This window comes from Winogradskyella marincola (assembly GCF_029624125.1).
Classification (GTDB): domain Bacteria; phylum Bacteroidota; class Bacteroidia; order Flavobacteriales; family Flavobacteriaceae; genus Winogradskyella; species Winogradskyella marincola.
On the sequence record NZ_JARSBN010000009.1, the window covers coordinates 58433 to 116103 of the forward strand.

55 protein-coding genes and 1 other RNA gene are annotated in these 57671 nt (G+C 33.4%); 29 read left to right on the forward strand and 27 right to left on the reverse strand.

The window, feature by feature from the left end:
* The 5 genes from P7122_RS14310 to rlmD form a co-directional block, all read right to left on the reverse strand.
* Positions 1–836, reverse strand: an 836-nt coding sequence (locus P7122_RS14310) for a DUF8740 domain-containing protein (protein WP_496196798.1), incomplete at its 3' end; no start/stop codon positions are given.
* 6 nt (positions 837–842) lie between these two features.
* The gene (locus P7122_RS14315; RefSeq protein WP_278006481.1) at positions 843–1361 is read right to left on the reverse strand and encodes a T9SS type A sorting domain-containing protein; all 519 of its coding nucleotides are present in this window, start codon (positions 1359–1361) and stop codon (positions 843–845) included.
* A 372-nt stretch (positions 1362–1733) separates the two neighbouring features.
* On the reverse strand, positions 1734–2489 hold the full coding sequence (locus P7122_RS14320) for a DUF6048 family protein (RefSeq protein ID WP_278006482.1): 756 nt from the start codon (positions 2487–2489) through the stop codon (positions 1734–1736).
* Positions 2455–3006 carry a DUF6452 family protein gene (locus P7122_RS14325; protein WP_278006483.1) on the reverse strand — a complete coding sequence of 184 codons (552 nt, stop codon included), beginning with the start codon at positions 3004–3006 and terminating at the stop codon, positions 2455–2457. Before P7122_RS14325 ends, P7122_RS14320 begins: the two co-directional genes overlap by 35 nt.
* Positions 3007–3009: 3 nt before the next feature.
* Complete coding sequence (gene rlmD / locus P7122_RS14330) at positions 3010–4461, reverse strand: 23S rRNA (uracil(1939)-C(5))-methyltransferase RlmD (RefSeq protein WP_278006484.1); 1452 nt, start codon at positions 4459–4461, stop codon at positions 3010–3012.
* Between the two features lie 237 nt (positions 4462–4698).
* Here rlmD and rocD point away from each other — a divergent pair, with 237 nt between their 5' ends.
* Positions 4699–5940, forward strand: a complete 1242-nt coding sequence (gene rocD / locus P7122_RS14335) for an ornithine--oxo-acid transaminase (protein ID WP_278006552.1) — start codon at positions 4699–4701, stop codon at positions 5938–5940.
* A 67-nt stretch (positions 5941–6007) separates the two neighbouring features.
* Here rocD and P7122_RS14340 read toward each other — a convergent pair whose 3' ends face one another.
* A complete protein-coding gene (locus P7122_RS14340) occupies positions 6008–6370 on the reverse strand; it encodes a CCC motif membrane protein (protein ID WP_278006485.1) in 363 nt (120 codons plus the stop codon).
* A gap of 13 nt (positions 6371–6383) precedes the next feature.
* Positions 6384–6683: a DUF2752 domain-containing protein gene (locus P7122_RS14345; RefSeq protein ID WP_278006486.1), complete on the reverse strand. Its 300-nt coding sequence runs from the start codon at positions 6681–6683 to the stop codon at positions 6384–6386.
* Positions 6684–6772: 89 nt separating this feature from the next.
* On the opposite strand from P7122_RS14345, the gene P7122_RS14350 reads away from it, so the two are divergent.
* Both P7122_RS14350 and P7122_RS14355 read left to right on the forward strand, forming a co-directional pair.
* Positions 6773–7000, forward strand: coding sequence for a hypothetical protein (locus tag P7122_RS14350; RefSeq protein WP_278006487.1), 228 nt, complete (start codon positions 6773–6775; stop codon positions 6998–7000).
* A complete protein-coding gene (locus P7122_RS14355) occupies positions 6987–7538 on the forward strand; it encodes a DUF8465 domain-containing protein (RefSeq protein ID WP_278006488.1) in 552 nt (183 codons plus the stop codon). Before P7122_RS14350 ends, P7122_RS14355 begins: the two co-directional genes overlap by 14 nt.
* Here P7122_RS14355 and P7122_RS14360 read toward each other — a convergent pair.
* The gene (locus P7122_RS14360) at positions 7535–8479 is read right to left on the reverse strand and encodes a hypothetical protein (protein WP_278006489.1); all 945 of its coding nucleotides are present in this window, start codon (positions 8477–8479) and stop codon (positions 7535–7537) included. The genes P7122_RS14355 and P7122_RS14360 overlap by 4 nt on opposite strands.
* Before the next feature lie 87 nt (positions 8480–8566).
* On the opposite strand from P7122_RS14360, the gene P7122_RS14365 reads away from it, so the two are divergent.
* Positions 8567–9712, forward strand: a complete 1146-nt coding sequence (locus P7122_RS14365; protein WP_278006490.1) for a cysteine desulfurase family protein — start codon at positions 8567–8569, stop codon at positions 9710–9712.
* Here P7122_RS14365 and P7122_RS14370 read toward each other — a convergent pair.
* A complete protein-coding gene (locus tag P7122_RS14370) occupies positions 9702–11528 on the reverse strand; it encodes a DUF8693 domain-containing protein (RefSeq protein WP_278006491.1) in 1827 nt (608 codons plus the stop codon). The genes P7122_RS14365 and P7122_RS14370 overlap by 11 nt on opposite strands.
* A gap of 504 nt (positions 11529–12032) precedes the next feature.
* Between P7122_RS14370 and P7122_RS14375 the strand changes: the two genes are divergently transcribed.
* Positions 12033–13436 (forward strand): phage tail-like protein, encoded by a 1404-nt coding sequence (locus P7122_RS14375; RefSeq protein ID WP_278006492.1) that lies wholly within the window; start codon positions 12033–12035, stop codon positions 13434–13436.
* Positions 13437–13444: 8 nt separating this feature from the next.
* Here the strand turns inward: P7122_RS14375 and P7122_RS14380 are convergent, their stop codons facing one another.
* Together P7122_RS14380 and P7122_RS14385 are read right to left on the reverse strand one after the other, a co-directional pair.
* Positions 13445–15910 carry a TonB-dependent receptor gene (locus tag P7122_RS14380; protein ID WP_278006493.1) on the reverse strand — a complete coding sequence of 822 codons (2466 nt, stop codon included), beginning with the start codon at positions 15908–15910 and terminating at the stop codon, positions 13445–13447.
* Between the two features lie 11 nt (positions 15911–15921).
* Entirely contained in the window at positions 15922–17607 is a 1686-nt protein-coding gene (locus tag P7122_RS14385) for a M23 family metallopeptidase (RefSeq protein ID WP_278006494.1), read from the reverse strand.
* Positions 17608–17785: 178 nt separating this feature from the next.
* On the opposite strand from P7122_RS14385, the gene P7122_RS14390 reads away from it, so the two are divergent.
* The 4 genes from P7122_RS14390 (at position 17786) to rny (ending at position 20198) form a co-directional block, all read left to right on the forward strand.
* Entirely contained in the window at positions 17786–18076 is a 291-nt protein-coding gene (locus tag P7122_RS14390) for a coiled-coil domain-containing protein (protein ID WP_278006495.1), read from the forward strand.
* Between the two features lie 19 nt (positions 18077–18095).
* Complete coding sequence (locus P7122_RS14395) at positions 18096–18383, forward strand: cell division protein ZapA (protein WP_278006496.1); 288 nt, start codon at positions 18096–18098, stop codon at positions 18381–18383.
* A 60-nt stretch (positions 18384–18443) separates the two neighbouring features.
* Positions 18444–18564: non-coding RNA, 6S RNA (gene ssrS, locus P7122_RS14400), on the forward strand.
* A gap of 56 nt (positions 18565–18620) precedes the next feature.
* Positions 18621–20198 (forward strand): ribonuclease Y, encoded by a 1578-nt coding sequence (rny, locus tag P7122_RS14405; protein WP_278006497.1) that lies wholly within the window; start codon positions 18621–18623, stop codon positions 20196–20198.
* Positions 20199–20253: 55 nt separating this feature from the next.
* Here rny and xerA read toward each other — a convergent pair whose 3' ends face one another.
* Genes xerA through P7122_RS14425 form a run of 4 tightly spaced genes read right to left on the reverse strand, consistent with a single transcriptional unit; the run spans position 20254 to position 22455 of the window.
* Complete coding sequence (gene xerA, locus P7122_RS14410) at positions 20254–21162, reverse strand: site-specific tyrosine recombinase/integron integrase (RefSeq protein ID WP_278006498.1); 909 nt, start codon at positions 21160–21162, stop codon at positions 20254–20256.
* A 25-nt stretch (positions 21163–21187) separates the two neighbouring features.
* Positions 21188–21715, reverse strand: coding sequence for a hypothetical protein (locus P7122_RS14415; protein ID WP_278006499.1), 528 nt, complete (start codon positions 21713–21715; stop codon positions 21188–21190).
* Positions 21708–22199: a hypothetical protein gene (locus P7122_RS14420; RefSeq protein ID WP_278006500.1), complete on the reverse strand. Its 492-nt coding sequence runs from the start codon at positions 22197–22199 to the stop codon at positions 21708–21710. The genes P7122_RS14415 and P7122_RS14420 overlap by 8 nt, the downstream gene beginning before the upstream one ends.
* Positions 22174–22455 (reverse strand): TRL-like family protein, encoded by a 282-nt coding sequence (locus tag P7122_RS14425; RefSeq protein WP_278006501.1) that lies wholly within the window; start codon positions 22453–22455, stop codon positions 22174–22176. The genes P7122_RS14420 and P7122_RS14425 overlap by 26 nt, the downstream gene beginning before the upstream one ends.
* 353 nt (positions 22456–22808) lie before the next feature.
* On the opposite strand from P7122_RS14425, the gene P7122_RS14430 reads away from it, so the two are divergent.
* From P7122_RS14430 to P7122_RS14440, 3 genes are all read left to right on the forward strand, one after another.
* Positions 22809–23429: an outer membrane beta-barrel protein gene (locus P7122_RS14430; protein ID WP_278006502.1), complete on the forward strand. Its 621-nt coding sequence runs from the start codon at positions 22809–22811 to the stop codon at positions 23427–23429.
* 80 nt (positions 23430–23509) lie between these two features.
* On the forward strand, positions 23510–23929 hold the full coding sequence (aroQ, locus tag P7122_RS14435) for a type II 3-dehydroquinate dehydratase (RefSeq protein ID WP_278006503.1): 420 nt from the start codon (positions 23510–23512) through the stop codon (positions 23927–23929).
* A gap of 2 nt (positions 23930–23931) precedes the next feature.
* Complete coding sequence (locus P7122_RS14440; RefSeq protein WP_278006504.1) at positions 23932–24405, forward strand: outer membrane beta-barrel protein; 474 nt, start codon at positions 23932–23934, stop codon at positions 24403–24405.
* A 52-nt stretch (positions 24406–24457) separates the two neighbouring features.
* Here the strand turns inward: P7122_RS14440 and lpdA are convergent, their stop codons facing one another.
* Genes lpdA through msrB form a run of 3 tightly spaced genes read right to left on the reverse strand, consistent with a single transcriptional unit; the run spans position 24458 to position 26932 of the window.
* Entirely contained in the window at positions 24458–25834 is a 1377-nt protein-coding gene (gene lpdA / locus P7122_RS14445) for a dihydrolipoyl dehydrogenase (RefSeq protein WP_278006505.1), read from the reverse strand.
* A gap of 56 nt (positions 25835–25890) precedes the next feature.
* Positions 25891–26442, reverse strand: coding sequence for a DUF1572 family protein (locus P7122_RS14450; RefSeq protein ID WP_278006506.1), 552 nt, complete (start codon positions 26440–26442; stop codon positions 25891–25893).
* Positions 26435–26932 (reverse strand): peptide-methionine (R)-S-oxide reductase MsrB, encoded by a 498-nt coding sequence (msrB, locus tag P7122_RS14455; RefSeq protein ID WP_278006507.1) that lies wholly within the window; start codon positions 26930–26932, stop codon positions 26435–26437. Before msrB ends, P7122_RS14450 begins: the two co-directional genes overlap by 8 nt.
* Positions 26933–27074: 142 nt before the next feature.
* Here msrB and P7122_RS14460 point away from each other — a divergent pair, with 142 nt between their 5' ends.
* A complete protein-coding gene (locus P7122_RS14460) occupies positions 27075–28481 on the forward strand; it encodes a glycogen synthase (RefSeq protein ID WP_278006508.1) in 1407 nt (468 codons plus the stop codon).
* A gap of 5 nt (positions 28482–28486) precedes the next feature.
* Complete coding sequence (locus P7122_RS14465; protein WP_278006509.1) at positions 28487–29752, forward strand: glucose-1-phosphate adenylyltransferase; 1266 nt, start codon at positions 28487–28489, stop codon at positions 29750–29752.
* 226 nt (positions 29753–29978) lie between these two features.
* Here P7122_RS14465 and P7122_RS14470 read toward each other — a convergent pair whose 3' ends face one another.
* Positions 29979–32168 carry a bifunctional alpha,alpha-trehalose-phosphate synthase (UDP-forming)/trehalose-phosphatase gene (locus P7122_RS14470; protein ID WP_278006510.1) on the reverse strand — a complete coding sequence of 730 codons (2190 nt, stop codon included), beginning with the start codon at positions 32166–32168 and terminating at the stop codon, positions 29979–29981.
* An 81-nt stretch (positions 32169–32249) separates the two neighbouring features.
* On the opposite strand from P7122_RS14470, the gene P7122_RS14475 reads away from it, so the two are divergent.
* The 8 genes from P7122_RS14475 (at position 32250) to speD (ending at position 42879) form a co-directional block, all read left to right on the forward strand.
* Positions 32250–34049, forward strand: a complete 1800-nt coding sequence (locus P7122_RS14475) for a glycoside hydrolase family 15 protein (protein ID WP_278006511.1) — start codon at positions 32250–32252, stop codon at positions 34047–34049.
* A gap of 107 nt (positions 34050–34156) precedes the next feature.
* Positions 34157–36067, forward strand: coding sequence for a 1,4-alpha-glucan branching protein GlgB (glgB, locus tag P7122_RS14480; protein ID WP_278006512.1), 1911 nt, complete (start codon positions 34157–34159; stop codon positions 36065–36067).
* A gap of 152 nt (positions 36068–36219) precedes the next feature.
* Complete coding sequence (locus P7122_RS14485; RefSeq protein WP_278006513.1) at positions 36220–38637, forward strand: glycoside hydrolase family 31 protein; 2418 nt, start codon at positions 36220–36222, stop codon at positions 38635–38637.
* A gap of 84 nt (positions 38638–38721) precedes the next feature.
* Positions 38722–39552 (forward strand): M48 family metallopeptidase, encoded by an 831-nt coding sequence (locus tag P7122_RS14490; protein ID WP_278006514.1) that lies wholly within the window; start codon positions 38722–38724, stop codon positions 39550–39552.
* A 69-nt stretch (positions 39553–39621) separates the two neighbouring features.
* Entirely contained in the window at positions 39622–40917 is a 1296-nt protein-coding gene (locus P7122_RS14495; RefSeq protein ID WP_278006515.1) for an MFS transporter, read from the forward strand.
* Positions 40918–40948: 31 nt separating this feature from the next.
* Positions 40949–41857, forward strand: coding sequence for a hypothetical protein (locus P7122_RS14500; RefSeq protein ID WP_278006516.1), 909 nt, complete (start codon positions 40949–40951; stop codon positions 41855–41857).
* 80 nt (positions 41858–41937) lie between these two features.
* Entirely contained in the window at positions 41938–42489 is a 552-nt protein-coding gene (locus tag P7122_RS14505) for a hypothetical protein (protein ID WP_278006517.1), read from the forward strand.
* A 15-nt stretch (positions 42490–42504) separates the two neighbouring features.
* Positions 42505–42879: an adenosylmethionine decarboxylase gene (gene speD / locus P7122_RS14510; protein WP_278006518.1), complete on the forward strand. Its 375-nt coding sequence runs from the start codon at positions 42505–42507 to the stop codon at positions 42877–42879.
* Here the strand turns inward: speD and P7122_RS14515 are convergent, their stop codons facing one another.
* From P7122_RS14515 to P7122_RS14525, 3 genes are all read right to left on the reverse strand, one after another.
* Positions 42880–43104 (reverse strand): hypothetical protein, encoded by a 225-nt coding sequence (locus P7122_RS14515; RefSeq protein ID WP_278006519.1) that lies wholly within the window; start codon positions 43102–43104, stop codon positions 42880–42882.
* Positions 43105–43166: 62 nt separating this feature from the next.
* Positions 43167–44348: a glutathionylspermidine synthase family protein gene (locus P7122_RS14520; protein ID WP_278006520.1), complete on the reverse strand. Its 1182-nt coding sequence runs from the start codon at positions 44346–44348 to the stop codon at positions 43167–43169.
* On the reverse strand, positions 44311–44871 hold the full coding sequence (locus P7122_RS14525; protein ID WP_278006521.1) for a Cj0371 family chemotaxis-regulating polar lipoprotein: 561 nt from the start codon (positions 44869–44871) through the stop codon (positions 44311–44313). The genes P7122_RS14520 and P7122_RS14525 overlap by 38 nt, the downstream gene beginning before the upstream one ends.
* 39 nt (positions 44872–44910) lie before the next feature.
* Between P7122_RS14525 and P7122_RS14530 the strand changes: the two genes are divergently transcribed.
* Both P7122_RS14530 and P7122_RS14535 read left to right on the forward strand, forming a co-directional pair.
* Entirely contained in the window at positions 44911–46437 is a 1527-nt protein-coding gene (locus P7122_RS14530; protein WP_278006522.1) for a polyamine aminopropyltransferase, read from the forward strand.
* Between the two features lie 9 nt (positions 46438–46446).
* On the forward strand, positions 46447–46695 hold the full coding sequence (locus P7122_RS14535; RefSeq protein WP_278006523.1) for a hypothetical protein: 249 nt from the start codon (positions 46447–46449) through the stop codon (positions 46693–46695).
* 54 nt (positions 46696–46749) lie between these two features.
* On the opposite strand, the gene P7122_RS14540 is transcribed toward P7122_RS14535, so the two are convergent.
* The 4 genes from P7122_RS14540 to P7122_RS14555 are packed head-to-tail and all read right to left on the reverse strand — an operon-like array spanning position 46750 to position 49709.
* Positions 46750–47475 (reverse strand): head GIN domain-containing protein, encoded by a 726-nt coding sequence (locus P7122_RS14540; RefSeq protein WP_278006524.1) that lies wholly within the window; start codon positions 47473–47475, stop codon positions 46750–46752.
* A 37-nt stretch (positions 47476–47512) separates the two neighbouring features.
* Entirely contained in the window at positions 47513–48601 is a 1089-nt protein-coding gene (locus P7122_RS14545; RefSeq protein ID WP_278006525.1) for a hypothetical protein, read from the reverse strand.
* Positions 48579–49142, reverse strand: coding sequence for a hypothetical protein (locus P7122_RS14550; RefSeq protein WP_278006526.1), 564 nt, complete (start codon positions 49140–49142; stop codon positions 48579–48581). The genes P7122_RS14545 and P7122_RS14550 overlap by 23 nt, the downstream gene beginning before the upstream one ends.
* Positions 49143–49154: 12 nt before the next feature.
* Positions 49155–49709 (reverse strand): RNA polymerase sigma factor, encoded by a 555-nt coding sequence (locus P7122_RS14555; protein ID WP_278006527.1) that lies wholly within the window; start codon positions 49707–49709, stop codon positions 49155–49157.
* A gap of 229 nt (positions 49710–49938) precedes the next feature.
* Between P7122_RS14555 and lon the strand changes: the two genes are divergently transcribed.
* The 4 genes from lon to cmk all read left to right on the forward strand — a co-directional run bounded on the left by lon (position 49939) and on the right by cmk (position 54957).
* Positions 49939–52392, forward strand: a complete 2454-nt coding sequence (lon, locus tag P7122_RS14560; protein WP_278006528.1) for an endopeptidase La — start codon at positions 49939–49941, stop codon at positions 52390–52392.
* Positions 52376–53158, forward strand: a complete 783-nt coding sequence (locus tag P7122_RS14565; RefSeq protein ID WP_278006529.1) for a LysM peptidoglycan-binding domain-containing protein — start codon at positions 52376–52378, stop codon at positions 53156–53158. The genes lon and P7122_RS14565 overlap by 17 nt, the downstream gene beginning before the upstream one ends.
* 73 nt (positions 53159–53231) lie before the next feature.
* A complete protein-coding gene (porQ, locus tag P7122_RS14570) occupies positions 53232–54263 on the forward strand; it encodes a type IX secretion system protein PorQ (protein ID WP_278006530.1) in 1032 nt (343 codons plus the stop codon).
* Between the two features lie 10 nt (positions 54264–54273).
* Complete coding sequence (gene cmk, locus P7122_RS14575) at positions 54274–54957, forward strand: (d)CMP kinase (protein ID WP_278006531.1); 684 nt, start codon at positions 54274–54276, stop codon at positions 54955–54957.
* A 44-nt stretch (positions 54958–55001) separates the two neighbouring features.
* Here the strand turns inward: cmk and P7122_RS14580 are convergent, their stop codons facing one another.
* Positions 55002–55379, reverse strand: coding sequence for a LysM peptidoglycan-binding domain-containing protein (locus tag P7122_RS14580; RefSeq protein WP_278006532.1), 378 nt, complete (start codon positions 55377–55379; stop codon positions 55002–55004).
* 343 nt (positions 55380–55722) lie between these two features.
* Between P7122_RS14580 and rpsA the strand changes: the two genes are divergently transcribed.
* Positions 55723–57561 (forward strand): 30S ribosomal protein S1, encoded by a 1839-nt coding sequence (gene rpsA / locus P7122_RS14585; protein ID WP_278006533.1) that lies wholly within the window; start codon positions 55723–55725, stop codon positions 57559–57561.
* Positions 57562–57671: the final 110 nt, after the last annotated feature.

Below are 57671 nucleotides of genomic sequence, written 5' to 3' on the forward strand. Positions count from 1 at the left end.
TCGGCTCCAGCAGGTCCTTGAGGCCCTTGAGGTCCAATAGGTCCAGTTGCTCCATCAGCGCCATCAGCACCAGCAGGCCCTTGAGGTCCTACAGGTCCAGTTGCACCATCAGCACCATCGGCTCCAGCAGGTCCTTGAGGCCCTTGAGGTCCAATAGGTCCAGTTGCTCCATCAGCGCCATCAGCACCAGCAGGTCCTTGAGGTCCAATAGGTCCAGTTGCGCCATCAGCACCATCAGCGCCATCGGCTCCAGCAGGTCCAGCAGGTCCTTGAGGTCCAATAGGTCCAGTTGCACCATCAGCACCATCAGTGCCATCGGCTCCAGCAGGTCCAGCAGGTCCTTGAGGCCCTACAGGTCCAGTTGCACCATCAGCACCATCGGCTCCAGCAGGCCCTTGAGGTCCAGTTTCTCCGATTGGTCCAGGTGTAGAACTACCAGACGTTTTTGCATATAGTGCATAAGGCACACTCATAAGTTGACTTACTCCAGTAATAGTGTAAGAATTACCTCCTGTTGGATCTATTTCGGTTTTTATAAAATAGGTGTTATTTCCCCAATCTATAGTATTAAATGTACCAGTAATAGTATTACCTGTTCCAATTTCAATTGAAATTAGACCGTTTGAGTTTGTTGTAGGATTTTGAGTTTCTACATACACAGCACTTCCGTTAGTAGATCCTTCAATAAGACTAATTTGTATTCCTATACTTTGGTTGATTAATAGGTCATTATCAGAATTTCTAACAATAGCTTGGTAGCTCATTTTATCTGGAGCTTGAGCCATACCAGAAAGTGTACTTACAATTAAAATAAGTATTAGAGTAATATTTTTCATTTCAATTTAGTTTTTGATGATTTTGAAGGTTTGAGATGTTTTCTTGTCAGTGTTTTCAATTTTTAGCAGATAGGTTGCAATATCTAATTCTGAAACATTAATTGATGTTGTTTTACCTGTAATGTTACCTTCTTCAATTAATTGGCCTAATGTGTTGAATAGCTTATAAGAAAGTAGATTGGGTTTAAAATCATTAATGGTAATGTTTAAGTTTGAAGATGCTGGATTTGGAAATGTTGTAATTTCTAATTTTGTATCAACATCTACAATACTTAAAGAATTGTCATCGATATAGAATTGAATACCTTGTAAAACAGTGGTGTCTCCATCTGTTATTGTGTTTTGTGTTATCTGCCCAACAGAATAACTAACAGACCCAGTTGTACTAGTGATGTCACCACCAGAGCTTAAGACTACTTCTTGAGCTGCAGATGAACCGTAGCTAGATAGCAAAACTCCTAAAACTAGAGAAGGTAAGGGCTTAAATGCCTTTAACCTTAAATTCAAAAATTTGGTTTGTTTCATTTAGTAGGTTTTTAGATTTATTAAAATATGATTTCATCGATTAAGTGATGCTTTTGTTGGACCAAATGTAATTAAATTTTACAAACAAAAAAACAAATTAATAATTTAACATAAAGATTATTAGGGTTTTAGTTCTTGTGGTTGCAATTTTTTCTTACAAAATAAGGGGTTCAAGCTCAAAAAAAGATTTTTGGTGCTTAAAAAAAATAAAAGAAGTGATAATTTTCACTTCTTTTCAGAGTAGATTTAATCTAAAAAAATAATTTTAGAACTAAATATTGTAATGCAATATTGGTTTATAATAGTAGTTTTCTAGAAGAGATGTTAGAGATTATTTAGTATTAATATTAAGATTGTTAGGATAGGAACGTATTATTCTTTTTCCTTTTCCTGAACCACGACTTTGTCTTTCTTAAAAATAGGAACTAAGTACGATAAGTTAAAACCAAAGCCTACACCAAAACGACCACTGTCGTAAGTACGATTGAAACCAGGTATGTAAAGATTTTCAAAATTATCGGGAGCTGTTTCGGTTATTAAGCCTTTAAGTTGTGCATTGATACCTGCATAAAAATTATTAAATAATTCGGCTTTTATACCCACAATAATTTCGGCCCAAATTGCTGTAAGACCAGAGAACTCTGTACCTTCTTCAACATTAAACTGCTCATTCCAATATTGATTATAGACATTATATATGCTATAATTATTCAAAGTTTGGCTAAACGTACTGGCACCACCTCTAAAACCAATATAGATCATGTTTTCCATATCTAGCCAGTTTTTGTAGAAATTAATATCTATTCCACCTTTAAAATAACTTCCCTTGGTGGTATTGCTTAAGACTTCGTTTTCTATGGTGCGCTCTTCGTTACCAATTTCTCCAGCTAAATAGATTCTTTTGGTAAGACGATAGTCTCCCATAATTTCAAAACCTGTGTAATTATCATCTGCAAATGTTCTGGCTAGCTTACTTACATCTGCACCTAAGCGAAGTCCATACTTTTGCTTATAAATTAAAGTATCCTTTACGGTTTTCTTTTTGTCTTGAGCCATTGCTATTGTAGAAAACAATAGCAGTATAATAATACTTTTAGTGTAAGATGCGTACATGTACTGTGTTTTCATTTTCTACTATTTCTACTGTGTCAACAACTTCAATGCCACTAATCCAAGCTCCATCATCTGAAATTTCATAGCTTACCTGTATATTTTTAAATATACTTTTATATCCACATGCTCTTGATACGTATACAAATTCTGTTTCATAAGAGATTTCAATGATATCAATATTAGACTCAGTGTCTACATCATCATCTAGTCTATGATCTGTATCTTTTTCTAAAATAAAACGCGATGTAGTTATCTCACCTTCATTTCCAATAATTAGTGGTAATTCTATTGATGTTGAGTTGATATTGTAAACGAGCGTACCTTCTGTATTATCGTTTGTTGGGTTGTCGGCTAAACCTTCACCATAAACTGTTAGACGAGTTACAGGACTAATATCATCTGGTTCGTTAACATCATAAAACTCTACTATGAGTCTAGGTGTTGTAGGTGTGGTTTCTGCACAGATATCGTCGCGCTCGCAACTAATGAGTACCACTAAAAGTGATAAGAGTGTAAATTTTAACTTTTTCATCAATTATTTTTCAAACAAAACCACAGTTTCAATATGCGATGTATGTGGAAATTGATCCACAAGACTTAGCTTTTTTATCTCATAGCCAGCTTGCATTAATTGCTCGGTATCTCTGGCTTGTGTGGCTGGGTTACAAGATACATAAACCAAACGTTCTGCACCTAGGTTTATTATTTTATTTAAGGTTTTTGGCGTAATACCAGCTCTGGCAGGATCTAAAATTATGGTTCTAATTTTAGTTTTGAATTCGGGATGCTCTGTTAAGAACTTACCTACATCTGCAGCATAAAATTCTAAACCTTCAATATGGTTTCGTTTGGCATTTTCTTTAGCGTCTTCTATAGCTGAAGCAACAATATCAACACCAACAATTTTGGCATTATTAGATTTGCTGGCAACAATTTGACCAATAGTTCCGGTACCGCAAAATAAATCGAGAACAACTGTATTGTCTATAGCGTCTTTATTTTCTAAAGCATAGTCCACTACTTTAGAGTATAATTTTTCGGCACATTTTGGGTTGGTCTGAAAAAAGCTTTTCATGCTAATTTCAAAATTAAGACCTAATAGTTCTTCAACGATTTTATCTTCACCGTAAATTAAACTGATGCTTCCTGTAGTGGCAATGGTTCTATCTCCAATTTCATCATTAATGGTGTGCAATAATCCCGCAACTCTATCACCAAATAATTCAACTAAATAGTTGGCAAATGCATCTAGATCAAACTTGTCTAAATCATAAGATGTGGTTACTAAATTGAAAAGCAGTTGATTGGTTTTATAAGATTTTCTAACCACAAAATAGCGAAAGAAACCTTCCTTTTTTGGTGCATGCCAAGGTTCTAAGCCTGTATTTTCACAGTAAACTCTTATGGTTTTTAGATGGTTTTCTAGCTCAGCATCAAATAAGCCAGAATCGCTATTTAGGTTGTCTCCACACCACCAAAGACCACGACGTTTGAAGCCTAAAGTAAACTCGTCTATATCTGTTTTTGCTTCTCTGTCGTATCCAATTGCAGAAAAACCATATTCCATTTTATTGCGATAATGAAACGTGTTTGGGGAACTTACAAATTCATCAAATTTGGTTTCTATATCTTTTACTTTACCAATACGCTTGAAAAGCTCTAAAGTACTTTGCTTTTTATAATTGTGCTGTTTATCTATTGGTAACTGAATGTAAGGTGCACCAGGAATATCTTGGTATGGCATTTCTACTTCATCTTCCGAAGGTTTTAAAACATCAAGAAGTTTGCATTCGGCATATTTTTTACTCGATTTTTTTACCTGAGCTTTTACCAATTGACCTGGTAATGTATTGGGTACAAAAACTACAAATTCGCCATGCTCGTTTCTAATTCTACCTATACCTTTTCCTCCAAAAGCATAATCTTCTATTAAGATTTCTATTGTTTCACCTCTTTTTACAAACTTATTGCGTTCTCGTCTTGGCATGTACTAAAATTTTGAATGCAAAGATAGTGGCATTTTGTAAAACTCTATGCTTAAAATTGATTGCGATTATTTATAAATCGTACAGAAATTACTAAATTTACAACCTCTAGGGATGATTTCTCTCCCACGCTGCTTTTTCTAGGCTTCACCATAACTTCAAAAATGGTTACGCAAAGCTTAAGAAGGAATAAAGGTAGAGCAGGAATGGTTATTTTTTCACAATTAAATTATTTTAAAATGGCTGTTTTAGACCAATTAACATCGCAAGAAGCGATAGATTTAGAAAACAAGTATGGAGCACATAACTATCATCCATTACCAGTAGTATTGAGTAAAGGTGAAGGTGTGCATGTATGGGACTTAGAAGGGAAACAATATTACGATTTCTTATCTGCATATTCTGCAGTAAACCAAGGACATTGTCATCCTAAAATTGTTGGTGCTATGACCAACCAAGCGCAAACGTTAACCCTAACGTCCAGAGCTTTTTATAACGATATGTTAGGTAAGTACGAGAAATTTGCAACCGAGTATTTTGGTTTTGATAAATTATTACCAATGAATACTGGTGCTGAAGCTGTAGAAACTGCGTTAAAGCTTTGTAGAAAGTGGGCTTATGAAGTAAAAGGTATTGAAGAAAACGAGGCAGAAATTATAGTTTGCGAAAACAATTTTCATGGCCGTACAACTACTATAATTTCATTTAGTAATGATCCTGTGGCTCGCAAAAACTTTGGACCTTATACAAAAGGGTTTATTAAAATAGAATATGACAATTTAGAGGCTTTAGAAACAGCTTTAACAAGCAATAAAAATGTTGCAGGATTTTTAGTAGAACCTATTCAGGGTGAAGCTGGAGTTTATGTACCGAGCGAAGGCTATTTAGCTAAAGCTAAAGCATTGTGCGAGGCGCATGGTGTGCTTTTTATTGCAGACGAAGTACAAACTGGCATTGCCAGAACAGGAAAGTTGCTTGCAGTAGATCATGAAAATGTTAAACCTGATATTTTAATTTTAGGTAAAGCACTTTCTGGTGGAGCATATCCTGTTTCTGCGGTATTGGCAAATGATAATGTAATGAATGTTATAAAGCCAGGTAACCACGGAAGTACTTTTGGAGGTAATCCTGTTGCTGCTGCTGTTGCTATTGCTGCTTTAGAGGTTGTTAAAGACGAGAGTTTGGCAGAAAACGCAGAGCAATTAGGTCAACTTTTTAGAAGTGAATTAAACAAGTACATCGAAACAAGTACTATAGCTAAATTGGTAAGAGGAAAAGGATTACTTAATGCTGTAGTTATTAATGATGATGAAGAAAGTGATACAGCTTGGAATATTTGTTTAAAACTAAGAGACAATGGTTTGTTAGCAAAACCAACTCATGGTAATATTATAAGATTTGCACCGCCTTTAGTAATGAATGAAGATCAGTTGCTAGATTGTGTGTCTATAATTACAAAAACACTTCAAGAATTTGAATAAGAATTTAATGTTTCAATAAAAAAAAACCACGATTTTAAATCGTGGTTTTTTTTAAACTTTTTTCAGGTTATCTACATCCAGCTCTTTCGGCAGCTTCATAAAGCTGTTCAAGACTTTCTTCCGGAATGTTAGGATTGTTTTCAAATAAACCAATGTACCAATCAAAGAACTCACACGGATTAACCAATACCCATATTATGAAAGCAAGTCCAATAAAAGAGATAAATAATGATACGATGGCAAATATTTTTGCATTTTTCATTGCAGGTCCATTACTATATTCTTCAGGATTAGCGTTATATTTTTTTAGTTCTTGAGTGGCAATTATTATGGCTACAATTGCAGAAATTGTTCCGAGACCATAGATACAACAGCATATTATTCCTACTACAGATAAAATATAAACTAATGTTGTGTTGAGTTTTTGCATGAATTAAATTGAGTTAGTTGACAAATAGTTTTAAAATATAGTTAGTTACAGCAGCTATAAGTATAAGGCTTGCTAATCCAAGTTTTATTTTTTCACTATGCTCTATTTTTTTGAACATATCAAAAATAAGAAAAACAAAAAACAGTAGCATAGGATAAAGTGCAGGATACATTAAAAATGCATCTAAAAACTGACCTTTTATGAAAAACACAGCAGAGCGTTGCAAACCGCAACCAATACAGTCAAAGCCAAAGTGTTCTTTTATAACACACGGTAACATGTAATCTTCTATGCTTTTTATAAGTAGAAACATAAGGCTAAATTAACCATTTACAATTATACCATATAATATAAAAATAACTATTGTTTGCCTTACTTTTGCATAAAACTATTTAGTAAAGTATGAATATTTCTAGGCTAGTCAATCTTATTTTTATCATTGGAGGTGGTATTATAGCAATCTATGCTCAAGCAGGAGAAAAACAAAACACTTATTTGTTAATAGCAGGTATTGTTTGTTTAATGCTCGGTATTTACAGAACATCACGTAATATTCCAAGCAAGTTTGAAAACCAGGAGGAGGAATCTTTTGTAAAATCAGAACCAATAGAGGACGATGAAAAAAGGTGATATTGTTGAAACTATTGATGATGCAATAAGAGGTACTGTTACTAAAGTTTCTGGCACTACCATTACTATTGAAGATACTGATGGTTTTGAGTTTCATTTTGAAAAAAACGAATTGATGATAGTATCATCTAGTCAAAAGCTTGATAATGCTATCTATGATGCAGACATTGAGTCTGTAAAAAGAGAGAAGGAAATACCAAGGCGTAAAACATCGTTATCTGTTAAGCCAAAAGAGCGTCATGCGCCAAAATTTGAAGTCGATCTACACATACATGAACTAACCGATTCTACAAAAGGCATGACTAATTTTGATATGATGAACTTGCAACTAGATACTGCCAGAAAACAATTAGAGTTTGCCATTCGTAAGCGTATTCCTAAAATGGTTTTTATCCATGGAGTAGGAGAAGGAGTACTGAGACAAGAGCTAGAAACACTTTTAGGGCGTTACAACAATATTCAGTTTTACGATGCAGACTATAAAACCTACGGCATAGGTGCTACTGAAGTCAGAATTTTTCAGAATATAGAATCTTAATCCTCGTCACCTGTTACATTAAACGAATAGGTTAGGGTGCCAAAATCTATAGCATCAGAAGACAATATCTCAAGATTAAAGTCTATGATTAAGAAATTTACGGTTACTGTTCTTGTGTAAATATTACCTCCAATATGTTCTATTGGACCATAATTGGTGCTTTCTAAAGTATTAAGATAATGGTACTCTAATTCATCATCGTTTTCGCCATAGTTACGGTTTGCCAAATCTCTTGGGTTCTGGTTATCAGTACTATCTTCATCTATCGTTGGTACACCATCGCCATCATCATCTTTATCTAAATAATCAGGATTACCATCACCATCTGTGTCTAGAGGATTTGTAGTTGGGTCATCATCACCATCTAAATCATCTGTATCAATCTCGTTTATTGTTGGTACATTATCGTTATCATCATCTTGGTCTAAATAATCCGGAGTGCCATCTTCATCCCAATCTTGAGCATTAGGATAATCACCATTTTCATCCATTTCACCTCTACCTTCTAAATCTGAAGGAATACCATCGTTGTCATCATCTTCAATAGTCACTGTTGCAAAAGCAGTTCCAGAAGGTGCTTCGTAGTCATTTGTAATAGTTAAATCAGACGGAGGTATAGGGTCGCACAACTCACTACTGGTTAGATTTCTGTTGTAAGTTCTATATAAAAATCGAATAGAAGATCCGTTAATAGAAAAAGTTGTAGGTTCATCAATAGGAGTAGGCTCTGTAAACGGATATTCTTCATTACTGCCACGAGGTATTATTAAGGATAGGGATTCACTAGGATTTTCTCTGGTATCGTAGATTAGAAACGACTCTGTATTATTAGAACATAAGTCTAACTCTTTGTCAAAAACAAGATCTACAGTAAAAATATCGCCATCATCACAAGCTGTTAAAAGTAGAAGGGCAAAAATTATATAAAAGAAACGCGTCATAAACTTACATTTTGAACAAAAATAATGGATTTGTAAAATTATAACGTTGCATTATCTAAATAATTTTATTTGCGATATTTTTGTAGCATGAAGCAAGTGTATTTAGATAATGCGGCTACAACAGCCTTACGACCAGAAGTTATAAACCGTATGACAGAAGTGCTTACCAATAGTTATGGTAATGCTTCTTCTACGCATAGTTTTGGACGTTCATCTAAAGCGTTATTAGAGCAATGTCGTAAAAACATTGCTGGTTATTTTAATGTGTCGGCTTCTGAGATTGTGTTTACTTCAGGTGGTACCGAAGCAGATAATTTAGCTTTGCGTAGTGCTGTTAGAGATTTAGGAGTTACTGAAATCATTACTTCAAAAATAGAGCATCATGCAGTTTTACATACTGTAGAACAATTACAGCAAGAATACAATGTAAAGCTTAGCTTTGTTGAGTTAGATGAACTAGGCACTGTAAACTATACACATTTAGAGCGCTTATTGAAGAATTCTGAAAAAGCCATCGTAAGCCTAATGCATGTTAATAATGAAATAGGAAATATTTTAGACATTGAGCATGTGGCTAAGATGTGTAAAGAAAATGATGCTTTGTTTCATTCCGACTGTGTGCAATCTGTAGGTCATTTTAAGCTAGACTTGCAACAAATTCCAATAGATTTTTTTGCTGCAAGTGCACATAAGTTTCACGGACCAAAAGGTGTTGGTTTTTGTTTTGTTAGAAAAGAATCTGGATTAAAACCACTGATTTTTGGAGGCGAGCAGGAGAGAGGTCATAGAGCAGGTACAGAGGCTATCCATAATATAGTTGGTATGGATGAAGCGTTAAAAATAGCCTACACAAATATTGAAGTTGAAGGCGAAAAAATATCTTCAATTAAAACATATTTTATAGACCAAGTAAAAAAGGTTTTGCCAACCGTAGGTTTTAATGGCGCAAGTGTAGACAATTCAAAAAGCACCTATACTTTAGTTAATGTTTGCTTACCGTTAGATCCATCTAAAGCGGCTATGCTTCAATTTCAACTCGACCTTAAAGGTATTGCTTGCTCTAGAGGTAGTGCTTGCCAAAGTGGCAGCAGTCAACAATCTCATGTGCTCACAGAAATTCTGGATGATGAAAAATTAAAGCATCCTTCGGTACGATTTTCCTTTAGTATTTTTACAACTAAAGAAGAAATAGACTATACAGTTAATGTTTTAAAAGATATTGTTAATGCTTAATAATAATCTTTTCAGATTTTACAGCATTAGCTTTTGAAGTTACATTAACAATATACACACCATCACTTAAGTTTACCGTTGATAATTGGTAACGATTAGAAACAGAATCGTATAGTTGATTTAACATTCGTTTACCAGCCACATCAAAAACCTCAATTGTTTTTACATCTAAACCATTAGGATTTAAAACAGATAATTGATGAATATCATTATCCTGACGAATGGTTAAATCACTAACATCAAAATCATCTACTCCAAGAGATTGTCCAGGAATAAATACAATTTCAAAACGGTCAGTGTAATTGCCTGGTTCTACGTTTAAGTCGTAGTCTTGGGTTCTTAAGTCTACGTATAGGTTATTTTCAATATCGTGAATATAAATAGCTTGGGTATCTTCAAAATTTTGAATATCAAAAATTCTAAAACGTAGTGGTTGTTGTTCTTCAATATTTACAATTAAAGGAATTGTAAGAGCTTCGTCAAAAGCATAGGCTTGACAACCGTAAGCCTTATTTTGTAAATCGAAATAAGCATCAGAGTTATAAACCTGAGCAAGTTTTAATTCTAAACCTCTATCATAATCGGGTGTAGCAGAATCATGAAAATTAAGTACTAGTTGCCTTGTGTATTGGCTTTCACCTACTGTAAAATCAACATTAATCCTGAATCTTTTAAAATCCTCAGGAACTAAAGACAAACCGTTGTCTTGATACTCAATTTGGTTATTATTAGACGCAGATTCGTTTTCGCTACTATAGTTGGCCGTTCTGAAGAAGTAACTAGTTGTGCCATTTTCTTTTACAAATTCTCTCATTGAATTATTAACAGTAACTTCACTATTAGGTCCATTAATACCTTCAACCATGAAACCTTGCCCAACAGGAATATACCTTCCAGCAACTTTTGAGCCTTCAGCCTGAACAGGACCAGGAGGTGGAGTCAAGACAGGAGTTGAGTTGTCTTGAGCGTCGTAAGTAAAAAAGAGCGCATAATTAAAAGTCTCATTAGTGCCTGTAGCATCAATTGTGTAAGTAGCATAACCACCAACATAATTTTGTAATACGTGTGACGCTACATTACCATTTTGTTCCCAATAGAAAAGTGTACCATCAATTTCATTTACATTTGCAGGATCATGAATGAAGTCTCTGGCGTCTATGGCACTTGGATAAGGATTTCCGATTAATGTAAATTGAGAATCTAATACTGGGTTTGTTATTACTCCATTATTTGGTTTGCCTCTAAAGTCATATATAGTATTACCAGTTGTTGCAGTTCCATGTCCTTTCATTGTAAAACCTAGGCCTGGATTTAGGTCATTGTTAAATCCAAGATAGATCCATTCAGCATATTGGTCAGAAGCAACAAATGAATATAACCATCTTGTGGATATAACTAAAGGATCTGCTGTACCTTCGTATGCATTCGTTGGTGTGCTATTACTACTGGCTATAGGATCTGCATCACCAATAAGAGAATCATCTATTAGATTCACATGGAAAGGATTATTAATGTTACTAGGTAAAATATCTCCAACTGGTGAGCACCAATAATTGTAAGCCCATTGATTAACAGTTCCGTTTTGATAAACACTCAACTCTCCAACACCAGAATTACCTGTTGTTCCTGAGCCTTGTATTAATTGAGCGTCATCCCTTAAGTAAATTTTAGCTGTTGTTTCTTCAAGATTAACATCATCTTCTACAAATAAGACTTGGTCTTTTACAAAAACATACGCATCGTTTCTAACACTAAGTTGAGCTGAGGAAACCATGCTAAAAAATAGCAATAGTAACCCAATGAGGGAATTTTTCATACTTAAATAAATTTACAACTGTAGTTTAGTAGGGTAACCTAAAGCGGATTGATGTATGCAAAATTATAAATTTTATACAATGTGAGAAAGTATTACAACGACGATTTAAGCCTTTTACCAAGAAGTTAGAACTAAAATTAACGTTTTAGTTCAAAAATGTTGAAGATTGAGTTTACAATATTGAATTATTAGTATCAGTTTCATTTCAAAAGTTAAGACAGGTTTGTTTCAGCAATTGTATGTGTTTTTGATATTAAATAAAGAATTATTGAGGTATTCATAATAAAAATGAAAAGATCAAAATTTTAAAACAATATAATGATAACCAGTTATTTATCTTAGTTTTTTAATGTTGTGATTGTTATTGTTTTTAATGGTTTTAGCGGTGTTTTTTGAATTTTGGACTAAAAACCCGTAATTTTGATTATATTTTGATAGAAATCCCCTTAAAAACGTTACAAAATGCGAATCCCCTTAATTCTTATTTTAACGCTCTGCTTTTTTATGTCTTATTCTCAAGTTGGTATTGGAACTACAGAGCCAGATCCTTCGTCTATTTTAGAATTAAATTCAACGAGTCAAGGTTTATTAACACCAAGAATGACAACTGCTCTGCGTACTGCTATTGATAGTCCTGCAGAAGGTTTAATTGTTTACGATACAGATCAATCTTCATTTTATTATTATTCATCAGGATCATGGATTCCTCTAGAAGGGGCAGATATTAGAAATAATTATAAGCTTGTTAAAAGTGTTGCCGATCTATCCGAAGAGCTTGACGCTGGAGGAGGTTCAGAGTACTTACTTAACACCAATTTTTTGTATGAAATTAATGGTGAAGTAGCTTTTGATTTTCCAATAAATCTTAATGGCGCCTATGTAGAAGGAAGAGATACAGGATCTGATATTATAGTTAATGCTAGTGGATCTACACTTTTTACAGGTAGTAATGGAGGTAACTTAAAAACACTTAGAATAGATGCTGGAGATCAAGAGGTTTTTAATATTACAGGTTCTGGCTCGCAATCTGTTGTTGCTTATACTTTAATCATTAATAATGCATCGTCATTAGGTACATTGAGTAATTTGTACGCTGTCCTTTTTGATATTTTACAGGTTGTTAATACAGATGATGGTTTAACGGCTTCAGATATGACATCTTTCTTTATGGATAAAATATTTTGGACGGATAGCAATACAGGTACATTTTTAACGTTATTAGGCTCTTTTAATAACCTACAAATAGCAAATGGAAGAATAGTGTCTAACGCTGGTGAAGTAGGTATTGATGTTAGTAGTAACCCAACGATTAATGTATCGGCTTCGATTTCTAAAATAAGTTTTGATGGAGAAGGTACTCGTGTAAATGGCTATACAAACGGTACCTATAATGGATATAATTTTACTACCGACTATTTTATTGAAAGTCCTGGTATCCCTAGAGAAACGGATGATAATGCAACAGGAAACATAGTTTTAAATGCAGCGTATGGTTCAGGTATATACACAAACTTTACAGGTACAGGAACAGCAAGTCGTAGAAAAATAAATGGTGCCACATCTTCAGATGATCTTTTTAGGTTTTCAGCTTCTGGAAATAATAGAATTGTTTACGAAGGAAGAAAGACAAGAAGGTTTACTATAAACGCAAGTTTATCTTTTAGAGGTGATACAAACAATGATATTTTTGTGTTTTATATAGCAAAAGGAAATAGTGGTAATGCTACAGCAACTGTAGATGAAAACACAAAGGTCTATAGAGAGATAGGTTCTAATTTTGATGTAGGAGCTGTTTCTATAACAGGATCTATTGAACTTTCTACAGGCGATTATATCGAAGTTTGGGCAGAAAGACTATTAGGTTCTGGCGATTTACTGGTAGCGTCTATGAATATGGTTGCTAGATAATTATAGTCTTAAAATCTTGCTGATAACCTAAGGTTAAAAACACGAGGTGTTAAATAGTTAGGAATTGCAAATTGACGTTTGGTATATACATCTCTAACCCAAGTATTGGTTATTGAGTTTTGATTATTAAACATGTTGTAAATCTCAAAACCTAGAGAGAGCTCTCTAAATTTCTTTTTCCATTTAGTATTGTAGGTCTTAGCAGGATTAACAAGTTGTAATGAAATACCTAAATCTGCTCGTCTATAATCTCTTAGTCTCACCTGAAAATCGTAAGGATCTGCATAGCTTGGTGAACCACCAGGAACACCTGTGTTGTAGACTAAATTAAGATACATTTTTAGATCTGGCATGTTTGGTACATAATCCTGAAACAAAGCACCAAATTTTAATCGTTGGTCAGTAGGTCTGGCTATATAACCACGATTATCTATATTCTCTTCTGTTTTTAAATACCCAAAACTAAACCAAGATTCTGTACCAGGAACAAACTCGCCATTTAAACGCATGTCTAATCCGTAAGCATAGGCCTTGGCATTATTATCTGCACTGTACCTAACTCTTACGTTTTCTAATGTGTAGGTATTAACGTTAGATAAACCTTTGTAATAGGCTTCGGTAACGAGCTTAAATGGTCTGTCCCAAATTTTAAAACTATACTCATTACCCAAAACGATATGAAATGACTTTTGAGCCTTTACATTTGGTTGTACAACACCAGAAGAATCTCTCAATTCTCTGTAAAAAGGTGGTTGGTAATATAAACCTCCAGCGACTCTAAAAAGCATATCCTTATCCCAATCTGGTTTTATAGCAAATTGAGCTCTAGGACTAACAACAGTTTGTGTATTGCTCTCAAGGTTTTCTCCGCCAACAGTCCAGTTGTGTAATCTTACACCAGCATTGTAAAACACTTCGTTATTTCCCCATTCTGTACGTTTGCTATATTGAGCAAAGGCTTGCACTCTGTCTATTTGTACTCTGTTTAGCGCTCTAATATCTTCAAAAGCAGTTAAAGGCCCTTCGTAGGGTTGATAAGGCTGAAGATTTGGAATGCTAAAATTTGGAGGACGAATAGAGAAGCCAGCAGAATCAATAATTTCGTATTCTACCAAACGGTCTCTAATATCTTCGTGTGTGTATTTTACAGACCATTCTACAGTAGATTCTTCATCAATTTTATAGTCTCCTCTGTGCTCTGCATTGACAATAAAGGCATCCAAGTCATTACGCGCATGTGTTAGCTGAGATCCAATACCTTCGCTAAATTCTACTTCACCTAAATTTTCATCTCCTATGTTGGTGTTAACCTCTCCAAGTCTGTATTGTGCAAAAATATCGAAGTACTCTTGTTCTAGTGTATGATATGCAGAACCAATAAACTTTAATGTAAGGTTATCGTTTACAAAATAGTTAGCCTTTAAAGCACCAAAATAAGTCTGATATTCGTCTTCTTCATTACCATCATAAAACACTAATAAAGCAACAGGTTCTTGTAGTGTACCGAAATTGGTTTGCCTGTTTTCTGGTTGAAAATTATACTGGTTAAGAGAAATGTTTCCTAAAAAATTTAAATGAAACTTGTCAGAAAAACGATAGGTTAAATACGTTTGAGCATCTGCAAAAACAGGCTCTACATTACCTTCGGTCTCAAGACTGTTTAGAATTAAACTATTATCTCTGTAGCGAACACCAGCAATACCTGAGAATTTACCATCTTTAGATACGGCTTCAGCAGCAACACTTCCTCCTAGTAGGCTTAGATCTGCACGCATTCCAAAAGCTACTGGATTGCGATATGTAATATCTAATACAGATGATAGCTTATCTCCATATTTAGCCTGAAAACCACCAGCTGAAAAATCGACATTAGACACTAAATCTGTATTAACAAAACTAAGTCCTTCTTGGTTTCCAGAGCGTATTAAGAACGGTCTGTAAACTTCAATCTCATTAACATAAACAAGGTTTTCATCAAAATTTCCACCTCTTACAGAATATTGTGTGCTTAATTCATTTGATATATTAACTCCTGGTAAGGTTTTTAGAATGTTTTCTATTCCTGGTTGAGCACCCTTTATAGTACGTAAAGTTTTTGGGTCAATATTTACAACACCATCATCGTTTTGTCTGGTATTGGTAGAAATAACAACTTCAGGTATTTGCTCTACATCTACTTTCATAACAGGATTAAACTCTAACTCCTGTCCATTTTTTAATTGAAACTTTTGTACAATTCTGCTATGTCCTATATGTGTGAATTCTACGGTTACTTCAATACCAGAAGGTATTCTAAATTCGTAAAACCCATTTGTATTAGTGGCAGCACCTTCACCAGTAGAAGCTTTAATATTTACACCTTCAATTGGCGTGTTGGTTTCGTCGAGGATAACACCTCTTATTATAGCTGTTTGTGAAAAAGAAAGTGCACTAAAAAGTAAGCTAAGGAGCAGTGTGAGTTGTAAGCGTTTCAATTAGTTTAGTTTTATTTTCTAAAAAAGGTTGCTTCAAATGTAGAACTATTTCCAACATTATCGGTAACAATTATCTTTAAATCGTTCTTAGTATCCTTAACGATGTTATCGTTAAAATCGTGTACTAACATTTTGGTTTTATAATCATACTCCATTAAAATCCATTGCCCATTTACTGTGGCTCTGTATTTGCTTATGCCAGATAGGTCATCATCAATTTTTACTTTGAGATAACGGTATTTGCTCAGCCACTTTTTGTCCTTAAAGTTTATAGGTGTTATGGTTGGTGCTACAGTATCCATAGCCAAAGTATAAGTGCCTAGTACTTTGCTGCCAGCACTTAAGGTATTGCCTTTGCGTTTGGTGCTTACGTAGCTAGGTTTTTTATAATAACCGTATAACCTCGCAATAAACATTTTGTCTAAATCTTTAGGCTTATAATGGCTTAGATCGTAATTGATGTAAAAATTCTTTTGTAATGGGATATTGTCTTCATGAAGATGAAGCGTGTCTGAGCTTACACTATAATCAATATCCACGTCTTCATAAACAGTATTACTGTAAAAATTCACAGTAACTAATCCAGTCTTTAGCTCTGTAGCTTGGTTTGCATATATAGTAGTTTTGTTAGAGTAGTCTGCTTCAGGTATTTCAAGAGCTTCTTTTTTGCCTTGTATAGGAATATTTATCCAAGTTTCATTGCCTTTAAAATCTCGTATTCTGGTTTTGAAAACTGAAGATGTGCTGTCTTCAACCATAATATAACCATTGTCATAAGCATCTTTATAAAGACTTAAAGGGTTATTTTCTTCAATAAATAATTTTTGAATTCTAGATCTTTTAGTTTTAAAATATTCGTAATCAATAAGACGTTTTATGTGTTTGGTTTCATCAAAGCTAAAGCGTTTAAAATCTATTTCTAGACTTTTATTACCATTAAAAAATGTTTGTATGTTGCTAACACCATTATTATTAGGTGCTAAATCTTGTTTGTCATAAGATGTTACACCAAATCCTATATTGCCATAGGCTGTAATTTCTTCAACTTTATAATCTCCTGTTTTCTGAGGGATTAAACGCAGAGGAACACGTTCTTTTTTACCATTAATTGTTGCATTTTCATCTTTCGGGTAGGCATAAACTGCAGATACAAATGGTTGTCTAGAATCTTTAATATCTATACCAAAAAGCATCGGGTTAATAGGACGCTCTTGGTTGTCTCTTATTTCAAAATGTAGGTGAGGACCACCAGAGCCACCAGTGTTTCCAGAGTAGGCTATAACTTCATTAGGTGCAATTAATAATTCGTCTGCACTAGGAAAAACTTCAACCTCAAAAGTTTCTTTGTCATATTGGCACTCTTTAATATATTTCTCTAATCTATCAGAAAATTTTTGAAGATGCGCATATACAGTTGTATAGCCATTAGGATGCGTAACGTATAAGGCTTTGCCATAACCGTAATGCGAAATTTTTATTCTACTCACATAGCCTTCTGCAGCAGCATAAACCTTTAAACCTGTTTTTTGTTGTGTTTTAATGTCTAAGCCAGAATGAAAGTGAGCAGACCTTAATTCTGCAAAAGTTCCGGAAAGCACTAAGGTTATATCTAAAGGATTTCTAAAATAATCTTGAGGGTATTCTGATTGCGAATACATGGAGCTCGTTACTAAAAATAAAAGCAATATTTTTCTCATATAAAGTGCTATTACAGCTAAAATATCAAATTGAATAAGAAAAGCAAACCTGAAATCTGCATTATTTTTCTGAACGTTTTAATTTTTAAGTTGTTATCTCAACTAAAAATAATTGTAAAAGAATTGTGTTTTTTAAATAGGTATGTTAAATTTGTTTCAACAGTATTGAATTACTTAAATGAGTAAAATAGAAGAAATTGTTGATGCTTTAGAGAATAAAATTAGCAAGGTTTTACATAAGCAAGAAGTCTTAAAGCAAACTAACGCTAAACTGTCTCAACAGATTGAAGAACAGCAACAAAGGCTTCTGGAGCAACAAGAAGAAATTGCTTCTTGGGCAGATAAGTATGAAACACTCAAAATAGCAAATTCAATGCTTGGTAGTGACGATAATAAACGAGAAACAAAGCTCAAAATAAATGCACTTATAAGAGAAATTGATCATTGTATAGGTCAACTCTCAGAATAAAGTTGTAAATTTAGACTAGATGTCAGATCAATTAAAAATTAAACTTTCAATTGCCAATAGAGTATATCCATTGACAATAAACCCTAAGCAGGAAGAAGGTTTACGTAAAGCCACAAAAAAAATAGAGGCTATGATTGGTCAGTTTGAGCAGAATTACTCTGTTAGAGATAAGCAAGATGTTTTGGCAATGTGCGCTTTACAGTTTGCAGCTCAGGTAGAGCAAAAATCGATAGATAAGGAATATGTTAATGAAGAGGTACAAGAGAAGTTAGAAGCTTTGAATGACCTTTTAAGCCAGCATATTTAACTCGTACGTTCTTTAAAATACAAAAAGGTTACTGCCTACATTAGTTATATTTTTTGATAAACTCAACGTTAATTCTTTAAAAAGGGTGAGTTTAAATTGTAAAAGCATGCTGCTAATACATTATGTATTTGGGCAGATCCTTGATCAGTTTGTTAGCCCTAAACTTGTTTTTAAGGAGTTTATACAAAATCCAAAACTGATGTAGGCTTTTTTTATATACTAAACTAAACACAAATCATGGACACTAACACGATACTATTTATAGTTGGAGGAGTGGTATTAGGATTAATAATAGGATACGTTATAGCTAAATCTCTAGAGAAAGGCAAAGCGTCTAAATTAATTGCTAATGCAGAGAACGAATCCAAATCAATTTTAAAACAAGCTAAAGCAGATTCTGAAGCTTTAAAAAAGGATAAAATACTGCAAGCCAAAGAAAAATTTATTGAGCTTAAAGCAGAGCACGAAAAGGTAATTTTGTCGAGAGACAAAAAAATGGCAGAAGCAGAAAAGCGTATTAGAGATAAAGAATCTCAGGTTTCTAATGAATTATCTAAAGCAAAAAAATCTAATCAATCTTTAGACGATAAAATAAAGGACTACAACTTTAGACTTGAATTCTTAGATAAGAAGAAAGACGAAATAGAAAAAGCGCACAAAAACCAAATTAAGCAGCTTGAAGTTATTTCTCAATTATCTGCAGAAGAAGCAAAAGAACAATTGGTAGAATCTTTAAAAGAAGAGGCTAAAACCGATGCAATGGCTTATGTGCAAGACAGATTAGAAGAAGCTAAATTAACCGCACAGCAAGAGGCTAAAAAGATTATCATTAATACGATTCAGCGTATAGGTACAGAAGAAGCAGTAGACAACTGTGTGTCTGTATTTAATATAGAGTCAGATGACGTTAAAGGTAGAATTATAGGTAGAGAAGGTCGTAACATTAGAGCTATTGAAGCAGCAACTGGTGTAGAAATTATTGTAGATGATACTCCAGAAGCTATTATTTTATCTTGTTTTGATTCTGTAAGACGAGAAATAGCACGTTTATCGCTTCATAAGTTAGTAACAGATGGTAGAATTCATCCTGCGCGTATTGAAGAAGTTGTTAAAAAGACAACTAAGCAAATAGAACAAGAAATTATAGAGGTTGGTAAGCGTACAGTAATAGATCTAGGGATACACGGCTTGCACCCAGAATTAATAAAAATGGTTGGTCGTATGAAATATCGTTCATCTTACGGTCAAAACCTGCTACAACACTCTAGAGAAGTTGCTAAACTTTGTGGTGTTATGGCTGCCGAATTAGGATTAAATCCTAAGTTAGCTAAAAGAGCTGGTTTATTACACGATATAGGTAAAGTACCATCGTCTGAAACAGATGTTGAAACTCCACACGCTATATTAGGTATGCAATGGGCAGAAAAGCATGGCGAAAAACCAGAGGTTTGTAATGCTATTGGAGCGCACCACGATGAAATTGAAATGACAACGTTGTTATCTCCAATAATTCAGGTATGTGATGCTATCTCAGGCGCAAGACCAGGAGCGAGAAGACAAGTTTTAGATTCTTACATACAACGTCTTAAAGATTTAGAAGATGTAGCATTTGGCTTTACAGGTGTTAAGAAAGCATATGCAATACAAGCAGGTAGAGAATTACGTGTTATTGTAGAGAGCGAAAAAGTATCTGATGATAAAGCTGCAAGCTTATCTTTTGAGATTTCTCAGAAAATCCAAACAGATATGACGTATCCTGGACAGGTAAAAGTTACTGTAATTAGAGAAACAAGAGCAGTGAATATTGCTAAATAAAGATAACTAACTCAAGTAATGGTAAAAGGGTGTTCTATTAGTTTAGAGCACCTTTTTATTTTCTGGGATGAAATGCGTTTAGCACATCACTAAGATGAGAACGGTCTACATGCATATACACTTCTGTGGTGGTAATACTTTCGTGGCCAAGCATCATTTGTATGGCTCTAAGATCGGCTCCATTTTCTAATAAGTGCGTTGCAAATGAATGTCTAAAGGTGTGAGGAGAGACAGTTTTCTTTAAGCCAGATTTTTTAACTAAATTCTTAATTATTGTAAAAATCATGGCTCTGGTAAGTTTGTTACCTTTATAATTAAGGAATAGAATATCTTTAGATTCTGGATTTACATTAATATGGTTTCTTATATCTTTCCATATAAGTATATATTTTTGTGTAGACTCACCTATAGGAACAAAACGCTGTTTGTCGCCTTTTCCTGTTACCTTAATAAACCCTTCATCAAAAAACAAATCAGAAATTTTTAATTCTATAAGTTCACTAACACGAAGTCCGCAACTGTACAAGGTTTCTATAATTGCTCTGTTACGTTCACCAAGATTAATACCTTGGTACTGGTAGCTTAGATCAATAGTGTCTATTAATAAATCAATGTCATCAATAGATAAGGTGTCCGGAAGCTTTCTGCCTATTTTTGGAGATTCAATTAAGTCCATAGGATTAGAATCTCTGTAATTTTCAAAAACTAAATAATCAAAAAAGTTTCTCAAACCAGAAATTAACCGTCCTTGAGATCTTGGGTTTATCGTTTTAGATATAGTATATATAAATTGTTTTATAAGATCGTTATTTATCTTATCTGGAGATATATCTATTTGATTGTCTTCTAAATAGCTTGTAAGTTTCTTAATATCATAGTTATAATTCTCAATAGAATTTTGAGACAAACCACGTTCAATTTGTAAATAGTGTCTGTAATCTTTTATTGCTTGAGGCCATTTCATGGTTTAGTGTTCTAAACTCAGTACTCTATAATAAGTTGTAAATTTTTTCTTTAATTATAGGTAATTTCTTTTTTGATCGTTTTGAAGGTGAGATTTTATTAGAGTCCTTTTCTGAAGTTATAGTTATCGAATGAGTACCATTTAATAAATTTTTTAAGTAAAATTCATAAGGTAATTTAATGCTTAATCTATGATTTATAAGGTCGTCGTCTCTTTTTGTAAAAAAAGTAGATATTTTATCTGTTTCATAAGTACTAAGACCTTCTTTGATCTCGATATTACTTACCTTGTCATCATTCTTTAGATAAATATTGAAATTGACGGTTACAGAATCTGTTTTTTTATCTATTCGTCTAAATGTAGCGTCTAATTTAGTTATTTTATAATTTGCGTCTTCATAGTCAATTGGTTTTACGAAGTATTGCATATTTCCGTCACCTAGATAAAAGTCTTCAATATATTTAGAAACTTTACCTGTTGAACGTGGTTTAACACCAACACAGCTGTATAATAAAACAATTATTATTGTATATATAATATGTCTTTTATTCATTTCTTAAATCTTTAAAGGTAAATCTTTTTTTGCTTAATGAATCTTCTGAAAATCTAGAAAAATTAGATTTATTATTTAGAGCAGTTATACTAGTTATTTCGCTTAAAGAATCTACCATATGTTGATAAAATACAAGCGTGTAATTTGGTTTCTCAATTGTTTTATAGATATTGTCTTTTAGTATTGTAGAATCTAAATCAATGAATAGGTAGGTGCTGTAGTCTTTATGTGAAATAGTTTTGTAAAGAACAAGTTCTTCTTTTTCAAAAATTTGTTTAAGTTCTTCAGCTTCATTAACTGAAGCACTATTTTTTTCTATTTCAGTCTCACCTTTCTTTAAAAGGTAAATATGTCCATCAAAAAGATTTATTTCTTTAGTGTTGTTGCCTCCACAGTTTACAAAAAGATAAAAAAAAATGGGTAAAATAACTCTACCCATTCTTTTAGTATATGTAAAATTATTCACCAGTGATGATAGTTTCATAAGTTACAACTAAACCTAAAATACTTTTAGTTTTGATATCTACAGTAGAAATTTTAGAAATTCCTCCTTGCTTTGCAGCACTTTTAATACTAGCATCTTCGTCAAAAGCAAAACCTAATACAACTGTAGCACTAGATTTACCAACTTTTGAACCTACTGGATTACTTGTAGCTGTAACAGGCATTGTAATAGAACAAGAGCTAAAAGAAATTGTCATAAGTACTACAAAAGCACATCTTAAAAAATTGTTTTTCATTTTATAATTGGTTTTAGATTAAAAACCAAATATATTAATTCTCTCTAAATAGGCAAGTATATTTTTTGTTTATGGCACTGAAAAACAATGTCATAGTGCTCTCTTTGGGGAGTCTGAAGTATTTGTTATTACTATATCTGTTAAAAAATGTTATCATTTTTTTTGTTTTAAAAAAGTTAAAACTATTATTTAGAGTTAATTAAAATAATGCTGATAGTCAATTGTTTAAGTTTTTTTTCTTGCTTTTTTAAATATCGACGAAATACAGTTTTTGTTAACATTTTTTTTAAGTTTTAACTGTAGTGTTTAACTTACATTTGCCGACCAAATTCAAATTTTAAAATTTAAAAATTATGAAAAAAGTATTACTTACAGCTGCTATAGCAGTATTCGGTTTAACAAACATGAACGCTCAAGAAGATGAAAAAACTTTTGGTTTTTCTGAAGGTGATTTCTTCGTAGAAGGTAATGTTAGTTTTAACAGTGAAAATGACAAAAATATTGATGAAAAATCAAACGAATTTAACATTAGCCCAAAAGTAGGTTACTTCATCAATGATGATTTAGCTATTGGTGCTGAGTTATTATTTGCTTCTTCAAAAACTGAATTAGATGGTACTGATACATCTGATTTTTCTGGTTTTGGTGTTGGTGCTTTTGGACGTTACTATTTCTTAGATTTAGGTGAGCGTTTTAAGACTAATGCAGAGTTCGGTGTTGGTTATGCTAGCATGGAAGATAAACTTGCTGAAGTAAAAGAAAATTCTTTTGGAGCTGGTCTTGGTTTAGGTATCAACTATTTCGTAACTGAGAAAATTGCTTTAACTTTTGGTTTAAAGAATATTTTATCTTTCTCTTCTACTAAATTAGATGTTGATGGAGCAGAAGCAGAAACAAGCTTTAACTTAGGTTTTGGTGATGTAGCTAACCCATTTGGAGGTAACGCATCTTTTGGTTTATTATTTGTATTCTAAGACTACAAAAAACTAAACATAAAAAACCGAAGCAGTAATGCTTCGGTTTTTTTATGCGCTTATTTTTCTATATTTACTTTATGAAGAAGCTTGTTATAATCAACGGACCTAATTTGAATCTTTTAGGTAAAAGAGAACCCGAAATATATGGTAGTCAAACTTTTGAAGACTACTTAGAAGCACTAAAATCTAAATATAATAATGTAGATTTAGAGTATTTTCAATCTAATATTGAAGGTGAGCTTATAGACAAGCTACAAGAGGTTGGTTTTAGTTATGATGGTATTATCCTTAATGCTGCTGCTTACACGCATACTTCTGTTGGTATTGGAGATGCTGTAAAAGCTATTGAAGTACCAGTTGTAGAGGTTCATATTTCTAACACATTTTCACGAGAGGAGTTTAGACATCAATCTTATATTTCACCAAATGCAAAAGGTGTAATTCTTGGTTTTGGTCTTAAAAGTTATGATTTAGCAATTGAAAGTTTTATCTTTTAAGAATGAAAACCTTAGCCTTCACTTTATTGGTTGCTTGTTTTTGCACAATACTTTCTGCGCAAACAGAATTTGGTGTTAAAGGTGGATTAAACTTTACCTTTTTTAAAGTTACCGAAGGAGATTTTGGCACTAATCCAGATACTGAGATTGGTTATTATGGAGGTGTTTTTGTAGATTTTCCGATAGATAATGGCTTTCATCTACAACCTGAATTGTTGTACAAAGGTGTTGGAGATTTCAAATTTTTAAACGCACCTATTTATCTAAAATATGATGTATATGAGAATGTACACATTTTGGTTGGCCCAAGTTTAAACTACTTTTTCGATTTTTTCTCTAATAAGTTTAAAGTACGTGCAGATTTGAGTTTAGATTATGACTTTTCTTCAGATTTAAGTATGCATATGAAATACACCATAGGATTAGAAGAATTATCTCCCAATGTACTTTTCATGGGACTAGGATATAGATTATAAAAAAAGCGATTCTTTACGAATCGCTTTTTTATTTATTATGGTTGTTATTTTATTATAAATGAATGACTTCATCATAAGCATCTGCAACAGCTTCCATAACCGCTTCACTCATTGTTGGGTGAGGATGAACTGCTTTTAATACTTCGTGACCAGTAGTTTCTAATTTACGACCTAATACAGCTTCAGCAATCATGTCTGTAACACCAGCACCAATCATGTGGCAACCTAACCACTCACCATATTTAGCATCAAAAATTACTTTTACAAAACCGTCTTTGTTTCCACCAGCACTTGCTTTACCAGAAGCAGAGAATGGGAACTTACCAACTTTAATATCGTAACCTTGCTCTTTAGCTTGCGCTTCAGTAAGACCAACACTTGCTATTTCTGGAGTACAATATGTACAACCAGGAATATTACCGTAATCTAATGCCTCTACATGCATTCCTGCAATTTTTTCAACACAAAGAATACCTTCAGCAGAAGCAACGTGAGCTAAAGCTTGACCAGGAGTAACATCTCCAATAGCATAATAGCCAGGTATGTTAGTTTGGTAATAGTCGTTTACTAAGATTTTATCTCTATCTACAGCAATACCTACGTCTTCTAAACCAATATTTTCGATATTAGATTTAATACCCACAGCAGATAATACAACGTCAGCTTCTAAAATTTCTTCGCCTTTTTTAGTTTTTACAGTAGCTTTTACACCTTCGCCAGATGTATCTACAGATAATACTTCTGAAGATGTCATTACCTTAATACCATTCTTTTTGAAGCTACGCTCTAGCTGCTTAGAAACTTCATCATCTTCTACAGGTACAATTTTTGGCATGTACTCAACAATAGTAACTTCTGTACCCATTGAGTTGTAGAAGTAAGCAAACTCTACACCAATAGCACCAGAACCAACAACTATTAATTTCTTAGGCTGCTTATCAAGACTCATAGCTTGTCTGTAACCTATTACTTTTTTGCCATCTTGTGGTAGGCTTGGTAATTCGCGAGAGCGTGCACCAGTTGCTACTATAATATGATCGGCAGAATATTCTTTACCATCTACATCAACTTTTTTTCCAGCTTTAAGTTTTCCGAAACCATCAATAACGTCTATTTTGTTCTTTTTCATTAAGAACTTAACACCATTACTCATACCTTCTGCAACACCACGACTACGTTTTACAACAGCATCAAAATCGTGTTCTGCATCTTTAACTTTTAAACCGTAATCTTCAGCATGTTTTAAATATTCAAAAACCTGAGCAGATTTTAAAAGGGCTTTTGTAGGGATACAACCCCAATTTAAACATATACCACCAAGATTTTCTTTTTCTATAATGGCTGTTTTAAAACCTAATTGAGATGCTCTAATTGCTGCTACGTAGCCACCAGGACCACTTCCTAATACTATGATATCGTATTTACTCATGAGTAATTTTTTTGTTGAATTTTAAGAGTACGAATTTACGAAACCAAAACGTAATATTAAAGGTCTTCTGTAAAATGTCTTTTGCCTTTGTCTTTAGCAAATTTTTCTTGATTGTAATCCTTTGATTTTCCTTTAGGTATAGATAAGGATTGCCAATTTTTTCCTTTGACAAGTTTACCTAAAAAAACAATTTGCCCAACATGATAAGCGTAGTGCATCATTTGCCTGTTTATAGCTTCAACTACAGTGTGGCCTTGGTTTCTTATGTAAATAATGCGTTCTAAATCTTCATCATTTAAAGGCTTTATTGCGGTGAATAAACAATCCCAACCTTTGTTCCAGGCCTTAAGTAATTCTTCTTTAGAATGAAATGAATCTATGAATTCTTGGTCGCGTTGTCGCCATTCTTTCTCACCATCTTCGGTTAAAAAATTGGTCCAGCGACTTAGCATATTGCCCACAATGTGCTTTATTATGATAGAAATTGAGTTAGAATCGTCTTCAAATTCTTTTTTTAATTCTTCAAAAGTTAATTGGCTAAGGGTTTTATCGCCAAGACTTTTGTAGTATTCAAATTGTTTTATGCTACTTGCCAGATAACTATTCATCTTTATTATTGTCTTCAGAAACAAATTTTAATGCTACACCATTAATACAATGGCGTTTTCCTGTGGTGGCTTTTGGGCCATCATTAAATACGTGACCTAAGTGTCCACCACATGTTGCGCAGTGCTCTTCGGTACGTGCATAACCAATCTCATAATCTGTAGAAAAGGCAACGTTACCTTCAATCTCTTTATCAAAACTTGGCCAGCCACTACCAGAATCAAATTTATGTTCACTTTTAAATAAAGGAGTGTCACATGCAGCGCAATGATATACGCCTTTTTCATAATTTTTATTCAAAGCACTGGAAAACGCTCGTTCTGTACCTGCTTCTCTAAGAACATAATATTCCATTTCGGATAATTCGGCTTTCCATTCAGCGTCAGTTTTGGTAACAGGAAAATCCTCTTTTTGTTCATTTTCTTTTTTTTGAGCTGAAGAATTACAACTCATAAACAAACTCAATACCAGCAATAATGTGATCTTTTTCATAGCTTAAATTTAAGTAATTTTATTCAGGTCTTCGGTCGAGTTAAGATAACTTTAATTACAGAAAATGTAATATTTATTTTACGTTGGCATTTATGTTTAGAAGTTATTATTCGTTAACTTTAGGCTTTAATATAAATATACGATGCGTATAATTCATATAAGTGCCGAGTGTTATCCTGTAGCCAAAATAGGTGGTCTTGCAGACGTTGTTGGTGCTTTGCCAAAATACCAAAACAAACTAGGTGCAGAAAGTGCGGTTATAATGCCGTTTTACGATAACAAGTTTACAAAAGAAAATACTTTTGAAGCTATATATGACGCTAATGTTAAGTTAGGAGAACAACAATATCCTTTTGCAGTGTTAATACTGAAGGATAATACTTTAGATTTTCCTGTTTATTTCATTCATATTGAATCTTTATTGTATAAAGATTATGTCTATTCTGAAGATGATACAGATCGTTTTTTAGCATTTCAGATTGCTGCTATGGATTGGTTATTAACGTTAGACAAAAAGCCAGAATTTATTCATTGCCACGATCATCATACAGGTTTAATTCCTTTTATGGCGCAAGAATCATATAAGTATGAATCGCTAAATAAAATACCTGTAGTTACTACCATACACAATGCGCAGTACCAAGGATGGATGTCTTATGAGTATTTAAATAAGATACCAGAATTTAATTTAGATCATATTGGACTTTTAGACTGGAATGGTACTATAAATCCTTTAGCAGCAGCAATTAAATGTGCTTGGAGAGTTACAACTGTTTCACCGAGTTATATGGAAGAGCTAATGCAAAACGCCAACGGATTAGAAGCATTATTGAGTGCTGAACGGCAAAAAGCTATTGGTATTTTAAATGGTATCGATGCTGATGTTTGGAATCCGGAAACAGATCAATTTACAGAAAAGAACTATAAGGTTTCTTCAGTAGTGTCTGGTAAGAAATCTAATAAAAGTTGGTTGTGCAAAGAATTTAATCTCAATGAATCTAAACCTTTATTTTCTTTTATAGGAAGGCTTGTAGGTGAGAAGGGAGCAGAGTTATTACCAGGTGTTTTTTATAAAGCTTTACAATCAAAAGATATTTCTATACTTTTATTAGGTTCTGGTATGCCACAAACTGAAGCTGAATTACTATCTTTAAAGAACGTTCAAGTAGGTAATTATAATTGCTTTATAGGTTATGATGAAAGATTGTCGCATATGATCTATGCTGGATCTGATTTTTTATTGATGCCATCTCGAGTAGAACCATGTGGATTAAACCAAATGTACGCTCTGCGTTATGGAACAGTACCTGTTGTAAGACGTATTGGTGGTCTTAAAGATACCGTTGTAGATATAAACGATAAAGACGGTTATGGCATTTGCCACGATGAAGTATCAGAAACTTCTATTCTAGAAGCTATAGACAGAGCAAAAGAATTTTACAAACAAGAAACTGAGTTTAAAAGTAACCGAAAAGCAATAATGAGCATAGACAACTCTTGGGGAGTTTCTGCAAAAGCATATATAAATCTATACAATTCAATAACATAAAAATTATGGTTAACAATAAAGTATTATCTATTATTCTGGGAGGCGGTCAAGGATCTAGACTCTATCCACTTACTGAAAATCGTTCTAAACCAGCAGTGCCAATTGCCGGAAAATATAGACTAGTAGATATACCTATTTCTAATTGTATCAATTCTGAGATAAAAAGAATGTATGTTTTAACGCAGTTTAATTCAGCATCTCTAAACCGACATATAAAAAATACGTATCATTTTAGTTTTTTTAGTTCAGCATTTGTAGATGTGTTAGCAGCAGAGCAAACTATAAAGAGTGATAAATGGTTTCAGGGAACAGCAGATGCTGTAAGGCAAAGTATGCATCATTTTCTTCAGCACGAGTTTGAATATGCTCTCATACTTTCTGGTGACCAATTGTATCAGATGGATTACAATAAAATGATAGATGCGCACATCAAAGCCAATGCAGATATTTCTGTAGGAACTTATCCAGTTAATGCTAAAGATGGTACGTCTTTCGGAATTTTAAAGACTGATGATGAAAATAGAATCACATCTTTTATTGAAAAACCATCTGCAGATGTTATTGTAGATTGGAAATCTGATGTAAGTGATGAAATGAAACAGCAAGGTAGAGAATACTTAGGCTCTACAGGAATTTATATCTTCAATAAAGACCTACTTGTTGAGTTGATGAATGATGAAAGTACTGTAGATTTTGGTAAAGAAATTATTCCTCAAAGTATAGAAAAACATAAAGTAGTGAGTTATCCTTTTGAAGGGTACTGGACAGATATTGGTAATATAGATTCATTTTTTGAGGCAAACTTAGGCTTAACGGATGATATACCTCAATTCAATTTATTTGATTTAGATAATAGAGTTTATACCAATGCACGTATTTTGCCAACTTCAAAGGTTTCTGGTACAACATTAAACAAAGCCGTTATTGCCGAAGGTTGTATAATACAAGCTGCAACCATTGAAAAATCCGTAATTGGTATTAGGTCTCGTATTGGTAAAGAAACTACAGTTATTAACACCTATATGATGGGTAGTGACACCTACGAATCTCTGGAGGATATTGAGTCTAAAAAGATTGATGTTTTAATGGGAATAGGCGAACGTTGCTTTATTAAAAATACTATATTAGATAAAAACTGTAGAATAGGAGATGACGTTAGAATTAACGGTGGCAAGCATCTGGAAGATACCGAAACAGACCAATACGTCATTAAAGATGGTATTGTGGTTGTAAAAAAGGATGCTGTAATTCCTCACGGAACTATTATTTAATGTTTGGATTTTATTTGAAAAAGATTAGGATGTTATTCAATAGGTTCAGTAAGATTGTTATTAATTTATTTTTTATTATAATTCTGTTTAGTTGTAATGAAGATGAATGTACTAAAATGGTGAATATATCCAAATGGGATGCCAATTTAATGACATTTGTTGATGATATGCAAGAGGTGCCTTGTGATTTTGAAGAACCTGTTGATGAGCCTGTGAATTAGTTAATTTACTGCGCAAGTTTCTCTAAAAGCTCACGAACTTTCTCAGTACCTTGTATTTGATATTTGGCTTTCGTTTTAGTGTAACCAACTTTTATGGTGTAAGCTGATTCTGGTGCTTCTTCAAACATATATTCATCTGTCCAGTCATCGCCAAAAATGCTAACGAAATCATAATTGTCTTGTGTGAGCAAGCGACTTACAACGCGTCCTTTGTTAACATTACTGCTCTTTATTTCTATAACCTTATTGCCCTTTAAAATTGATAGACCATTATTGGCAACCATACTTGTAAGTACTGTGTTTAGTTCTATAGTACGGATTTTAGCCAACTCTGGGTCAGCTTTTCTGTAGTGCCAAGCCAAAGAGTAGTTTTTTGTTTCAATAAATGTACCAGGTGTTCTATCTACAAAGGTTTCTAAGATTGGCCTTATGTTTTGCATCCAATCTGTTTTTATGCGTTCTAAAGCATTCCACTCTTTGTTTTTGTACAGCCAAACTCCGTGGTCAGTTACTAAATTATAAGGCTTGTGTCCAAACCAACGTTGAAAAGTATCTTTGTCGCGTCCACTTATAAGTACAAGCGTTGTTTTTTCGTGTAGCTTATCCAACAAACTGAACAAAGCCTCATCAGGTTCTGCATCTTGTGGATTGTCTTTAAAACCAACAAGTGTTCCATCATAATCTAAGAGTAGCAGTCTTTTGTTTTTTTCATTAAATGTTGAAATTAAATCTGCTTCATAGTCTTCAGTAAGCTTTTTCGTTACATTTTCGTTTTTAGAGTTTTTAGTGTCTTCCAAAGACTTTAAAAACTCATCAGCCCATTTCTCAACATCATAACGCTTTAGACGTTTCTGCAAGAATTTTATTCGTGTTTGTTGTTCTTCCAAAGGCATTGTTAAGGCACGTTTTAGGCTATTTGCAAAATCTTCGTAACTATTAGGATTTATTAAAAGTGCTTCATTCATTTCTTTAGAGGCACCAGCCATTTCACTGAGTATTAAAACACCATTGCCTTTTGTTCTGGTGGCTACGTATTCTTTAGCCACTAAGTTCATTCCATCGCGTATTGGCGTAATTAAAGCCACATCAGAAGAGGTGTACAAATCAATTAAATTATTAAAAGGCATAGACCTGTAGAAATACCAAATTGGTGTCCAGCTTACTGTGGCAAACTTTCCGTTTATTCTACCAACAAGTTCGTCTGTTTCGCGTTTCAGTTTTTGGTATTGTGGAACGTTAGAACGCGATGGAACAGCAAGCATAACCAATCTCACTTTTTCTTTGTATTCTGGGTAATTGTCTAAAAAATACTCAAAAGCCTTGATTCTGTTTGGGATTCCTTTGGTATAGTCCATTCTGTCAATAGATAAAATCAACTTTTTATCTTCAGAAATGTGTTCTTCCAACCGTTTTCTTAAATCCGACTTTTCTTCAGAATCATTATCGTGCTCTAGTGCTGCATTATGAAATTTGTCATAATCTATTCCCATCGGGAACGAGTCTACTTTAATTATTCTATCGTGATAACTTATTTCATTAAACTGAACTTCCAAACGCATTATTCGTTTTACTGAGCTTAAAAAATGACGCTCATAATCATACGTATGAAAGCCTAGCAAATCTGCGCCTAACATTCCGGTTAAGATTTCTTCACGCCAAGGAAAGGTTCTAAAAATTTCGTAAGACGGAAAAGGTATGTGTAAAAAGAACCCAATAGTTGTGTTAGGTTTTCTGTCTTTTATAAGTTGTGGCAACAACAACAATTGATAATCGTGAACCCAAACTGTATCGCCATCCTCTAAGTTGTCAATAACAACTTCAGCAAATTTTTCATTCACACGTTTGTAGGCTTCCCATTCCTTTTGCTCAAAATTTGAGTATTCCATAAAATAATGGAATAATGGCCATAAAGCTCTGTTGCTAAAACCCTCGTAATATTCCTCAATATCTTCATTTGTAAGCGGAACAGAAACACATTTTTCATCTCTAATTTTTGAATCTATTTCGTCGGAAAGTTCTGGTCTTAAGTCATTTTCAGGAATTCCAGACCAACCAATCCAAATACCATTGCCTTCTGCGTGTACAGATTTCATACCTGTTGCCAAACCGCCTACACTTGGTACAACTTTAAAAGAATTATCTTGAATTGATACTTGAAGAGGTAAACGATTAGAAACAATTATGGTTTTATTCATACAGATTATTTGTGCTAGTTGAAAGGTTTTTGTTAATTTAAGGAAAATAAAAGGTTTTACATTTTAAAAAACAAAGATTTAATGAACAATTTAGATTATGGTGTTATTGGTAACTGTAGAAGTGCCGCTTTAGTTTCAAAAAATGGTTCAATGGATTGGTGCTGTCTACCTCAGTTTGATTCGCCATCTGTTTTCGGAAAACTATTAGATGAAAAGATAGGTGGTTCCTTTGGGTTTGAAGTAGATGATAGTTACCAAATACAGCAATACTACATTGAGAATACGGTTATTTTGGTAACAAGGTTCAGTAACGGATTAGATACGTTTGAAGTGAGAGACTTTATGCCACGATACCATAACAATAATGGTGCTTTTAATGCACCACCAGAGTTCATTAGGTATATAAAATACATTTCGGGTAAACCAACGGTTAAAGCCATATACAACCCAAGATTGGAGTATGCAAAAGGAGAAACCAAAACCTATATAAAAAATGATTTTGTTGTAAGCTTAACCGATAATGAAGCTTATGACACCTTGTTTATGTACACCAGTTTTGATAAAGAAAAGGTTATAAAAGGCGAGGAATTAGAAATAAAGTCTGACCATTTCTTTCTTGTTGGTTATCACGAAAAATTATTCGTACCAACCTTAAAAATGGCATTCTTAGAGCACGAACGCACCAAAGTGTACTGGCTTAATTGGTTAGAACGTACAACATCATATAAAAAATACAATAAGCAAATTGCAAGAAGTGCAATGACCTTAAAGTTGCTTAGTTATGATAAAACAGGAGCCATTCTGGCAGCCATAACAACATCGTTACCAGAAACCATTGGCGAAGTAAGAAATTGGGATTACCGCTTTTGTTGGATTAGAGATGCCTCAATGGTTATAAAGGTAATGTCTACTTTGGGACATAAAAACATTGCGAAGCGCTATCTAAAATTCATTATAGATTTAATTCCAGATAAGGATGAAAAGCTTCAGATAATGTACGGTATCAATGGCGAGAAAAAGCTAACCGAAACATTCTTAGACCATTTGTCGGGTTACAAAAATTCTAGTCCTGTTAGGATAGGAAATGCTGCTTATATGCAAAAGCAAAATGACATTTATGGTATTCTTATGGATATGATTCATCAATTATTGCTGAATTTTAATAACGATATAGAAAATGGAGAAGCACTTTGGAATATTACCAAAGGAATCGTTTGGACAGTTGACAAACACTGGCAAGAACCAGATAAAGGTATTTGGGAATTTAGATCGGAAGATCAGCATTTTACATTCTCTAAAGTACTGTGTTGGACAGCTGTTGATAAAGCCATTAAAGTAGCCAAATTATTAGGAAAGACCTCTAAATTGGCACGTTGGCAATTGTTAGAGGAAACCATTAAGGCAGATATAATGGAAAATGCTTGGAGCGATACTGCACAAGCCTTTACGCAGGCTTATGGTACTGACGATTTAGACGCTTCGGTTTTATTAATGGAATCTTACGGTTTTATAGATGCCAAGCATCCTAAGTTTGTAAGCACAGTAAAAGCCATCGGAAGAGAGTTGTCTTATGAAGGTTTATTGTTCCGATATAAAAATCAAGATGATTTTGGTTTACCATCGTCATCATTCACAATTTGCACGTTTTGGTACATTAATAGTCTGTACAAAATAGGAGAGGAGAAAAAAGCCGTTGACCATTTTGAAAAACTATTGTCTTACAGTAACCATCTAGGCTTGTTTAGTGAAGATTTAGATTTTAAAACCAAACGATTGTTGGGTAATTTCCCTCAGGCATATTCGCATTTGGCATTAATTGAAACGGCTATAAATCTATCTAAGACAACAAAAGATGAAAAAGTAAAGGATGCGTTATTTTAATAAAGAAAACTCATTTCAACAAAACCGTAAGACGCTAAATTATAACTACCTTGCATTAAAATTTAGGACGTTAAAGGTAACGTTCTAACAACTTCAACAATTGGTTTATGGCAGAAGTATCTGTACACAGTTTATTCACGGAATTCGATATTAATTTATTTAAGTCTGGTAAGCATTACAAACTTTACGAAAAATTTGGGTCTCACATCACAACCTTAGATGGTGTAGATGGTACTTACTTTGCGGTTTGGGCACCAAGTGCCAAAGAAGTTTCTGTAATCGGTGATTTTAATTTTTGGACAGAAGGCAAACATAAGCTCAATGTACGTTGGGACCAAAGTGGTATTTGGGAAGGATTTATTCCAAATGTAGGAAAAGGCAATTTGTACAAGTATAAAATAAGAAGTCATCATAAGGATATTGTAACAGAGAAAGCAGATCCTTATGCTAGGCGAAATGAGCATCCACCAAAAACAGCATCCATAATCTGGGAAGACGATTACAGCTGGCAAGATAAAGATTGGATGACTTCCAGAAAGTCTAAAAATGCTTTAGACGCACCGTATTCTGTGTACGAAGTGCATCTTGGTTCTTGGAAGAAAAAGGTTGAAGAAGGTCGTTTCTTATCCTATTATGAAATGGCTGATGAACTAGTGTCTTACGTTAAGGAAATGAATTTTACGCACGTAGAATTAATGCCAGTTATGGAGTTTCCTTACGACCCATCTTGGGGCTATCAAATTACAGGTTATTTTGCGCCAACATCGCGTTATGGTTATCCCGAAGAGTTTAAGTTGTTGGTTGATAAACTGCATCAAAACGATATAGGTATTATATTAGATTGGGTACCATCTCACTTTCCGGAAGATGCACACGGTTTGGGCTTTTTTGATGGTTCGCACTTATATGAGCATCCAGATAGACGTAAAGGCTATCATCCTGATTGGAAAAGCTTAATTTTCAACTACGGTAGAAATGAAGTAAAATCGTTCTTAATTAGTAATGCTATTTTCTGGTTAGACCAATACCACGCAGATGGTTTGCGAGTAGATGCTGTGGCTTCAATGTTGTTTTTAGATTACAGTAGGGAAGATGGCGAATGGGAACCCAATATGTTTGGTGGAAGAGAAAATCTTGAAGCCATATCCTTTATGCGAGAAATGAACGAAGCAGTTTACGGAATGTTTCCAGATGTGCAAACCATTGCTGAAGAGTCTACATCGTTTCCTATGGTTTCTAAACCAACATCTATAGGAGGCTTAGGCTTTGGTATGAAATGGATGATGGGTTGGATGCATGATACACTTCAGTATTTTGCAAAAGAACCAATTTATAGAAAATACCATCAAAACGACCTTACGTTTTCTATGACGTATGCATTTTCTGAAAATTTTATGTTGCCACTAAGTCACGATGAAGTGGTTTACGGTAAACGTTCCATATTAGGAAGAATGCCTGGCGATGAGTGGCAGCGTTTTGCCAACTTAAGACTGTTGTATAGCTATATGTTTACGCATCCAGGAACAAAAATCTTGTTTCAAGGTGCTGAGTTCGGCCAGAATGATGAGTGGGATTTTCAAAATAGTTTAGATTGGCACTTATTACAGTACAAATCACATAAAGGTGTTCAAGAGCTTATAAAGGACTTAAACACATTTTATAAGCAGCAACCATCGTTATACGAGAAGCAATTTTCTAACGACGGTTTTGAATGGATAGATTATAACGATTCAGAAAATTCTGTTTTAAGTTATATTAGAAAAGGGAATACTTCTTCAGAAGATTTGGTAGTTGTTATTAATATGACACCAACGCCTAAAGAACTTTACAAAGTAGGTGTTCCTAGACCAGGAAAACTTAAAGAGGTTTTTAATAGCGATTTAAAAAAATATTTTGGTACAGGTAAGTATAAAAATACAGTAAAGACTACTAAAGCTCAACCTTGGAATTACAGAGATTATTCTATAGAAATTAACCTGCCACCTTTAGGGTTAATTGCTTTTAAATATTCTGAATAAAGTATTGATATTCGGGTTATTATTTGCGATTAAAGCAAAATTAATACCCGAAAACGTTATAGTTGACAATTCTGTATAATTACAATGTTAACCGCTTTCTTAAGTTCTAATTTTTCCGTTTTTTTACATGCCCTTTTATATTAAATCATGCTATGATAACAAACACAGAATTAGAGAATAAAGGAAATCAGTTTCCTTCAAAAATAATAGGCTTTGAGAAAGATGTTGATAAGCTTTATTTCTCAACAGATAACGATGTTATTCTTCAATTAACAGTTGTTAGAGATAGCCTTTTAAGATTTAGATATACAACCGTAGGAACGTTTGATAATGATTTCTCTTATGCTATAACCAAGTATGCAAGTATTGGATATAACAAGTTAGAAATTAAAGACAATGAAGACAAATACGTTGTAATTACCTCAAAGCTGAGGTGCGAGATTTCAAAAGAAAGTCTTCGTGTTTCAATCTATGATGTTAAAGATGGTATTTTAATTAATCAAGACGAGATTGGTTTTCATTGGGAAGAAAGTTATGAGTTTGGCGGAAACATCGTAAAGATGAGTAAAATATCTAACGATGGAGAAAGTTATTACGGACTGGGAGATAAACCAAATCACTTAAATTTAAAAGGAAAACGTTACACCAATTGGGTAACGGATTCTTATGCTTACGGAAAAGATACAGATCCAATTTATAAAACAATTCCTTTTTATACAGGTCTTCATCATGGTAAGGCTTATGGAATTTTCTTTGATAATTCATTTAGAAGCTCTTTTGATTTTGCCCAAGAAAGACGAAACGTAACAAGTTTTTGGGCGCAAGGCGGTGAGATGAATTATTACTTTTTCTACGGCCCAAAAATGAATGATGTTGTAGAAAGTTATACAGATTTAACAGGAAAACCTCATCATTTGCCACCTTTATGGGCTCTTGGCTTTCATCAGTGTAAGTGGAGTTATTATCCAGAAAACAAGGTAAAAGAAATAACATCAAAATTTAGAGAGCTTCAGATTCCTTGCGATGCTATTTATTTAGATATCGACTATATGGATGGCTTCCGTTGCTTTACATGGAATAAGGAATATTTTCCAGATCCAAAGCGAATGGTAGATGAGCTAAAGGAGCAAGGTTTTAAAACTGTTGCAATTATAGATCCTGGAATAAAAATAGATAAGGATTATTCAGTTTTTAAAGAAGCCTTAGAAAATGATTATTTCTGTAAACGCGCAGACGGTCCTTATATGAAAGGAAAAGTTTGGCCTGGTGAGTGTTATTTTCCAGATTTCACAAATCCGGAAGTTAGAGATTGGTGGTCAGGACTTTTTAAAGAACTAATAGAAGAAATAGGTATTAAAGGCGTTTGGAATGATATGAATGAGCCAGCCGTAATGGAGGTGCCTAATAAAACATTTCCAGATGATGTAAGACACGATTACGATGGCAACCCTTGCAGTCACAGAAAGGCGCATAATATTTATGGTATGCAAATGGCACGTGCAACGTATCAAGGCTTAAAGAAGTATTCGTTTCCAAAACGTCCGTTTGTAATCACAAGATCAGCTTATTCTGGTACGCAGCGTTATACGTCCACTTGGACAGGTGATAATGTTGCAACTTGGGAGCATTTATGGATTGCGAACATTCAGGCGCAACGTTTAGCCATGTCTGGTTTTTCATTTGCAGGAAGTGATATAGGTGGTTTTGCAGAGCAACCACAAGGAGAATTGTTTACACGTTGGATTCAATTAGGTGTTTTTCATCCTTTCTTCAGAGTACATTCATCAGGTGATCATGGAGATCAAGAACCTTGGGCTTTTGATGAAGATGTTACTGACATCGTTAGAAAATTCATAGAATTAAGATATCAACTACTTCCGTATTTGTACACAGCTTTTTGGAACTATGTTGACCACGGAACACCGTTATTGAAATCTTTAGTGATGTTCGACCAAGACGATGTTCAAACACATTACAGAACAGACGAGTTTATATTTGGTGAACAAATTTTGGCTTGCCCTGTATTAGAACCTAATGCAAAAGGACGCAGAATGTATATTCCTCGAGGAAGTTGGTATAATTTCTGGACGGATGAGATTATAAAAGGCGGAAAAGAGATGTGGGTAGATGCAGATATCGATAGCATGCCAATTTATATAAAAGAAGGAGCAATTATTCCAAAGTTTCCAGTTCAGCAATATGTAGGTGAAAAGGAAATAAAAGAGATTACACTAGATGTTTATTATAAAGAAGGTAAAGAAGTAAGTGAATTGTATAGTGATGCTAACGATGGTTACGATTATACAAAAGGACGTTACAGTCTAAGAAACTTTAGCCTTACAGGAAGAGAAAATGAGCTCATTATAAATCAGCATAAAGAAGGAAAGTATATTACCGAATATGAAACCTTTAATGTTATTATTCATGGATTGCCTTTTAATATTTCAGAAATTCAGATAGACAATCAGGTTATTTCTTTAGAACATTTAAAATCCAATGGAACCAACTCTTTTGTTGTAGATAAAAACTTCGCTGAGCTTCATATTATAGGAGAAGAAGAAAACTCTTAGTGACCAACTAAAAAAAGAAGTGTCTTATAGTTACAAATAGATTTTTGTACTTTAGTAAATACATAATATTTAAAAATATTAACTATGACTTTTAAAAAAGCATTATCAATACTAGGAATAGTAGCAATCGTTGTATCATGTGCTACTAACCCTTTCACAGGAAAAAAAACAATGGCATTTGTATCTAACGATCAATTGTTTCCTTCATCTTTTGCTCAATATAATCAGGTATTAAATGAAAGCAAAGTTATAACAGGAACTAAAGATGCAGAGATGATTACCAGAGTAGGTCAGCGTATAGCTGTAGCTGCAGAACGTTGGTTAAATGCAAATGGACATCAAGGTTATTTAGAAGATTACAAATGGGAATATAAATTAATAGAGTCTGATCAAGTTAATGCATGGTGTATGCCAGGTGGTAAAATAGCTTTTTATACAGGCATTTTACCAATTGCACAAAATGAAACAGGTGTAGCTGCAATTATGGGACACGAAGTTGCTCATGCTTTGGCAAATCATGGTCAACAGCGTATGAGCTCTGGAATGTTACAGCAATTAGGAGGTATAGGTGTTGCTGTTGCAACCGGAAATGAGAGTCCAGAAAAACAACAATTATGGATGCAAGCTTACGGCTTAGCAAGTAATGTAGGAGGTATGTTACCATTTAGTAGAGCACATGAAACAGAAGCTGATAAAATAGGATTGTACTTAATGGCAATAGCGGGTTATAATCCAGACGAAGCGGCAGAATTATGGAAACGTATGAAAGCGAATAGCGGAGGACAAGCACCACCAGAATTCTTAAGTACGCACCCAAGCAACGATTCTAGAATTAAAAATTTACAATCACTTTCGTCAAAAGCTAAAGCTGAAGCGAAAAAATTTGATGTCACAACATTTAGACCAATAAATTAATATTGGGTTAAAGAATATTTATTTACTTTAGGAGCTGCTCAATTTGAGCAGCTTTTTTAATTTATATCTATGAGCGAACTTAAAAAAGGAAGTAAGAAACTTCTTAATGCATGGGCATTCTACGATTGGGCAAATTCTGTATATACATTAACCATTGCTTCATCAATATTTCCAATATTTTATTCATCTTTATTTCTTGCTGAAGTAAAGACTGTTGTGGCTTTTGGTTATGAATTTAAAAGTACGGCTCTTATTACGTTTGTTACGGCTTTCACGTTTTTAGTTGTAGCTTTTTTATCACCAATTTTATCTGGTATTTCAGATTATATAGGTAATAAGAAGAATTTTATGAAATTCTTTTGTTATGTAGGATCTGTAGGCTGTGTAGGCTTGTATTTTTTCGATAAAAGTCCAGATGAAATCCATCTTAGCTTGTTGTTCTATTTTATGGGACTTATAGGTTATTGGGGAAGTTTGGTGTTTTACAACTCTTACTTACCAGATATAGCACATGAGGAACAACAAGATAGTATAAGTGCTAAAGGCTTTAGTCTAGGATACATTGGAAGTGTTATATTACTTATAATTAATTTGGCTATGGTAATGAGTCAAGAAGATGCTGCAGATAAGGTGCAAATGATGCGTTATTCATTTATAACCGTAGGTATTTGGTGGGCAGGTTTTAGTCAATATACATTTTATGTACTGCCAAAGGGCGCATCTTCTGGGCATAAAGTAACTAAAGATGTCATCTTTAATGGTTTTAAAGAGTTAAAAGGTGTTTGGATAGAGTTAAAACAAAACCTAAGGTTAAAACGATATCTCAATGCTTTTTTTGTGTTTAGTATGGCTGTGCAAACTATAATGTTAGTCGCTGTTTATTTTGGGGAAGAGGAAATTGCTTGGGGAAGTGATGAGGCAAAAACAACAGGATTAATAGTAAGTATATTAGTTATTCAACTTGTGGCAATTGTAGGTGCAATACTAACATCAAAAGCATCATCAAAATTTGGAAATATACCAACATTAATTGCCGTGAATTTTATTTGGATGTGCTTATGTTTTTATGCATATTTTATGGAAACACCTGTTCAATTTTATATAGCAGCATCTTTAGTCGGATTGGTAATGGGAGGTATACAATCTTTGGCACGTTCAACCTATTCAAAATTTTTACCAGAAACAGAAGATACAACATCTTATTTTAGTTTTTATGACGTTGCAGAAAAAATAGGTATTGTTATAGGTATGCTTATATATGGTTTTATAGACCAAATTACAGGTAGTATGCGCAATTCAATACTGTTCTTATTTATATTTTTTCTTGTAGGTATTATTTTACTCTTTAGAGTTCCTAAAAAATAGTTTCAAAATTTATTCTTAACTTTAGCATGCTATGGTTAAGAAAATATTTATGCTTTGTGCATTTGCCATTTTATTTATGGCTGCAAATTGCGATAACGAACCTTATGAAGGTGAAATTATCTTTGAAGACACTGCGTGTATAGAGGCTATAGAGACTACATCTATGGCTCTTGGAAACTTTCTAAATGCTTCCGAAGAAGACTATTATGAATTTTGTTTAGATTACAAAGAAGCGCTATTAAACCAAATAGAAATCTGTGGTGATGAAGATGGTAGTTTGCAATTGTTGTCTGATGAACTAGATGATTGCTATGACGATGATTTATGTGCTGAAGCCATTGCAGCTACAGAAATTGCTGAAGCTAATTATAATAATTATACCGAAGACGACAGTTACCAACAATTGTGTGAAGCCTACAAGTCTGCTTTAGAATACCAGCAAGAGGTTTGTGGAGAAAGTGCAGTCTTACAATCATTAATTTTAGGATTAGGAGATTGTCAACAAGAATTTGTAGAAACACCAGGAGATTGGATTCTAGTCAGTTGGATTACAGATAACTTAAGAGATATTGATAATGATGGTGTTGTTACTAACAATTATTTAGATGAAATAGATTGCTACACCAACGAAACAATGACATTCAATACTGATGGAACAGGTGCTATGTTTTTAAGATCTTATGCAGATATTACTTTTACTCCCAATGAAGGAGGCGAAGATTTTTTTATAGACTGTAATACTATCATAGAAGATATTGCCTTCACTTGGTATCAAGAAGGGAATTCTGTTTTTATAACAGATAATGAGGGTGTTACAAATCAATATTTTAGAAATGGTAACTCGTTATTTGTAGCTATAGATGATGCTTTTTATGCGCAAAGCACGGTAGATGATTCTGTGATAACAGAACGTATTACGTTTGTTTATATTAAACTTTAGATTTTTGTTACTATTATTTTCATTTAGGATATATACTTCGTAAATATTCTTATATTGCCAGTAACTTAATTTAACATATAATGAAAAAGCTATTAATTCTTTCCATTTTATCTCTAACTGTATTTTCATCTTGTAGTAGTAAAGTAGATCTTGCTATAGATAATCCTACAGACGTATCTGTTGAAGTTGTAGTAGATACTTTAAGGGTTTTGGTACCACCAAAGGATGTTGTTTGGGTAGAAATGGGACCAGGTGAGCATCAGTTAACCTTAGAGAACGATAGCATAATAAAATATAACTTTACAGAGTCTGTATACATGATAAATCCTTCCTTATCTGAGTATTTAGTTGCAGACGAATACTATGGTCCACCAGCTTTTCAAGATTCGTATACTTCTTCTTTACCAAATAAAGAAGTTACGTTTTTGGGTATGACGATTGAAGGAAACTACAATGTCTTAACAGATGTTATTAATAAGGTTACTTGGGATTACGGTCCAAGAGAAACATTACCAGAAATGGTAGAAGTAGATGCTGATGAGTCTTATACAACATTGGTTAAAGTTTATGATAGTGTAGAATTTATGAACTTAATGCTTAGTTCTTACAACGACTATTCTGAAGACGAATAAATTCAATCAATAATCTTGAAAACCTCTCTAGGCACACATATTACTTGGGATGTGTATAACTGTAATGCAGATACACTATCATTTATACCTACTGTAAAAACAGTATTAAATGCTATTGTTGAAGAATTACAGCTTACCAAGGTTAATGAGTCATACAAACAGTTTGAGCCCATAGGTGTCACAGGATTTATTCTTTTAGAAGAAAGCCATGTCAGTATACATTCCTGGCCAGAACATCAATTTGCAGCAGTAGATATTTTTTCTTGCAGACCTTTTGACGCTAAGAAAATTCAAGAATTGTTAATGAAGTCTTTTAGTTCAGATAAAGTTGTTATTAAGCAGATAGAAAGGGGAGAGGCTATCTCAATAATTTCTGAGGACTTAATTTAATTAGGACTTATTTTCAATTTCTCTGGACAAGCCTTCATCATTTTTACCACATATTCCACAAAAAACAGCTTCATTTTTAGTGTTACCACACCAATTACATCCTTTAGGATTCCTTAATCCAAAAGATGAAATGATAAAATAGCCAATAAGAGGAGTCGTTACTATGCAAATCAATAAAGCTAAAAAGAAATTAATCTTTCTGTTTTTACTTTCTTGATAGCACATTAATACTGTTAATATTATTAATATGACTAGTATTACTTTTAGCAATCTTAAATTCTTATAAGTTAAATAATAAAGTGAGACATAAACTCACAATCATCGGTAATAATCTTTGATTCTTGTGTTCTTAAGTTTATGGCAGACGCTCTCGATGTGTAGAACATTCCTATTTGATAAAAATAATCTTCTTCATCTTTGTTCAATGGATAGAATTTTTGAAATACCATATCCTGATGTCCAAAATCACCTTTAGATTTAGCTTCAGAATTACCCATAGCTTCTATAGATATATTTTCACCCAAACGACCATAAACAGGTTTTTGTACATAATTGTATAAGCTAGGTTCTTTGTTCAAATACGTTTCAGCCAAAATGTTATTCGGGAAGTTTTGTGTGATATAGGCCAAAAACTTTTTATTCTGCCAAATCGCTGTGTATGGTGGATTTAAAACTACAACTTTATCATTTAGAATTAAGTCTGAAAGGATGTGTGCCAATTCAGGCTCGTCATTAAACATCCAATCCCAAGGAATCATTTTAAAAAGCACATCAACATCTTCATATTCATCACCAATTTGATGAAATACACCTTCATCCGAAAAAACGACATGCTCTAAGTCTGAATAAAATGGTTTATAGCCAGCTTCGTAAGCTATATCTATAATGCAGTTAACGTTTTCTTTGTCTTCAATATAGCCAAAGGAAGTTCCCAGAAAAACAGGTTTGTCTTTACCTAAATAAGATTTTAGGTTAGATAAAGCATCTTTTATATCAAACTTTAGAGTATTAAAACTTTGCGGATTGCCTTTTAATTGTTCTAATTGAAGAGGTTGCCACAATAATGTCTCAGGCAATGTGCTGCATGTGTCTGCATTAAACTCTATAATGCGACCATAATCAGATTTTAAACCTCCATTAATATCAAAACGACCATAGAGAAAAGGATGTTTGTTCTTGTTCTTCCAGCTATGTTCAATACATTTTTGAAACGATAACGGAATACCAAGTTCTCCTAACTTGTGCTCGGCAATGATTTTGTCAGTGGCACGTTGAAATAAATAAAACGCTTCATCAGAAATACGACGTAGTTGCTCTACCTCTGAACGGTAAATACCAAGTAATTCTTCAGAAAAATAGTCTTCTTCTAAATACCAGTGTAAGCGATGTGGAACGTGTTTCTTTTTAAGACGTTTTATTTCTTTAAAACGACTATCCTCCAAACGATCTAAACGACTTTCCGCTGCCATATCCTCTAGATGATTTTCCTGGTACACTTACTCTTCGAGATGTTGCAGAGCTTCTTAAATCGTTTTTTAATCCTGTAGATTTATTATAAGCAGAAGCATTTTTGTAGTTACTTTGGTTTGGTGTAACGTTACGTAAACTTCTATTAAAATAAGAAGCTGCTAATGAGTAGTACAGAATGCTTCTTAAACCCGAATGACGACTGTAAGATGACTCGTCATTTTTCATTTTTCTTAAAGATAATGTATCTGTTGTTCCCTCTAATGTGTGTACAATAGCAAGAGATTTATCTTTATCATCAATTAAACGCTCGTCGATGATTTTATAATCATTTCCTGGTTCTACTTCTTCAACCTCAGTGATAACACCTTGTGTAGATTCGTAAACCGTTTCTTGCTGTGCATCTTTAATGCGTGGACTCGGATCGTCGTCGCCACAACTTTGAAGTGTTAACGAGGCAACAACAGCTGCAGTCAACGTTATTTTTTTAGTTAAAGCAAGACCAGTTATAATTTTTTTATTCATCTTTGACAGGTTAATTTGCTCAAACATAATCAATTTTTAATGAATAAAAAAGCACTAATTCCATTTGCTGTATTTATTGCAGGTTTATGCTCAATCATCTACGAATTATTAATTAGTACTACTGCAACTTATTTTTTAGGAGATGGTGTAAGACAGTTCTCTATTATTATTGGTGTGTATCTGTTTTCTATGGGAATAGGTGCCTTTTTGTCTAAATTTTTTAAGGACAAGCCACTCACATTTTTTATCAATGTAGAGTATCTGCTTGGTTTTATTGGAGGTATTTCTGTGCCACTCCTTTACATGCTATTTGTGTACGTGTCTCCAATGATATTGCAAATTAGTTGTTTGGCTATCATTTTTGTAATAGGATTACTTACAGGTATGGAAGTGCCATTACTAACCTTTGCTTTAGAGGAGAGTAATATCAAAAACAACTTATCTAATGTATTGTCGTTAGATTACATTGGAGGACTTATTGCCACCTTAATTTTTCCATTCATCATACTTCCGTTTGTTGGCTTGTACTATTCGTCGCTAATTTTCGGAATTGTAAATATTGTCTTAGGTATTCTTTTGAATTATACCTTACTCAAAGACAAAAAACGAAACAGCATTTTTGGCTTTTTGGCCGTTATTGCTTTGGTCGTTTTAGTGTTGTTTGGCGGTAAGCTCTTAAAGGTTTGGGATCAGAAAATTTACAAGCGTCCTATTGTATTGAATGAGCAAACACCATATCAAAAAATTGTAATGACCAAAACACAAGGAGATGTTAGGTTGTACCTTAATAGAGTGATACAATTTTCATCTTCAGATGAGCATCGTTACCATGAGTCTTTGGTACATATTCCTCTAGCGATGCATTACAATCCAAAGCGTGTTTTAATTCTTGGTGGAGGCGAAAATTTAGCGAGTAGAGAAGTTTTAAAGCATAGTTCTGTGCAGCGTGTTGATGTTGTAGATATTGATAGTACCATGTTTTATCTGGCAAAAGAGAATAAATATCTAAAGGATATTAACGCAGATGCTGCAAAAAATGAAAAAGTAAATCTTATACCAGAAGATGCGTTTACTTATCTTTTTAATAATACTGAAAAGTACGATGTAATCATTGCAGATTTGCCAGACCCAACCAATCAGGCTTTGGCAAGATTGTACAGCAAGCAGTTTTTTTTAATGGCGAAGCGAAACCTTAAAAAGGATGGTGTTTTTGTAACACAATCTGGCGAAATCTATTTCTCAAATAAAGTCTTTAGTTGTATCAACAATACCTTGGCATCAGTTTTTGAAGACGTACAACCATATCACACGTATATACCATCGTTTGGAGATTGGGGATTTATTATCGCCAGACATGAAGGAAACGACAGTAAAGTAGATACTAAAGCTTTGCCTGAAGATTTAAAATATCTCAACCCAAACCAAATAGAACAAGCCTTTATTTTTCCTAAGGATATTGCTATTGCAGACACAAAACAGAATACTTTAGATAACCCAATTATCCTTAACTATTTCTTAGACGAATGGGAAAAATGGAAAGTAGATTTTGAAGCTGGGACGAAGTAATTAATTTTTATGAAGAATAGAGAATTATGTTTTCAATTTAAATCCAAGTTTTTAAATCTAAGTTATGAAGATGAGATAACTGATATTCTGATGGACTTTGCTCTAGACAATAAAGTGTCAGTAGGAGGGAATTTAGATACAGGGTTTTGTTTTTGTGTTGATATTGATAATGAGATTCCAATTAATCTAAAAAGTAATTTTATCAACTTTATGTCTAAAAGTTACACACAATTATTTGATGAAATAATATTTAAATAAAAAAGGACAAGCAAACACTTGTCCTTTCTTCTTTTTTGGTTGATTGATTGGGCACTAGTTGCTAACGCTACCAGAGCCTGTTACTTTAGTGTCTTTGTTGGTTGGGTTTCCTGAGTATTTTACATCACCAGAGCCTGTAATTCTTACTTTAAGTTCACCATTACAAACTACATTAGCACCACCAGAACCAGTAATTTTAGCAGTAACATTAGTACTGTCTAAATCGCTACCATCAAAATCTCCAGACCCTGTTATTTTTGTAGTCAAATCTGTGGTAGAACCACTTAACTCAATGTCACCTGATCCAGAAATACTACTTTCAACTGAGTTAGAGCTAATATTTAAATTGATGTCGCCAGATCCTGCAATGGATACATCAAAATGATCTGATTTAATAGTGCCAGAGTTTTCAATATCACCAGAGCCAGCTAAGGATACAGAGTTAATAGATTCATAAGGAATTGTTACTACGATTGTTTTAGAAGGTCTAAGATTAACACCATCTTCAACTTTTACAACAAGTTTACCTCCTTCAACTTTGGTAACGATGTGTTCCATAAGGTTAGAATCACCTTCAATGGTAATGTTTCCTTCTTTGCCTTGTACCAGCTTAAAGTTCATTGGTCCAGCAGATTTTAAGCCATCATAGTCTCCTGTAGATCTGTTTTCTGTAGTAATGTTTCCGTTGCCTTTAACTTTTTCTGATTTTCCCCATTGCGCACAAGATGTTGTAACACTAAAAAGAAAAACTACTAACGTAATTGATTTTAATAATTTCATGATTTTGAATTGTTTGGTTACTGTTCGTTTTTTTTGATTATTGTTGTTTAAAGCTTACGCTTCCGTACTGTGATTTTATTTTTACATAGTTGCCAGAGCCTTTAGTGCCATGGTAACCATTGTATTTTTTTTCAAAAGAATCCACCTCTTTATTGGTGAAATTAAATGTATCTGAATCTCTTAATGAGGCATATTCTAGATCGATATCAAAATCAAAATTGTAATTGCTATCGTAGCCAATGGTAATACCCATAAACTCAGAATCGATATCTATAATCTTAGCTTTAGAAGCTATGCGATCTATCTTTAGAGATCCGTAATTAGCCCTAATTCTTGCATTTTTGTATATGTTGCCTAACCTTAATGATAAGTAGTCTCCATTTCCACTCAGGTTATTAACGTTATCAATTGTTAGAGAGCCATAATCACATACATATTCAACATTTTCTGCAGCCTCAACAACAGATTTAGAATAGTCAGCATTGATTTTTAAATTCTCTGCTTTAGCCACAGTAAAGCCACTGTAATCTGCATTAATTCTCCCACCTTTAATGTATTCAAAGTAACTGTTGTTGGTGTAATCAAAACGTAGTTCGTTATTGCTAGATAACAGCTCTTTAGTGGTAATTTTGCCATAATCACAGATAATTTTTGCACTGCCTTCTAAACGGTCTAGATTTATAGAGCCATAATCGTTATTAAGATCTACATTGCCAGATATAGGCATTTTTACGATGTAGTTAATCTCTAGTTTAAGATTCATTTTTTTGCCCCAATTCCACCAGTTTTTATTATTTTTTCCAATTTTGGTAATGGCAGATACATAATCGTTGCTCGAAGAAAAATCAATGTCAATATTGTCTAAACGGTCTTCAACTTTTTCGGCATTATTACCAGTGACTTTTATGATAATATCAAAATCAATTTTGTTCTGATCCCATGTAATCACTTCAAGATTACCATAACTGTTACTTATTTTTAGTGTTGCATTAGAGGATACATTAAAAGACTTTTTAATGTTGCGCTCTTTTGAGGTTTTAATAGCAACAGGCTCTATGTTTGCTAATGCAATAAAGGGCATTAACAAAAGGAGTAGTGCTATTTTAAAATGTATTTTTTGGTTCATCACTGTTGGTTTTTAATTCTTTAATAATTTCAATTTGTTCTAGAACTGTGTTTAAAACATCTATTCTGTTCTGAAAGTTGCTAATCATAGCATAGATAACACGTTGGTCTTTGTTGCTTTCGGTTAAATCAGTTTTTAATTGTTGATAGTCTTTTTCTAACAGTTCAATTCGGTTAAGCGCATCTGTAATAACTTGCTCAGTTAATGGAGAGCGCTCATTGTTTAGCTTTTTTAATTCAGCATTAATTGTGGTTGTAAAGAAATCTTGAGTTTCAGACATTTCTGGAGACACACTTGCTAAATCCATAACTTCTGGCTGTGCATTTGATGTTGTAAATACTGCTAAGCAAATGACTAAAGAAGCTGCTATGGCTAAAAAGGGTTTCCAATTAAAACCAGAAGACTTCTTTGGCTCAGTAGAAGCTATTGTGTTAGCATTAAGTTTGTCTAAAAAACGACTTTCATGACCTGTATTTGGTTCGTTGATATCAAACTCACCTCTAAGGTTATCAAATAATTCATCAATGGTATCTTTCTTCATAATTCTTCGTTTTTAAGCAGTTGGTACTAACTTTTTACGTAAACTTTCTTTAGCTCTGGATATCATGGTTCTGCAATTGGCATACGAGATGTCCATAATGTCACAGATTTCATCATAATCATAACCTTCAATAAGGTGTAAGGTTAGACCCAAGTTGTAATTTGGTTTTAAGGTCTTCATTACTTTTATAATTTCTTTTACCTTATCATCATTGTTTTGGCTATGTGCGTCTATGCCGTTATCATCTTCAACTTTATACATTACAGGTTCTAGTGGTACTTCATTTTGTTTTATGGCTTTGTTGTAATGTGCAATACTATTATTTACCACAATACGTTTTAACCATGCACCAAATAACTTAGTGTCTTCTAGAGTTTCAAGTTTTGTAAAAGCAGTTAAAAATGACTCTTGCATAATGTCTTCAGCCTTAAAAGAATCTTTTACAATTCTTAACGCTGTGTTATACATGGCTTTGTTGTATCTATTGTAAACTTCTACCTGCGCACGTTGGTTACGAGATTTACAAAGCACTAATAACTGTTCGATATTTTGATTGGTTGATGTCAAAAAAACAATTGCTTTATTCTATAGATGAAGGTGTTTTAATATTGTTACACTTTAGGTAAAAAAACTTTTAAATTTAGTTAAAGGTAATGGCATAACAATTGAATTATTATAGATGTGAATAACTTTGATTATCTTGTAATACATTGATAGTCAACATAAAGTTAATTATTAATACTTTTAAATAAATGCTATTCTGTTATTTTTTGTGACAGAATGGCTTAAAAATAATATGAAGAAATCAAATTTTTTAAGTCTTGACAGTTTGTCATTGCAGGATTTTGACGAAAATTCAGAATTAATTCCATTAATGACTCCAGAGGATGAGGAATTAATTAATAATGAATCTTTACCAGAGTCTTTACCTATTTTACCATTACGAAACACTGTATTGTTTCCAGGTGTTGTAATCCCTATAACAGCAGGTAGAGATACATCTATAAAACTTATTAATGACGCCAACAAAGGCGGAAAAGTTATAGGTGTTGTAGCTCAAAAAGACGAATCTGTAGAAAACCCTTCTGCTCAAGATATATACAAAACAGGTACAGTTGCACGCATTCTTAAAGTGCTTAAAATGCCAGATGGTAATACAACAGTTATCATTCAAGGTAAAAAGCGTTTTATGGTAAATGAGGTTATTTCTGAAAAACCATACTTAACCGCAACGATTTCAGATTTATCTGAAACAAAACCAGAAGCTGGAAACGAAGAATTCTCTGCAATAATAGATTCTATAAAAGACCTGTCATTAGAGATTATAAAAGAGAGTCCAAACATTCCTACGGAGGCTACTTTTGCAATTAAGAACATTGAGAGCAATTCATTCTTGGTAAATTTTGTGTCTTCTAATATGAATCTTAAGGTTGAAGAAAAACAAGAACTTTTAAAGATTAATGATTTAAAAGAACGTGCGCTTCAGACTTTAAAATACATGAACTTAGAATATCAAAAGCTTGAGCTTAAGAACGATATTCAAAATAAGGTTCAGAGTGATATGAACCAACAGCAACGTGAGTATTTCTTGCACCAACAGATGAAAACCATCCAGGAAGAATTAGGTGGAGGTGTATCTTCTGGTCAGGAGATAGAAGACATGAAAGCACGTGCCAAAGAGAAAAGTTGGGACGATAAGGTAAAAGAGCATTTTGATAAGGAATTAGCAAAAATGCAACGTATGAATCCTCAGGTGGCAGAGTATTCTATTCAACGTAATTATTTAGATTTATTTTTAGACTTACCATGGAACGAATTCAGTGAAGATAAATTTGATTTAAAACGTGCCATGGAAATCTTAGATCGCGATCATTTTGGATTAGACGATGTAAAAAAACGAATTATAGAGTATTTGGCAGTCTTAAAACTTCGTAATGATATGAAGTCGCCAATTCTATGTTTATATGGACCTCCAGGTGTTGGTAAAACCTCATTAGGAAAATCTATAGCCGAAGCTTTAGGAAGAGAATATGTAAGAATTTCTCTAGGTGGCTTACGTGACGAAGCAGAGATTCGTGGGCATAGAAAAACGTATATTGGTGCTATGCCAGGACGAATTATTCAGAGCTTAAAGAAAGCAGGTACATCTAACCCAGTATTTGTTTTAGATGAGATTGATAAGTTGTCTACAGGTAGCCAAGGCGATCCGTCTTCTGCAATGTTAGAGGTTTTAGATCCAGAACAAAACAATGAGTTTTACGATAACTTCTTAGAAATGGGTTACGACCTGTCTAAGGTAATGTTTATAGCAACCTCTAATAGTCTTAATACTATTCAGCCTGCATTGAGAGACCGTATGGAAATTATTAATGTTACAGGTTATACTATTGAAGAAAAAGTAGAAATTGCAAAACGTCATTTATTGCCTAAGCAGCTAAAAGAGCATGGCTTAGATAATAAAGCACTTAAAATAGCAAAGCCTCAATTAGAAAAAATTGTTGAAGGATACACGCGCGAATCTGGAGTAAGAGGTCTGGAAAAACAAATTGCAAAAATGGTGCGTTATGCAGCCAAAAACATTGCAATGGAAGAAGACTATAATGTAAAGATTTCTAACGACGATGTTATTGAAGTTTTAGGTAGTCCTAAATTAGAACGCGATAAATACGAAAATAATAATGTAGCAGGTGTTGTAACAGGTTTAGCTTGGACTAGAGTAGGAGGAGATATTCTTTTTATTGAGTCTATCTTATCAAAAGGTAAAGGTAGTCTTACCATTACAGGAAATCTAGGTAAAGTAATGCGAGAGTCTGCTACTATTGCTATGGAATATATTAAAGCCAATGCGGATACTTTTGGTATTAATGCAGAAGTTTTTGATAAGTACAACGTGCATATTCATGTTCCGGAAGGTGCTACACCAAAAGACGGACCAAGTGCAGGTGTTACGATGTTAACGTCTTTGGTATCTTTATTTACGCAACGTAAAGTAAAGAAGAGTTTGGCCATGACAGGAGAAATTACTTTAAGAGGAAAAGTATTGCCAGTTGGTGGAATTAAAGAAAAGATTTTAGCAGCAAAACGCGCAAAAATTAAAGAGATTCTTTTATGTGAAGATAATAAACGCGATATTGACGAAATAAAACCTGAATATCTTAAAGGTTTAACCTTTCATTATGTGAAAGATATGAGCGAGGTTTTAGATATTGCGATTACAAATCAAAAAGTAAAGAATGCAAAAAAGCTTTAGGTTAGTTGTTACGGTTAGTCTTATTATCTGTTCGTTTACCAATAGTTTTGGTCAAGTAGAAGGACAGTTTAAGGATGTAGCCTTAGACAATAAACCAGCAAAGCTTAATGTGGTTACAGGCGAGATTACTCTGGTTAACTCAGAAGATAAATCAGTAGTAGTTCAGAAAGATTCTCTTACAGAATCATCTAAAAGTGTTTTAAAGGATTCTGATATAGGTAACACAGAAACAGATTATCATATTGTAAAAGAAAATGAAACCCTTTTAGATATTGCTAATCGTTATAAAATAACCCTTACAGCTTTAAAAGAGGCTAATAATTTAGAAACTACTCTTGTAGACAAAGGCCAAAAGCTTAGGGTTAAAAATTTTGAAACACAATCTGAAAATGATAATTCAATGCATGTAATAACAGTAGATTCATCTTCTACTGTTATTACATCTTCAGATAGAAAAACCGATATTCATATTGTAAAAAAAGACGAAACGTTATTTAGTTTAGCTAAGCGTTATAATTTAACAGTAGAAGAACTCAAAAGAAAAAACGGTTTGTCATCTAGTTTAATAAAAGTAGGACAAGAATTAAATGTGTCTCACTCTACAAACAACAACAATATAACTTCTAAGTCTTTATGGACAGTATCTAAAGGAGATACTTTATACAACATTTCCAAAAGAAATGGACTTACAGTTGATGAATTAAAATCTCTAAACGGACTTACTAATAATCTTATTTTAGTTGGTCAAACATTGAAGTTAAAATAGAAATAAAGCACTTCAAAAAAATAAAAAAATCATATCATCGTTTTAAGATAGATTTGTTTATTTTGCACAATCTATGATAAAGAGGGTTACCCAATTCTGTTTTATGCTTTTAGCGTTGCCTATGTTTGCTCAATTGGGTGGTGAATCTACTTATCAATTTCTCAACCTTGTATCATCACCAAGACAAGCAGCACTAGGAGGTAAAATTATTACCAACTTCGATCACGACGTTACTGAGGCATTATATAATCCTGCATCTTTAAATTGGAAAATGCACAATCAGCTCGCTGTAAATGTGTCTAACTTTTTAGGAGGAATTACTTACGGTACAGCTGCGTATGCATATACTTGGGACAGACATTTGCAAACATTTCACTTTGGTGTTACCTACATAAATTATGGAACGTTTGATGGATATGATGTTAATGGTAATTCCACAGGAACATTTAGTGGTAATGAAGCTGCTATTTCTGCTGGATATAATTATAATATACCTTATACAGATTTTTACGTAGGTGCCAATGTAAAGATTATCACTTCTCTTTTAGAGCAATATAATTCTGTAGGTGGAGCAGTAGATTTGGGTGTAATGTATATTAATGAAAAGTTAGATTTTCATGCAGCATTAACCGTAAGAAATTTAGGAACTCAGTTTACCACGTATGCTGGCCAGAATGAACCCTTACCATTTGAAGTAAATTTTGGAATGTCTCAAACATTAGAGAATGTTCCTATTAGGTGGCATCTAACGATGGAAAATCTACAAAAATGGCCAATAGGTGTGTCTAATCCAGCAAGAGCAACAACAGATTTAGACGGAAATCAAACACAGGAAAAAGTTGGTTTTTTTAATAATGCACTTCGACATTTAATTTTAGGAGCAGAGTTATGGCCAGAACGAGGATTTAATCTACGATTTGGTTATAATTTTAGACGAGCAGAAGAATTAAGAATAGTAGATCAAAGAAACTTTTCGGGTTTATCTGTAGGTGTTGGTATTCGATTAAATTCACTACGATTTAGTTACACACATGCTAGGTATACAAGCGCATCTAACACTAGCTTTTTTGGGCTTCAATTAGACTTAGACGGAAGAAGACGATAATAAAATAAGTATGAGTAGAATAGTTATAGCAATAGATGGATTTTCATCTACGGGAAAAAGTACTATTGCAAAGCAATTAGCCAAACACCTAAATTACATTTATGTAGATACAGGTGCCATGTATAGAGCAGTAACTTATTTTGCTATGGAGAATGAATTAATTGGAGAAGGTTTTTTTCATTCAGAAAAGCTTATAGAGCGTTTAGATGAAATACATATAACCTTTAAATTTAATGAAGCTTTAGGTTTTGCAGAAGTTTATTTAAATAACAAGAATATTGAAAAACCAATAAGAACATTAGAGGTTTCAAAATATGTAAGTCCTATTGCAACAATTTCTGAAGTGCGTCAAAAATTAGTAGAACAGCAGCAATTAATGGGTAAGGACAAAGGCATTGTAATGGATGGCAGAGATATTGGTACTGTTGTTTTTCCTGATGCAGAACTGAAAATTTTTATGACAGCTTCTGCCAAAACCAGAGCACAAAGACGTTATAAAGAGTTATTAGAACGTGGTCACAACCTAAGTTATGACGAAGTTTTAGAAAATGTAACCACAAGAGATCGTATAGATTCTACAAGAGAAGACTCACCTTTAGTGAAAGCAGATGATGCTATTGAGATTGATAACTCGGATTTAACGATAGAAGAGCAAATAAAAACACTTTTAGAATTAGCAGAATCTAAAGCATAAAAAAAGCGACCAATCGGTCGCTTTTTTTATTATATAAATCTAGATTATAGATTAGGAATCACTAGTTCTTGATCTGGATGAATTAAATCCGGATTTTTAAGAATGTTAGTATTCGCTTCAAAAATTTCTTTGTACTTCATTGCATCACCATAGTAGTGCTTAGCAATTTTACCTAAAGTCTCACCAGATTTTACAGTATGTCTGGCATAAACTGATTCGTCAGCAACTTTAATATCTGCCATAATATCTGAAGGCTCATCACCACCAATTTCTTTTATCTTGTCCCAAAGTAAGTTTTTTTCGTACTGCGTAGCAGCAGTTCCCCAAACTTTAAGTTGATCATTTTCTACTTCAACTTTACCATCTTGAATGTTTAATTGTTCCCCTAAATCTAGAACGTCTTGGTATTTTGCTTTCACCATGATTGTTTTAATTTTTAAGTATTAATAGTTATTGTAAATATACCAATTTAAATGCCAAAATACTGATTTTTAAAGCATCAAATTCGTATTCAATATTAAGACACATAAAATAAATATTGGTCACTAAATATTTAATATATTGTTATTATACAGCTAATACTTCTATAGTATACAGAATTATGTTAATAATAGTTTGTTAATTGATTGAAAATGATTAATTTTGCGCTCCTTTTTAGCGGACTTGTGATAGTGAAAAGGTTAGACAAAAACAAATTTTAATTAGCTTCTGTAAATTTATCCGCAATACTTTCTAAAAATACAGAATACAAATTTTTAATCAGCAATGGCTGAAAACAAAACAAAACAAGCTGAAGTTGAAGCAACTGAAGCAAAAAAGGCTGAAGCTCCAATAGTAGTTTCTGAAGCTCAAGCAAATCCAGAAAAATTCTTAAAAGAGTTCGATTGGCACAATTACGAAGAAGGAATTGAGCAGGTAGAGGACACAAAACTTGCAGAATTTGAAAAATTAGTATCTGAAAATTTCGTTGACACTTTAGATGACGAGGTTGTAGAAGGTGAAGTGATCCACATCACTGATAGAGATGCTATTATTGACATTAACGCTAAATCTGAAGGTGTAATTTCTCTTAACGAGTTCCGTTACAATCCAGATTTAAAAGTTGGTGATAAAGTAGAAGTATTAATTGATGTACGTGAAGACGCTACAGGTCAATTAGTATTATCTCACAGAAAAGCTCGTGTAATTAAAGCATGGGATAGAGTTAATAAAGCTCACGAAACTGGTGAAATCGTTAACGGTTTTGTTAAGTGTAGAACTAAAGGTGGTATGATCGTTGACGTTTTCGGAATCGAAGCATTCTTACCAGGTTCTCAAATTGACGTTAAGCCAATTAGAGATTACGACCAGTACGTAAATAAAACTATGGAATTCAAAGTTGTAAAAATCAACCACGAATTTAAGAACATAGTAGTTTCTCACAAAGCACTTATTGAGGCTGATATTGAGGAGCAAAAGAAAGAAATCATTGGCCAGTTAGAAAAAGGACAAGTATTAGAAGGTGTTGTTAAAAACATTACTTCTTACGGTGTGTTTATCGATTTAGGTGGTGTAGATGGTTTAATTCATATTACAGACTTATCATGGTCTCGTATCAACCATCCAAATGAGATTGTTGAGTTAGATCAAAAATTAAATGTTGTAATTCTTGATTTTGATGAAAACAAATCTAGAATTCAATTAGGTCTTAAGCAATTATCTAAGCATCCTTGGGAAGCTTTAGGTGAAGATCTTAAAGTTGGTGACAAAGTAAAAGGTAAAGTAGTAGTTATCGCTGATTACGGTGCCTTTGTAGAAGTTGCTGATGGTGTAGAAGGTTTAGTACACGTTAGTGAAATGTCTTGGTCTACACACTTACGTTCTGCTCAAGACTTCGTTTCTGTAGGTGACGAAATCGAAGCTCAAGTATTAACTTTAGATAGAGATGACAGAAAAATGTCTCTTGGTATTAAGCAATTAACACCAGATCCATGGACTGATATTACATCTAAGTATCCTGTAGGTTCTAGACACACAGGTATAGTACGTAACTTTACTAACTTTGGTGTATTTGTTGAGTTAGAAGAAGGTATCGATGGTCTTATCTATATCTCTGACTTATCTTGGACTAAGAAAATTAAGCATCCATCTGAGTTCTGTAATGTAGGCGACAAATTAGAAGTAGTTGTCTTAGAACTAGATGTTGAAGGACGTAAATTATCTTTAGGTCACAAGCAAACAGAAGAAAATCCTTGGGATAAGTACGAAACTGAGTTTGCACTTGGTACATCGCACACAGCTGCAATTACTGAGATCGTAGACAAAGGTGCTACAATTGAGTTTAACGAAGATATCGTTGCTTTTGTACCACAACGTCACTTAGAAAAAGAAGATGGTTCTAAGCTTGCTAAAGGTGAAGAAGCAGAATTCAAAATCATTGAGTTCAACAAAGAATTCAAAAGAGTTGTAGCGTCTCATACTGCAGTATTTAGAGAAGAAGAAGCTAAAATCGTTAAGCAAGCTGTTAAGAAAGCAGAAGCTCAAGCGGCTGAAGCTAAACCAACTTTAGGTGATGCAAACGATGCTTTACAAGCACTTAAAGACAAAATGGACGGAAAGAAGTAATTCGATCCTAAATATATCTTTTAAAGCCTCTCATTTCTGAGAGGCTTTTTTTGTTTTAAAAATCAACTTATTAACATTAATATTAGTTAATTATTAATCTTTTTGTTAAA

Coding starts and splice junctions, on each gene's coding strand:
- P7122_RS14315 (WP_278006481.1), bottom strand. CDS start 1,361: ATGAAACAAACCAAATTTTTGAATTTAAGGTTAAAGGCATTTAAGCCC.
- P7122_RS14320 (WP_278006482.1), bottom strand. CDS start 2,489: ATGAAAACACAGTACATGTACGCATCTTACACTAAAAGTATTATTATA.
- P7122_RS14325 (WP_278006483.1), bottom strand. CDS start 3,006: ATGAAAAAGTTAAAATTTACACTCTTATCACTTTTAGTGGTACTCATT.
- rlmD (WP_278006484.1), bottom strand. CDS start 4,461: ATGCCAAGACGAGAACGCAATAAGTTTGTAAAAAGAGGTGAAACAATA.
- rocD (WP_278006552.1), top strand. CDS start 4,699: ATGGCTGTTTTAGACCAATTAACATCGCAAGAAGCGATAGATTTAGAA.
- P7122_RS14340 (WP_278006485.1), bottom strand. CDS start 6,370: ATGCAAAAACTCAACACAACATTAGTTTATATTTTATCTGTAGTAGGA.
- P7122_RS14345 (WP_278006486.1), bottom strand. CDS start 6,683: ATGTTTCTACTTATAAAAAGCATAGAAGATTACATGTTACCGTGTGTT.
- P7122_RS14350 (WP_278006487.1), top strand. CDS start 6,773: ATGAATATTTCTAGGCTAGTCAATCTTATTTTTATCATTGGAGGTGGT.
- P7122_RS14355 (WP_278006488.1), top strand. CDS start 6,987: ATGAAAAAAGGTGATATTGTTGAAACTATTGATGATGCAATAAGAGGT.
- P7122_RS14360 (WP_278006489.1), bottom strand. CDS start 8,479: ATGACGCGTTTCTTTTATATAATTTTTGCCCTTCTACTTTTAACAGCT.
- P7122_RS14365 (WP_278006490.1), top strand. CDS start 8,567: ATGAAGCAAGTGTATTTAGATAATGCGGCTACAACAGCCTTACGACCA.
- P7122_RS14370 (WP_278006491.1), bottom strand. CDS start 11,528: ATGAAAAATTCCCTCATTGGGTTACTATTGCTATTTTTTAGCATGGTT.
- P7122_RS14375 (WP_278006492.1), top strand. CDS start 12,033: ATGTCTTATTCTCAAGTTGGTATTGGAACTACAGAGCCAGATCCTTCG.
- P7122_RS14385 (WP_278006494.1), bottom strand. CDS start 17,607: ATGAGAAAAATATTGCTTTTATTTTTAGTAACGAGCTCCATGTATTCG.
- P7122_RS14390 (WP_278006495.1), top strand. CDS start 17,786: ATGAGTAAAATAGAAGAAATTGTTGATGCTTTAGAGAATAAAATTAGC.
- P7122_RS14395 (WP_278006496.1), top strand. CDS start 18,096: ATGTCAGATCAATTAAAAATTAAACTTTCAATTGCCAATAGAGTATAT.
- rny (WP_278006497.1), top strand. CDS start 18,621: ATGGACACTAACACGATACTATTTATAGTTGGAGGAGTGGTATTAGGA.
- xerA (WP_278006498.1), bottom strand. CDS start 21,162: ATGAAATGGCCTCAAGCAATAAAAGATTACAGACACTATTTACAAATT.
- P7122_RS14415 (WP_278006499.1), bottom strand. CDS start 21,715: ATGAATAAAAGACATATTATATATACAATAATAATTGTTTTATTATAC.
- P7122_RS14420 (WP_278006500.1), bottom strand. CDS start 22,199: ATGAAACTATCATCACTGGTGAATAATTTTACATATACTAAAAGAATG.
- P7122_RS14425 (WP_278006501.1), bottom strand. CDS start 22,455: ATGAAAAACAATTTTTTAAGATGTGCTTTTGTAGTACTTATGACAATT.
- P7122_RS14430 (WP_278006502.1), top strand. CDS start 22,809: ATGAAAAAAGTATTACTTACAGCTGCTATAGCAGTATTCGGTTTAACA.
- aroQ (WP_278006503.1), top strand. CDS start 23,510: ATGAAGAAGCTTGTTATAATCAACGGACCTAATTTGAATCTTTTAGGT.
- P7122_RS14440 (WP_278006504.1), top strand. CDS start 23,932: ATGAAAACCTTAGCCTTCACTTTATTGGTTGCTTGTTTTTGCACAATA.
- lpdA (WP_278006505.1), bottom strand. CDS start 25,834: ATGAGTAAATACGATATCATAGTATTAGGAAGTGGTCCTGGTGGCTAC.
- P7122_RS14450 (WP_278006506.1), bottom strand. CDS start 26,442: ATGAATAGTTATCTGGCAAGTAGCATAAAACAATTTGAATACTACAAA.
- msrB (WP_278006507.1), bottom strand. CDS start 26,932: ATGAAAAAGATCACATTATTGCTGGTATTGAGTTTGTTTATGAGTTGT.
- P7122_RS14460 (WP_278006508.1), top strand. CDS start 27,075: ATGCGTATAATTCATATAAGTGCCGAGTGTTATCCTGTAGCCAAAATA.
- P7122_RS14465 (WP_278006509.1), top strand. CDS start 28,487: ATGGTTAACAATAAAGTATTATCTATTATTCTGGGAGGCGGTCAAGGA.
- P7122_RS14470 (WP_278006510.1), bottom strand. CDS start 32,168: ATGAATAAAACCATAATTGTTTCTAATCGTTTACCTCTTCAAGTATCA.
- P7122_RS14475 (WP_278006511.1), top strand. CDS start 32,250: ATGAACAATTTAGATTATGGTGTTATTGGTAACTGTAGAAGTGCCGCT.
- glgB (WP_278006512.1), top strand. CDS start 34,157: ATGGCAGAAGTATCTGTACACAGTTTATTCACGGAATTCGATATTAAT.
- P7122_RS14485 (WP_278006513.1), top strand. CDS start 36,220: ATGATAACAAACACAGAATTAGAGAATAAAGGAAATCAGTTTCCTTCA.
- P7122_RS14490 (WP_278006514.1), top strand. CDS start 38,722: ATGACTTTTAAAAAAGCATTATCAATACTAGGAATAGTAGCAATCGTT.
- P7122_RS14495 (WP_278006515.1), top strand. CDS start 39,622: ATGAGCGAACTTAAAAAAGGAAGTAAGAAACTTCTTAATGCATGGGCA.
- P7122_RS14500 (WP_278006516.1), top strand. CDS start 40,949: ATGGTTAAGAAAATATTTATGCTTTGTGCATTTGCCATTTTATTTATG.
- P7122_RS14505 (WP_278006517.1), top strand. CDS start 41,938: ATGAAAAAGCTATTAATTCTTTCCATTTTATCTCTAACTGTATTTTCA.
- P7122_RS14515 (WP_278006519.1), bottom strand. CDS start 43,104: ATGTGCTATCAAGAAAGTAAAAACAGAAAGATTAATTTCTTTTTAGCT.
- P7122_RS14520 (WP_278006520.1), bottom strand. CDS start 44,348: ATGGCAGCGGAAAGTCGTTTAGATCGTTTGGAGGATAGTCGTTTTAAA.
- P7122_RS14525 (WP_278006521.1), bottom strand. CDS start 44,871: ATGAATAAAAAAATTATAACTGGTCTTGCTTTAACTAAAAAAATAACG.
- P7122_RS14530 (WP_278006522.1), top strand. CDS start 44,911: ATGAATAAAAAAGCACTAATTCCATTTGCTGTATTTATTGCAGGTTTA.
- P7122_RS14535 (WP_278006523.1), top strand. CDS start 46,447: ATGAAGAATAGAGAATTATGTTTTCAATTTAAATCCAAGTTTTTAAAT.
- P7122_RS14540 (WP_278006524.1), bottom strand. CDS start 47,475: ATGAAATTATTAAAATCAATTACGTTAGTAGTTTTTCTTTTTAGTGTT.
- P7122_RS14545 (WP_278006525.1), bottom strand. CDS start 48,601: ATGAACCAAAAAATACATTTTAAAATAGCACTACTCCTTTTGTTAATG.
- P7122_RS14550 (WP_278006526.1), bottom strand. CDS start 49,142: ATGAAGAAAGATACCATTGATGAATTATTTGATAACCTTAGAGGTGAG.
- lon (WP_278006528.1), top strand. CDS start 49,939: ATGAAGAAATCAAATTTTTTAAGTCTTGACAGTTTGTCATTGCAGGAT.
- P7122_RS14565 (WP_278006529.1), top strand. CDS start 52,376: ATGCAAAAAAGCTTTAGGTTAGTTGTTACGGTTAGTCTTATTATCTGT.
- porQ (WP_278006530.1), top strand. CDS start 53,232: ATGATAAAGAGGGTTACCCAATTCTGTTTTATGCTTTTAGCGTTGCCT.
- cmk (WP_278006531.1), top strand. CDS start 54,274: ATGAGTAGAATAGTTATAGCAATAGATGGATTTTCATCTACGGGAAAA.
- P7122_RS14580 (WP_278006532.1), bottom strand. CDS start 55,379: ATGGTGAAAGCAAAATACCAAGACGTTCTAGATTTAGGGGAACAATTA.
- rpsA (WP_278006533.1), top strand. CDS start 55,723: ATGGCTGAAAACAAAACAAAACAAGCTGAAGTTGAAGCAACTGAAGCA.